General features: G+C 70.2%; 52 protein-coding genes and 1 pseudogene (2 of these 53 cut by a window edge). 20 read left to right on the top strand and 33 right to left on the bottom strand.

Annotated elements, in window-relative coordinates; genetic code table 11:
- Positions 1–578, bottom strand: the 5' end (the start) of a protein-coding gene (locus ABZ622_RS09940; protein WP_360541857.1) for a fumarate hydratase. 1114 nt of this gene lie to the left of the window's left edge; the window shows 578 of its 1692 coding nt (coding positions 1–578); the start codon lies at positions 576–578; its stop codon lies beyond the left edge, outside the window.
- Between the two features lie 246 nt (positions 579–824).
- Between ABZ622_RS09940 and ABZ622_RS09935 the strand changes: the two genes are divergently transcribed.
- Together ABZ622_RS09935 and ABZ622_RS09930 are read left to right on the top strand one after the other, a co-directional pair.
- The gene (locus ABZ622_RS09935) at positions 825–1496 is read left to right on the top strand and encodes a DUF1707 domain-containing protein (protein ID WP_360541856.1); all 672 of its coding nucleotides are present in this window, start codon (positions 825–827) and stop codon (positions 1494–1496) included.
- A gap of 264 nt (positions 1497–1760) precedes the next feature.
- Positions 1761–2144: a WhiB family transcriptional regulator gene (locus tag ABZ622_RS09930; RefSeq protein WP_360541855.1), complete on the top strand. Its 384-nt coding sequence runs from the start codon at positions 1761–1763 to the stop codon at positions 2142–2144.
- Between the two features lie 194 nt (positions 2145–2338).
- Here the strand turns inward: ABZ622_RS09930 and glpX are convergent, their stop codons facing one another.
- A complete protein-coding gene (gene glpX, locus ABZ622_RS09925) occupies positions 2339–3370 on the bottom strand; it encodes a class II fructose-bisphosphatase (RefSeq protein WP_124716631.1) in 1032 nt (343 codons plus the stop codon).
- Between the two features lie 141 nt (positions 3371–3511).
- On the opposite strand from glpX, the gene ABZ622_RS09920 reads away from it, so the two are divergent.
- Entirely contained in the window at positions 3512–4030 is a 519-nt protein-coding gene (locus ABZ622_RS09920; protein ID WP_360541854.1) for a DUF4245 domain-containing protein, read from the top strand.
- 111 nt (positions 4031–4141) lie between these two features.
- On the opposite strand, the gene ABZ622_RS09915 is transcribed toward ABZ622_RS09920, so the two are convergent.
- The 4 genes from ABZ622_RS09915 to ABZ622_RS09900 form a co-directional block, all read right to left on the bottom strand.
- The gene (locus tag ABZ622_RS09915; RefSeq protein WP_360541853.1) at positions 4142–4732 is read right to left on the bottom strand and encodes a malonic semialdehyde reductase; all 591 of its coding nucleotides are present in this window, start codon (positions 4730–4732) and stop codon (positions 4142–4144) included.
- Positions 4733–5033: 301 nt separating this feature from the next.
- Entirely contained in the window at positions 5034–5330 is a 297-nt protein-coding gene (locus ABZ622_RS09910) for an exodeoxyribonuclease VII small subunit (RefSeq protein WP_360541852.1), read from the bottom strand.
- A 67-nt stretch (positions 5331–5397) separates the two neighbouring features.
- A complete protein-coding gene (gene xseA / locus ABZ622_RS09905) occupies positions 5398–6609 on the bottom strand; it encodes an exodeoxyribonuclease VII large subunit (RefSeq protein WP_360541851.1) in 1212 nt (403 codons plus the stop codon).
- Positions 6610–6840: 231 nt separating this feature from the next.
- Entirely contained in the window at positions 6841–8250 is a 1410-nt protein-coding gene (locus ABZ622_RS09900; RefSeq protein ID WP_360541850.1) for an APC family permease, read from the bottom strand.
- A gap of 83 nt (positions 8251–8333) precedes the next feature.
- Here ABZ622_RS09900 and ABZ622_RS09895 point away from each other — a divergent pair, with 83 nt between their 5' ends.
- A complete protein-coding gene (locus ABZ622_RS09895; protein WP_259933528.1) occupies positions 8334–9323 on the top strand; it encodes a 4-hydroxy-3-methylbut-2-enyl diphosphate reductase in 990 nt (329 codons plus the stop codon).
- An 83-nt stretch (positions 9324–9406) separates the two neighbouring features.
- Positions 9407–10144, top strand: coding sequence for a polyphosphate--glucose phosphotransferase (gene ppgK / locus ABZ622_RS09890; RefSeq protein WP_360541849.1), 738 nt, complete (start codon positions 9407–9409; stop codon positions 10142–10144).
- A gap of 34 nt (positions 10145–10178) precedes the next feature.
- Here the strand turns inward: ppgK and ABZ622_RS09885 are convergent, their stop codons facing one another.
- On the bottom strand, positions 10179–10676 hold the full coding sequence (locus tag ABZ622_RS09885) for a DUF6542 domain-containing protein (RefSeq protein WP_360541921.1): 498 nt from the start codon (positions 10674–10676) through the stop codon (positions 10179–10181).
- 400 nt (positions 10677–11076) lie between these two features.
- Between ABZ622_RS09885 and ychF the strand changes: the two genes are divergently transcribed.
- Both ychF and ABZ622_RS09875 read left to right on the top strand, forming a co-directional pair.
- Complete coding sequence (gene ychF / locus ABZ622_RS09880) at positions 11077–12165, top strand: redox-regulated ATPase YchF (protein ID WP_072483973.1); 1089 nt, start codon at positions 11077–11079, stop codon at positions 12163–12165.
- 329 nt (positions 12166–12494) lie between these two features.
- A complete protein-coding gene (locus ABZ622_RS09875; RefSeq protein WP_360541848.1) occupies positions 12495–13913 on the top strand; it encodes a DUF234 domain-containing protein in 1419 nt (472 codons plus the stop codon).
- A gap of 1497 nt (positions 13914–15410) precedes the next feature.
- Here ABZ622_RS09875 and ABZ622_RS09870 read toward each other — a convergent pair.
- The 3 genes from ABZ622_RS09870 to ABZ622_RS09860 all read right to left on the bottom strand — a co-directional run bounded on the left by ABZ622_RS09870 (position 15411) and on the right by ABZ622_RS09860 (position 17397).
- Entirely contained in the window at positions 15411–15542 is a 132-nt protein-coding gene (locus ABZ622_RS09870) for a hypothetical protein (protein WP_360541847.1), read from the bottom strand.
- Positions 15542–16228: a recombinase family protein gene (locus tag ABZ622_RS09865; RefSeq protein ID WP_360541846.1), complete on the bottom strand. Its 687-nt coding sequence runs from the start codon at positions 16226–16228 to the stop codon at positions 15542–15544. Before ABZ622_RS09865 ends, ABZ622_RS09870 begins: the two co-directional genes overlap by 1 nt.
- 182 nt (positions 16229–16410) lie before the next feature.
- Positions 16411–17397, bottom strand: coding sequence for an alpha/beta hydrolase (locus tag ABZ622_RS09860; RefSeq protein WP_360541845.1), 987 nt, complete (start codon positions 17395–17397; stop codon positions 16411–16413).
- 144 nt (positions 17398–17541) lie between these two features.
- Between ABZ622_RS09860 and ABZ622_RS09855 the strand changes: the two genes are divergently transcribed.
- Positions 17542–18147 (top strand): helix-turn-helix transcriptional regulator, encoded by a 606-nt coding sequence (locus ABZ622_RS09855; RefSeq protein WP_360541844.1) that lies wholly within the window; start codon positions 17542–17544, stop codon positions 18145–18147.
- A 45-nt stretch (positions 18148–18192) separates the two neighbouring features.
- Here the strand turns inward: ABZ622_RS09855 and ABZ622_RS09850 are convergent.
- The 13 genes and pseudogenes from ABZ622_RS09850 to ABZ622_RS09790 form a co-directional block, all read right to left on the bottom strand.
- Positions 18193–19672: pseudogene (locus ABZ622_RS09850) on the bottom strand (Tn3 family transposase); the annotation flags it as partial.
- A gap of 110 nt (positions 19673–19782) precedes the next feature.
- Complete coding sequence (locus ABZ622_RS09845) at positions 19783–20481, bottom strand: alpha/beta hydrolase (protein WP_360541843.1); 699 nt, start codon at positions 20479–20481, stop codon at positions 19783–19785.
- Positions 20482–20529: 48 nt separating this feature from the next.
- Entirely contained in the window at positions 20530–22152 is a 1623-nt protein-coding gene (locus ABZ622_RS09840) for an alpha/beta fold hydrolase (protein ID WP_360541842.1), read from the bottom strand.
- A gap of 70 nt (positions 22153–22222) precedes the next feature.
- Positions 22223–23266, bottom strand: a complete 1044-nt coding sequence (locus ABZ622_RS09835) for a site-specific integrase (protein ID WP_360541841.1) — start codon at positions 23264–23266, stop codon at positions 22223–22225.
- A complete protein-coding gene (locus ABZ622_RS09830; RefSeq protein ID WP_360541840.1) occupies positions 23218–24705 on the bottom strand; it encodes a hypothetical protein in 1488 nt (495 codons plus the stop codon). Before ABZ622_RS09830 ends, ABZ622_RS09835 begins: the two co-directional genes overlap by 49 nt.
- Positions 24698–25261 carry a site-specific integrase gene (locus ABZ622_RS09825; RefSeq protein ID WP_360541839.1) on the bottom strand — a complete coding sequence of 188 codons (564 nt, stop codon included), beginning with the start codon at positions 25259–25261 and terminating at the stop codon, positions 24698–24700. Before ABZ622_RS09825 ends, ABZ622_RS09830 begins: the two co-directional genes overlap by 8 nt.
- An 18-nt stretch (positions 25262–25279) precedes the next feature.
- Complete coding sequence (locus tag ABZ622_RS09820) at positions 25280–25894, bottom strand: hypothetical protein (RefSeq protein ID WP_360541838.1); 615 nt, start codon at positions 25892–25894, stop codon at positions 25280–25282.
- 24 nt (positions 25895–25918) lie between these two features.
- Positions 25919–26131 (bottom strand): DUF4158 domain-containing protein, encoded by a 213-nt coding sequence (locus ABZ622_RS09815; RefSeq protein ID WP_360541837.1) that lies wholly within the window; start codon positions 26129–26131, stop codon positions 25919–25921.
- A gap of 216 nt (positions 26132–26347) precedes the next feature.
- The gene (locus tag ABZ622_RS09810) at positions 26348–26650 is read right to left on the bottom strand and encodes a hypothetical protein (protein WP_360541836.1); all 303 of its coding nucleotides are present in this window, start codon (positions 26648–26650) and stop codon (positions 26348–26350) included.
- Positions 26651–27657: 1007 nt separating this feature from the next.
- Positions 27658–28164, bottom strand: a complete 507-nt coding sequence (locus ABZ622_RS09805; protein WP_360541835.1) for a DUF2004 domain-containing protein — start codon at positions 28162–28164, stop codon at positions 27658–27660.
- Between the two features lie 212 nt (positions 28165–28376).
- Positions 28377–29177: an NAD(P)-binding domain-containing protein gene (locus ABZ622_RS09800; protein WP_360541834.1), complete on the bottom strand. Its 801-nt coding sequence runs from the start codon at positions 29175–29177 to the stop codon at positions 28377–28379.
- Positions 29174–29668, bottom strand: coding sequence for a hypothetical protein (locus tag ABZ622_RS09795; RefSeq protein ID WP_360541833.1), 495 nt, complete (start codon positions 29666–29668; stop codon positions 29174–29176). Before ABZ622_RS09795 ends, ABZ622_RS09800 begins: the two co-directional genes overlap by 4 nt.
- A 55-nt stretch (positions 29669–29723) precedes the next feature.
- Entirely contained in the window at positions 29724–30668 is a 945-nt protein-coding gene (locus ABZ622_RS09790) for an alpha/beta hydrolase (protein ID WP_360541832.1), read from the bottom strand.
- A gap of 125 nt (positions 30669–30793) precedes the next feature.
- Between ABZ622_RS09790 and ABZ622_RS09785 the strand changes: the two genes are divergently transcribed.
- On the top strand, positions 30794–31438 hold the full coding sequence (locus ABZ622_RS09785; RefSeq protein ID WP_360541831.1) for a TetR/AcrR family transcriptional regulator C-terminal domain-containing protein: 645 nt from the start codon (positions 30794–30796) through the stop codon (positions 31436–31438).
- Here ABZ622_RS09785 and ABZ622_RS09780 read toward each other — a convergent pair.
- Positions 31417–32001, bottom strand: a complete 585-nt coding sequence (locus ABZ622_RS09780) for a class I SAM-dependent methyltransferase (protein ID WP_360541830.1) — start codon at positions 31999–32001, stop codon at positions 31417–31419. The two genes, ABZ622_RS09785 and ABZ622_RS09780, sit on opposite strands and share 22 nt — an antisense overlap.
- A 55-nt stretch (positions 32002–32056) precedes the next feature.
- On the opposite strand from ABZ622_RS09780, the gene ABZ622_RS09775 reads away from it, so the two are divergent.
- The 3 genes from ABZ622_RS09775 (at position 32057) to ABZ622_RS09765 (ending at position 34504) form a co-directional block, all read left to right on the top strand.
- A complete protein-coding gene (locus tag ABZ622_RS09775) occupies positions 32057–32812 on the top strand; it encodes a helix-turn-helix transcriptional regulator (protein ID WP_360541829.1) in 756 nt (251 codons plus the stop codon).
- 386 nt (positions 32813–33198) lie between these two features.
- Positions 33199–34098, top strand: a complete 900-nt coding sequence (locus tag ABZ622_RS09770; protein ID WP_360541828.1) for a peptidoglycan recognition protein — start codon at positions 33199–33201, stop codon at positions 34096–34098.
- A 223-nt stretch (positions 34099–34321) separates the two neighbouring features.
- Positions 34322–34504 carry a hypothetical protein gene (locus ABZ622_RS09765; RefSeq protein WP_266688849.1) on the top strand — a complete coding sequence of 61 codons (183 nt, stop codon included), beginning with the start codon at positions 34322–34324 and terminating at the stop codon, positions 34502–34504.
- A 20-nt stretch (positions 34505–34524) separates the two neighbouring features.
- Here the strand turns inward: ABZ622_RS09765 and ABZ622_RS09760 are convergent, their stop codons facing one another.
- Positions 34525–37155, bottom strand: coding sequence for a discoidin domain-containing protein (locus tag ABZ622_RS09760; protein WP_360541827.1), 2631 nt, complete (start codon positions 37153–37155; stop codon positions 34525–34527).
- An 83-nt stretch (positions 37156–37238) separates the two neighbouring features.
- Positions 37239–38369 carry a threonine synthase gene (locus ABZ622_RS09755; protein WP_360541826.1) on the bottom strand — a complete coding sequence of 377 codons (1131 nt, stop codon included), beginning with the start codon at positions 38367–38369 and terminating at the stop codon, positions 37239–37241.
- Between the two features lie 233 nt (positions 38370–38602).
- Here ABZ622_RS09755 and ABZ622_RS09750 point away from each other — a divergent pair, with 233 nt between their 5' ends.
- The 6 genes from ABZ622_RS09750 to ABZ622_RS09725 all read left to right on the top strand — a co-directional run bounded on the left by ABZ622_RS09750 (position 38603) and on the right by ABZ622_RS09725 (position 46138).
- Positions 38603–40186, top strand: a complete 1584-nt coding sequence (locus ABZ622_RS09750) for a S8 family peptidase (protein WP_360541825.1) — start codon at positions 38603–38605, stop codon at positions 40184–40186.
- Between the two features lie 474 nt (positions 40187–40660).
- Positions 40661–41413, top strand: coding sequence for a GntR family transcriptional regulator (locus ABZ622_RS09745; RefSeq protein ID WP_360541824.1), 753 nt, complete (start codon positions 40661–40663; stop codon positions 41411–41413).
- Positions 41414–41869: 456 nt separating this feature from the next.
- Positions 41870–42070 (top strand): SPOR domain-containing protein, encoded by a 201-nt coding sequence (locus ABZ622_RS09740; protein WP_360541823.1) that lies wholly within the window; start codon positions 41870–41872, stop codon positions 42068–42070.
- A 199-nt stretch (positions 42071–42269) separates the two neighbouring features.
- Positions 42270–42671 (top strand): NUDIX domain-containing protein, encoded by a 402-nt coding sequence (locus ABZ622_RS09735; protein ID WP_360541822.1) that lies wholly within the window; start codon positions 42270–42272, stop codon positions 42669–42671.
- A 314-nt stretch (positions 42672–42985) separates the two neighbouring features.
- Complete coding sequence (locus tag ABZ622_RS09730) at positions 42986–43414, top strand: ATP-binding protein (RefSeq protein WP_266912640.1); 429 nt, start codon at positions 42986–42988, stop codon at positions 43412–43414.
- 192 nt (positions 43415–43606) lie between these two features.
- Positions 43607–46138, top strand: a complete 2532-nt coding sequence (locus ABZ622_RS09725; RefSeq protein ID WP_360541920.1) for a SpoIIE family protein phosphatase — start codon at positions 43607–43609, stop codon at positions 46136–46138.
- 60 nt (positions 46139–46198) lie between these two features.
- On the opposite strand, the gene ABZ622_RS09720 is transcribed toward ABZ622_RS09725, so the two are convergent.
- Positions 46199–46909, bottom strand: coding sequence for a PspA/IM30 family protein (locus tag ABZ622_RS09720; protein ID WP_360541821.1), 711 nt, complete (start codon positions 46907–46909; stop codon positions 46199–46201).
- A gap of 115 nt (positions 46910–47024) precedes the next feature.
- Positions 47025–49130, bottom strand: a complete 2106-nt coding sequence (locus ABZ622_RS09715) for a TPM domain-containing protein (RefSeq protein WP_360541919.1) — start codon at positions 49128–49130, stop codon at positions 47025–47027.
- 218 nt (positions 49131–49348) lie between these two features.
- Here ABZ622_RS09715 and ABZ622_RS09710 point away from each other — a divergent pair, with 218 nt between their 5' ends.
- The gene (locus tag ABZ622_RS09710) at positions 49349–50329 is read left to right on the top strand and encodes a hypothetical protein (protein WP_360541918.1); all 981 of its coding nucleotides are present in this window, start codon (positions 49349–49351) and stop codon (positions 50327–50329) included.
- Between the two features lie 103 nt (positions 50330–50432).
- On the opposite strand, the gene ABZ622_RS09705 is transcribed toward ABZ622_RS09710, so the two are convergent.
- The 5 genes from ABZ622_RS09705 to ABZ622_RS09685 form a co-directional block, all read right to left on the bottom strand.
- A complete protein-coding gene (locus ABZ622_RS09705; RefSeq protein ID WP_360541820.1) occupies positions 50433–51905 on the bottom strand; it encodes a glucoamylase family protein in 1473 nt (490 codons plus the stop codon).
- 333 nt (positions 51906–52238) lie between these two features.
- Complete coding sequence (locus tag ABZ622_RS09700) at positions 52239–53441, bottom strand: family 1 glycosylhydrolase (protein ID WP_360541819.1); 1203 nt, start codon at positions 53439–53441, stop codon at positions 52239–52241.
- A gap of 88 nt (positions 53442–53529) precedes the next feature.
- A complete protein-coding gene (locus ABZ622_RS09695; RefSeq protein ID WP_360541818.1) occupies positions 53530–54438 on the bottom strand; it encodes a carbohydrate ABC transporter permease in 909 nt (302 codons plus the stop codon).
- Positions 54435–55427, bottom strand: coding sequence for a sugar ABC transporter permease (locus ABZ622_RS09690; protein ID WP_360541817.1), 993 nt, complete (start codon positions 55425–55427; stop codon positions 54435–54437). The genes ABZ622_RS09695 and ABZ622_RS09690 overlap by 4 nt, the downstream gene beginning before the upstream one ends.
- Before the next feature lie 25 nt (positions 55428–55452).
- Positions 55453–56700, bottom strand: a complete 1248-nt coding sequence (locus ABZ622_RS09685) for a sugar ABC transporter substrate-binding protein (RefSeq protein WP_360541816.1) — start codon at positions 56698–56700, stop codon at positions 55453–55455.
- A gap of 252 nt (positions 56701–56952) precedes the next feature.
- Between ABZ622_RS09685 and ABZ622_RS09680 the strand changes: the two genes are divergently transcribed.
- Positions 56953–57185, top strand: partial view of an acetylxylan esterase gene (locus tag ABZ622_RS09680; RefSeq protein ID WP_360541815.1) — the 5' portion only. Its footprint extends 757 nt past the window's final position; only the first 233 of its 990 coding nucleotides appear in the window; the start codon lies at positions 56953–56955; its stop codon lies off the right edge, out of view.

Here is a 57185-nt window from a genome sequence, read left to right as displayed (position 1 = left end):
AGGAACGACTTGTTGGCCGAGCCGCCGCCCTTCGCCATGAAGAGGAACTTGTACGCGCCGCCGTCGGTGGCGTACAGCTCGACCTGGGCGGGGAGGTTCGAGCCGGTGTTCTTCTCCTCCCACATGGTGAGCGGAGCCATCTGTGAATAACGCAGGTTGAGCTTGGTGTAGGCGTCGAAGATGCCGTGCGACAGCGCCTCCTCGTCACCGCCCTCGGTGAGGACGTTCTGCCCGCGCTTGCCCATGACGATCGCGGTGCCGGTGTCCTGGCACATCGGCAGCACGCCGGCCGCCGCGATGTTCGCGTTCTTCAGCAGGTCGAGCGCGACGAACTTGTCGTTGGACGAGGCCTCGGGGTCGTCCACGATCCGCCGCAGCTGCGCCAGGTGGGCGGGGCGCAGGTAGTGCGAGATGTCGTGCATGGCCTCGGCGGCCAGGGTGCGCAGCGCCTCCGGCGCGACCTTGAGGAACGTACGGCCGTCGGCCTCGAAGGTGGAGACACCCTCGGAGGTCACCAGACGGTACGGCGTGGTGTCCTCTCCCAGCGGGAGCAGATCGGAGTACGCAAACTCTGGCATTACGGCCATTCCTCACTCGGCAGACGGCGGCTGACCTCCCTTGGGCAGCGCACCCACCAGGGTAGAACGCCGCACGAGCGGCGAAGCTGTGAGGTAAGGCTCAGTTCGGCCACCCCGGGGCGGCCGTCGCGGGAGGGCTGTCGCGGTATCGCCGTCACGGGACGGCCGTCGCGAGGGCGGGATGCGACACGGCGGAGGCGGGGCAGGGGGTAGTCGCGATCTATCGCGTTTGGGTACGCTGGGCCGGTGGACCTCGAAAAGCAGCCCCAGCAGCCCCAGCAGCCGGTGGCCCCGGTGGAACCGGCCGGCATCCGCGCCTCCGACGCGGACCGGGACCGGATCGCGGACATCCTGCGGGAAGCCATGGCCGAGGGCCGGCTCACCGCCGACGAGCACGCCGAGCGGGTCGACGCGGTCTATCGCGCCAAGACCGTCGGCGAGCTGGAACCGCTGGTACGGGACCTGCCCGCCCCGGGTGGTGCCGCCCGTACGGCCGCCGCCCCCGGCACCTACGGTCACGAGAGCCCCACCGGCCCCGCCGAGAACCTGGTGGCGATCTTCAGCAGCTCGACCCGCAAGGGCCGCTGGCGGGTCGGCGGCCGTACGAACGCCTTCGCGCTCTTCGGTAGTGTGGAGGTCGATCTGACCGAGGCGCTTTTCGGTCAGAGACTCACGGTCATCAACGCGACCTCCATCTTCGGAAGCGTCGAAATCAAGGTCCCCGAGAACATCTCGCTGCGCGGCAGCGGTACGGGCGTCTTCGGCAATTTCGAAGTCGCCACACTGGAATCCGCGGACCCCGAGGCGCCGGTGGTCGTGGTCAACGGCTATTCCGTGTTCGGCAGTGTGGAGGCGAAGCCCAAGCGCGGGAAGTTCATCGCGGACCTCCAGGACCGGCTGCGCAAATACCTCGGATAGCTCCTCCGAAACCGCTCCGGACCGTCCTTCGAAACTCCGCGGGAACTTCTCCAGAGCTGCTCCAGAGCTGCTTCGGAACTCCGCAGGAACTCCGCAGAAACTGCTTCGGAACTGCTTCGGAACTGCTTCGAAAACAAGCCAGATTCCTGGTCGGACGCTATTGCGCAGCCCGTGCTGACTGCCACTCAGTGCATAGGCGTGCGCACAGCGGGTAGGGACTGCTGCATCGTCTCTCGCTCGCGAAGCCGTCGTCAGGAGTAGACCGTGCTGCAACTGCCGCATCAGCCCCTGCAGGTCGCCGCCGTCCCTCCCCAGCGCACCCCCGCGCGGGAGGACCAGGCCGGCCCCTGGCATTCGGAGGCGGTGTGCCGCCGGGATGAAGCCGGGCTGTTCTTCGCCCCGTCGAAGGAGCCGACTGCTGCCAGGCTCGCCCGCGAGGAGTCCGCGAAGCGGGTCTGCGCGCGCTGCCCGGTGATGATCGAATGCCAAGAACACGCGCTCATGCAGCCGGAGCCGTACGGGGTGTGGGGCGGGCTCACCGCCGCCGAGCGCCGTGTGGTGCTGGCCCGGCGCAGACGTCGCGAAATGGAGCGCAAGGCCTCGTCCGCCGCCGCCGGCGCGACGGGCCGGATCGCTGCGGCGGGCTGACCGGAGCCGGCCGGTCGGGCCCCGTACGGCCGCTACGCGAAGAGGCGCCCCCACCGCACATGGGGGGCGCCTCTTCGCGTTCTGCTGCCGGCGGTCTCCGGGACGGGGCGGGACCGTTCCCGGGCCTCCGGGCCTGCGGACCTCCGGGCCTCCGGGCCTGCGGACTTCCAGGTCTGCGGGACCGTCCTGGTTCCCTACTTCGCGCGGTCGAAGTCGATCGCGCTGTAGGCGCGCAGCTTCGAGAGCCGGTGCGTGGAGTCGATCTTCCGGATGGTGCCGGACTTGGAGCGCATGACGATCGACTCGGTGGTCGCCGTCTCCGCGCGGTACCGCACGCCCCGCATCAGCTCGCCGTCCGTGATGCCGGTCGCGACGAAGAACACGTTGTCGCCGCTGACCAGGTCGTCGGTGGACAGCACCCGGTCCAGGTCGTGCCCGGCGTCCAGCGCGCGCTGCCGCTCGGCCTCGTCCTTCGGCCAGAGCTTGCCCTGGATGACACCGCCGAGGCACTTTATGGCGCAGGCCGAGATGATGCCCTCGGGGGTGCCGCCGATGCCCATCAGCAGATCGACGCCGGTCCCCTCACGGGCGGCCATGATCGAGCCGGCGACATCGCCGTCGGAGATGAACTTGATCCGGGCGCCGGTCTCGCGGATCTCCTTGACGATGCCCTCGTGGCGCGGGCGGTCGAGGACGACGACCGTGACGTCCTCGGGGGCGGAGTTCTTCGCCTTCGCGACCCGGCGGATGTTCACCGAGACGGGGGCGTTGATGTCGACGAAGTCGGCGGCCTCGGGGCCGGTGACCAGCTTGTCCATGTAGAAGACGGCCGACGGGTCGAACATGGCGCCGCGGTCCGCGGCGGCCAGTACGGCGATCGCGTTCGGCATGCCCTTGGCGTTCAGGGTCGTGCCGTCGATCGGGTCGACGGCGATGTCGACCTCGGGGCCGGTGCCGTCGCCGACGCGCTCGCCGTTGAACAGCATGGGGGCTTCGTCCTTCTCGCCCTCGCCGATGACGACGACGCCGTTCATCGAGACGGTGGAGACGAGGGTCCGCATGGCCTTCACGGCGGCGCCGTCGGCGCCGATCTTGTCGCCGCGGCCCACCCAGCGCCCCGCCGCCATGGCGGCGGCCTCGGTGACCCGGACCAGCTCCAGGGCGAGGTTGCGGTCGGGGGCCTCGGGGGAGACCTCAAGCTGGGACGGCAGATGATGCTCGGACATCGGAGCGCACCTTTCTGTACGGCGACGACCGGAAGAGGGTGCTGTGACTCTATCGTCAGGTCGACAAAATGAGCAGACCGGGTCACTTATGAGCGGCTGCCCCCAGGTCGGGCCCGCCAGGCCTAATGCGACCATGGACCCGTGGCTAGCAAGCGAGGCAAGCAGACGGTGCGGGACATGTTCCTGTCGATGGCGGTCATCTCCGCTGCGGCGGGGGTTGTTTACATCTTCGTTCCGCACGACGAGAACGCCAACCCGGTCAAGGCGGTCGACTACCGGGTCGAGCTCCTGACGGCCCGCCGCGCGGCGCCGTACCCCGTGGCTGCCCCGGACGGACTGGCCGAGAAGTGGAAGCCGACCTCGGTCAGCTACGACCGCAAGGCGGGCAACAGCTGGCACCTGGGCTTCCTCGACCCGGAGGGCAAGTACGTCGCGGTGGAGCAGTCCACGTCCCCGGCGAAGAAGTACGTCACCGAGGTCAGCCAGGACGCCCGGAACACCGGGCGTACGAAGCAGGTGGCGGGCGAGACCTGGCAGCACTGGGAGGGCTCGAAGTACGACGCCCTGGTGCGCCACGACAAGGGCTCGACCACCGTGGTCACGGGTTCCGCCTCGCCGGAGCGGCTGGCGGAGATGGTCGCCGCACTCAAGACTTCCTGACGCCGTACGGAAAGGCCCTGAAGCGCCGAATCCGGTGCTTCAGGGCCTTCTCCGTACGCCGCGGGCGCGGCGGTGGCCGGACCTCGGGCGGTCCGACTCGGACGGGATGACTCAGACGGTCGTGACGACCTCGTCGTAGCCGAGGCGCGGCAGACGCGGGAACCAGGCGTCCTCGCCCGGCTTGCCGATGTTGACGACCATCAGCAGGCTGTGGTCGCTGTCCAGGAACTCCTTCTCGATGCCCGAGGCGTCGAAGCCGGTCATCGGGCCGGCGGCCAGGCCGGCGGCGCGGACGCCGATGAGGAAGTACGCGGCCTGCAGCGCGCCGTTCAGCGCGGCGGCCGACTCACGGACCGGGCGCTCGGAGAAGAACGCGTCCTTGGCCTGCGGGAAGTGCGGCAGCAGGGCCGGGAGCTCCTCGTGGAACTCGTTGTCGGTGGCCAGGATCGCGACCAGCGGGGCGGTCGAGGTCTTCGGCTGGTTGCCCTCGGCCATGTGCTTCACGAGGCGCGCGCGGGCGTCGTCGGAGCGGACCAGGACGACGCGCAGCGGCGACTGGTTGAATGCGGTCGGCCCGAACTTGACCAGGTCGTAGATCGCCTGGACCTGCTCCTCGGTCACCGGCTCGTCGGTGAAGGTGTTGGCGGTGCGGGCCTCACGGAAGAGGAGGTCCTGGGCGGCGGGGTCAAGAGCGAGGGACATCGTGCGTATTGCCTTCCGGACGTACACATGGATCGACTGACGCGGATCACGGTAGCCCGGAGATAGGTTAACTTTCAACTAAAAGTGTCTCGGGGTGATCAGTTCCACACCGGCCCGGGTGTCCCGGGTGTCCCGGGGGTCACCGGGTGGCCTCGGCAGCCACAGGGACCACAGGCGCCGGAGCGGGCTCGGTGGCCACCGGACGTTCCGGCAGTCACCGGACGTCCCGGGTGCCCCGGCGGTCCTGGCGGCCACAGCGGCCACCGGGTGTCCCGGAGGTCACCGGGCGTCCCCGTGAGTCTCAGCCGTTGTCGGCCGCTGCCGTCGCCGTCTTCGTTGCTGCTGTCGTGCCGCCACCGCCGCTGTCCTGGGAGTCGGCCGGACCGGCCAGTGCCGCGTCCAGCCGGGCGCGCGCGCCCTCCAGCCAGTGCCGGCACACCTTCGCCAGCTCCTCGCCCCGCTCCCAGAGCGCGAGGGACTCCTCCAGCGTCGTACCGCCGGCCTCCAGGCGGCGCACCACCTCGATCAGCTCGTCACGTGCCTGCTCGTAGCCGAGCGTGCCCGTGGCACCAGCCGCCGTAGTCGCGTCGTCCGTCATGCGTCCCACCCTACGTTCCGGCCCACGGGGAGCCCGTGACCTCGTCCGTCCATGATCCTGACCCCGTTCACCCGCTCACCCGCACCGCGAACTCGCCCCCCGAGACCCGTGCCCGCAGCACCTCGCCCGGCGCTCCCGCGTCCTCGGGAGCCCGCACGACGTGGCCGTCGGGCCGCTGCAGCACCGCGTAACCGCGCTCCAGCGTCGCCGCGGGCGACAGCGCGACCACCCGCGCCCGGGTGTGGGCGAGCTCCGAATCGGCCCGGTCCAGCAGATGCCCCAGCACCCGCCGGCTCCGCCCGACCAGCGCGTCGATCTCCGCCGCGCGCTCGTCCACCATCCGCTGGGGGTGCTCCATCGACGGCCGGCCCAGGGCATGCGCCAGCCCCCGCTCCTCCTGGTCCAGCAGCCCCCGTACCGAGCGCAGCGCCCGGTCGCGCAGCTGCCGCACCCGGTCCAGCTCCTCGCCCACGTCCGGCACGATCTTCTTCGCCGCGTCCGTCGGCGTGGAGGCGCGCAGGTCCGCGACCAGGTCGAGCAGCGGCGAGTCCGGCTCATGGCCGATCGCCGACACCACCGGCGTGCGGCACGCGGCCACCGTCCGGATCAGCTGCTCGTCCGAGAACGGCAGCAGGTCCTCGACGCTGCCACCGCCCCGCGCCACGACGATCACATCGACGTCCGGCAGGTCGTCCAGCTCCTTCACCGCCTGGACCACCTGATTGACCGCGTGCACACCCTGCACCGCCGCGTTGCGCACCTCGAAGCGCACCGCGGGCCACCGCCGCCGGGCGTTCTCCAGCACATCGCGCTCGGCCGCCGACGCCCGCCCGCAGACCAGACCGATCAGCTGCGGCAGGAACGGCAGCGGCTTCTTCCGGTCGAGCGCGAAGAGCCCCTCCGAGGCCAGCGACTTCTTCAGCTGTTCCAGGCGGACCAGCAGCTCACCGATGCCGACCGGCCGTATCTCCGTGGCCCGCAGGGACAGCTGGCCGCGCGGCGCGTACCACTCCGGCTTGGCGAGGACGACGACTCGCGCACCCTCCGTCACCACATCCGCGATCCGGTCGAAGACCTGCCGGAAGCACGTCACGCTCACCGAGATGTCCTGCGACGGGTCGCGCAGCGTCAGGAACACCACCCCGGCACCCGGACGCCGCGACAGCTGGGTGATCTGCCCCTCGACCCAGACCGCACCGAGCCGGTCGATCCAGCCGCCGATGAGCCGCGACACATCACCTACGGGCAGCGGAGCTTCCGCGGACGTTTGGAGAGCCATGCGAGCGAGCGTATCCGCCCCCACCGACAGACCGGGCGCCATCCGCCCCGCCGACAACCGGGCTGCCACGACAGCAACCTCGACAGCGGCCACGACAAGGGCAGCGCGAAGACCGCGCCCGCCCGACTCACGCCCCTCCACACCGCCAGGCCCTCACCACGTACACCGCTCACGGCCAACGACCAACGGGCCACCCCCACCGCCCCCGGCCCGCACCACCCCCGACTCACCTCACCCCGCCGCCCCGGCCCGTACACCAAGCCGCCACTGCACCGCGAGCACCACCAGCCCCACCGCGAGCCAGCACGCCCCCACCACCTGGGCGCTCCCGGTCGCCTCCACGATCACCGCGATCAGCACCCCCGCACCCACCACCGGCACCAGCACATGCCGCCACCAGCTCGGCGGCCCCGCCATCCGGCGTACGGCGAACCAGCCGACCACCGACGCGTGCAGCAGCACGAAGGCCGTCAGCGCGCCGATGTCGACGACCGACACCAGATGGTCGAGCCCGTCGTCCCGCCGGGCAGCCCACACCGCGGCGATCAGCGTCACCGTCGCGGCCAGCAGGATCGCGATCCGCGGCACCCCGGACCGCGGATCGACCCTGGAGAGCACCGACGGCAGCCGCCGCTCCCTGGCCATCGCGAAGAGCAGCCGGCCGGCGGCCGCCTGCCCGGCCAGTGCCGCGAAGGCCGCCCCGATCGCCTTGCTGACGGCCACCAGATCGTGCAGCCAGCTCCCGACCGCCGAGTCCACCGTGTCGTAGAAGGCCGATCCCTGCGCGGCCGGATCGGCGGCCAGTTCCGCCGACGTCATCGGTTCCAGCAGCGCGGCCAGATACGCCTGCGCCACGAACAGCACACCCGCCAGCACCAGACAGAACAGCAGCGCCCGGGCCACCTTCGCCGAGCCCCCGGTCACCTCCTCCGCGAACGAGGCGATCGCGTCGAAGCCCAGATACGACAGCACGGCCACCGACACAGCCCCGAGCACCGCCGCGGCGGAGAAGCCGGAATCACCGGTGAGCGGGGTCAGCCAGCCACGCTGCGCCCCGTCCCGTGCGAGTACCACCACCGCCGCCACCAGGAACACCAGCAGCACCACGATCTCCATGGCGAGCACCGCGAAGCCGACCCGGGCGGCGGCCCGCACGCCCCACAGGTTCAGCAGTGTGGTGACGACGACGGCGAGCGCCGTCCACACCCACCGCGACACCGAGGGCACCAGAGAGTTCAGCGCGATCCCGGAGAAGAGATAGGCGACCGCCGGGATCAGCAGATAGTCGAGCATCGCCATCCACCCGGCGATGAACCCCGGCCCCTCCCCGAGCCCCTTGCGCGCATACGCGAAGACGGAACCCGCCAGCGGGGCGACCCGCACCATCTGGGCGTAGCTGAACGCCGTGAACGCCATCACCACGGTCGCCGCGACATAGACCAGCGCGACCGCGCCGTCGGACTTCGCGTCGAGCGTGCCGAACACCCCGACGGGCGCCATCGGCGCGATGAACAGGAGCCCGTAGACCACCAGATCCCGGAACCCGAGGGTCCGCCGCAGCCGGCCGCCCTCCTGATGCGCCCCCGTCGTCGCCTCCGCGCCCCCGCCCGTGCCGCTGCCGCCGCTGCCGCTCTCCGACATGGGCCCTCCCTGGATCGCGTACGGATCAGTCTCGTCAGTCTGGCCACCGGGCCGATCTTCCGCGCGTTCGACTCGGCCTTACGATGGGTCGCATGACTGCTACGACACCTCGCCGCGTCCTGCTCGCCGCTCCCCGTGGCTACTGCGCGGGCGTGGACCGTGCCGTGATCGCCGTGGAGAAAGCCCTGGAGCAGTACGGCTCCCCGGTGTATGTGCGCCACGAGATCGTTCACAACAAGTACGTCGTACAGACCCTGGAGAAGAAGGGCGCGATCTTCGTCGAGGACACGGCGGAGGTTCCCGAGGGCTCGATCGTGATGTTCTCCGCGCACGGTGTCGCGCCGACCGTGCACGAGGAGGCGGCCGAGCGGAAGCTCGCCACGATCGACGCGACCTGCCCCCTGGTCACCAAGGTCCACAAGGAAGCCGTCCGCTTCGCGCAGGACGACTTCGACATCCTCCTGATCGGCCACGAGGGCCACGAGGAGGTCATCGGCACCTCCGGCGAGGCCCCCGACCACATCACGCTCGTCGACGGCCCCGAGGACGTCGCCGGTGTCGAGGTGCGCGACCCGTCGAAGGTCGTCTGGCTCTCCCAGACCACGCTCTCCGTCGACGAGACGATGGAGACGGTCGGCGCGCTCAAGGAGAAGTTCCCGCTGCTGATCTCGCCGCCCAGCGACGACATCTGCTATGCCACGCAGAACCGCCAGATCGCGGTGAAGCAGATGGGCGCGGACGCCGACCTGGTGATCGTCGTCGGTTCGAAGAACTCCTCCAACTCGGTCCGCCTGGTCGAGGTCGCCCTCGGCGCCGGTGCGAACGACGCCCATCTGGTCGACTTCGCCGAGGAGATCGACGAGGCCTGGCTGGAGGGTGTCTCCACGGTCGGCGTCACCTCCGGGGCGTCGGTTCCCGAGGTGCTGGTCGACGGCGTCCTGGCCTGGCTGTCCGAGCGTGGCTTCGAGGACGTGGAGATCGTGAAGTCGGCCGAGGAGTCCATCACCTTCTCGCTGCCCAAGGAGCTCCGCCGCGATCTGCGCGCCGAGGCCGCCGCCCTCTCGGAGAAGTAGAGCCCGGGCATCGCTCTGCTCCGCTTCCGGGACGTTCCGCTTTCGGGAAGTGGGCCGGGCACCCTGCCCGTACCGTGGACTGCATGCAGATCTTCGGTGTGGACATCGGCGGATCCGGGATCAAGGGCGCTCCCGTGGACCTGGATCGCGGAGACCTGGCGCAGGAGCGCCACAAAGTACTGACACCGCACCCGGCCACGCCCAAGGACGTGGTCGAGTGCGTGGCCGAGGTCGTCGGCCACTTCGACTGGCAGGGCCCGGTGGGCGTGACCTTCCCGGGCGTCGTCACCGGTGGGGTCACCCGTACCGCCGCCAACGTCGACAAGGGCTGGATCGACGCGGACGCCCGCGGGCTGATCGGCGACCGGCTGGGCCTCCCCGTCACCGTGCTGAACGACGCGGACGCGGCCGGCGTCGCGGAGATGACGTTCGGCGCGGGCCGGGGCCGCAAGGGAACCGTGATCGTGCTGACGCTCGGTACGGGGATCGGCAGCGCCCTCTTCGTGGACGGCCGGCTCGTACCCAACACCGAGCTGGGCCATCTGGAGCTGAACGGCCACGACGCGGAGACGCACGCCTCCACCAAGGCCAAGGAGGACGAGGACCTGAGCTGGCACCACTGGGCGCACCGGGTGCAGAAGTACCTGGCCCATGTGGAGATGCTGTTCTCGCCCGAGCTCTTCATCATCGGCGGCGGGGTCAGCCGCAAGGCCGACAAGTTCCTGCCCCTGATCGAGCACGTGCGGGCCGAGATGGTCCCCGCGGAGCTTCAGAACAACGCGGGCATCGTCGGCGCCGCAATGGCGGCCGGCGGCAGCTAGACCCTGTCCGCCCGGCGTCGGCCCTCCGCGCCGCTCACCGGCGCGGGCGGCGCGGTCCCTGCGAGGAGGGGCGCGCCGTCTGCGCGGCGAGCAGCATGCGACGCTGCCGCTGACGCATCAGCCGTACCTTCCGTACGGTCGCGATGAGCCCGGCGATGAGCGTTCCGCCGTACAGCCACCCGGCGTGCATGGCGAGCGCGGTCACGACCGCCATGGTCTGGCCGCCGAACCCGCCCGTGCCTCCGGCGATCGGGACGACGCCGACGGCGAACGCGATCGGCACGATGATCGGCGCGGTCACCAGGTCCGCGGGCCGCACCCACAGCGCGGTCAGCGCGCAGACCGGCAGGAAGAGCACACCGAACACCACCGACGAACCGTCGAGGACCAGCAGGTCGAGGCAGGCCAGTACGAACATGGTGGCAGCGGCGAAGAGCCCGGCACCGATCCCGGTCAGCCGGGGATTCGGCAGCCTGCGCAGCGCGAGAACGACGGGCGGCACCGGACGCGAACGGCCCTCCGGCGCGCTCACCACCCGGTAGACGGTCGCGGTCTCCTCGATGGTGCCCTGCGGGGACGGGGACGGGGACGGGGACAGCGGGGCCTGGCGAGACTGCCTGCGCTGCGGGGGACGTGTCCTGTGCTGCTCCACCGGGACAACGTAGGTCGCCGGGCAGCAGGAAGCAGGTACAGGACACGCCCTTTGCGCGACCTGGGGGATGAGTTCGATGCCACACGGCCGAACGGGAACCGAATCGGCACCCGGCACGGGAACCGAATCGGCACCGGACACCGAACCGAATCGGCACCCGGCGCGGAGCCGAATCGGCGCCCGACCGGACCCGTGGGGACCCGGTCGCCCCCGCCCGTAAACTGGAGAATCGACCCACCCGGGCCCGCATTACCACTCCACTCCTCAGGAAGTCGCCAACGTGTCGCTCACGATCGGAATCGTCGGCCTGCCGAATGTCGGCAAGTCGACCCTGTTCAACGCCCTGACCAAGAACGACGTGCTGGCGGCCAACTACCCGTTCGCCACGATCGAGCCCAACGTCGGCGTCGTCGGCGTCCCGGACGCCCGGCTGAACAAGCTGGCGGAGATCTTCGGCTCCCAGCGGCTGCTTCCCGCGACGGTCGACTTCGTCGACATCGCAGGCATCGTCCGCGGCGCCTCGGAGGGCGAGGGCCTGGGCAACAAGTTCCTCGCGAACATCCGCGAGTCCGACGCGATCTGCCAGGTCATCCGCGCCTTCAAGGACGAGAACGTCGTCCACGTCGACGGCAAGGTCTCGCCCAAGGACGACATCGAGACGATCAACACCGAGCTGATCCTCGCCGACCTCCAGTCCGTGGAGAAGGCCGTCCCCCGCCTCACGAAGGAGTCCCGCCTCCAGAAGGAGAAGGTCGCGGTCCTCGCCGCGGTCGAGGAGGCCCAGAAGATCCTCGAAGCGGGCGACACCCTCTTCCACGCCGGCATCACGGCCTCCACCGAGAAGGGCCGCCTCCTCCACGAGCTGCACCTCCTCACCACCAAGCCGTTCCTCTACGTCTTCAACGTCGACGAGGACGAGCTGGTCGACGAGGACTTCAAGAACGAGCAGCGCGCCCTGGTCGCCCCCGCCGAGGCGATCTTCCTCAACGCCAAGATCGAGTCCGAGCTGATCGAGCTCGACGACGATGAGGCCCTGGAGCTCCTCCAGTCCATGGGCCAGGAAGAGCCCGGCCTGGCCACCCTCGGCCGCGTCGGCTTCGACACCCTGGGCCTCCAGACCTACCTCACGGCAGGCCCGAAGGAAGCCCGAGCCTGGACGATCAAGAAGGGCGCCACGGCCCCCGAGGCGGCCGGTGTGATCCACACCGACTTCCAGAAGGGCTTCATCAAGGCGGAGATCGTCTCCTTCGAGGACCTGGTCGAGACCGGCTCCGTCGCCGAGGCCCGCGCCAAGGGCAAGGCCCGCATGGAGGGCAAGGACTACGTGATGCAGGACGGGGACGTTGTGGAGTTCCGCTTCAACGTCTGATTGGACGTGAACAACGGCCTGACCTTGGAGAAGACAGGTCAGGCCGTTGTGCTGTCCGCAGCTGTCCGCAGCAGTCCGCAGAACCGGAAGCGGCTGCGCGTCGTCGACCGTGGAGCGGTGACCGACGTCTATGGCCCACACCGCCAGTTCCCCGTTGTCGATGGTGTGGACGACGCGATAGAAACGACTACCCCGAGTGCGCGACTATGTGCAGACTGCCACCGCGCCCTAAGGGTCAGTCGGTGTGTCTGCCAAGAGTCGCGAAGGTCATCGCTAACCTCCATGTTGCTAACATTGTTGTTAGTGTCATGGGCGGAGGTCGAGCAGACGTGGTGGATTTTGTGGGGCGTCGCCAGGAGCTGGCGACGTTGGAGCGAGAGCTGCAGAAGGTGGCGGCAGGGATCGGCGGGGAGCGGCCCGGTCGGTGCGTGATGTTGCGTGGGCGGCGCCGGGTGGGCAAGTCGCGGCTGGTCGAGCGGTTTGCGGAGCGCTCCGGAGCCCCTTTCTTGTTCTTCGCTGCGACTGGCGCATCCCCCAGGGATGATCTGGCACGGCTGGCCAGGGACGCCCAAGTGTCGACGCTGCCGTTGGCGGGGCTGGTGGCCGCCGCGCGGCCGGAGAACTGGGATGCCGCGTTCGATGTGCTGGCCGCAGCGCTGCCCGCCGACCGGGTGAGCGTTCTGATCATCGACGAAGTGCCGTATCTGATGGATACCGACGGCGCCTTTGAAGGGATGCTGCAACGGGCCTGGGACCGGGTGCTGGAGACCAAGCCGGTGCTGCTGGTCCTCATCGGCTCCGATCTGTCGATGATGGAGGCACTGAACAGCTACGGACGCCCCTTCCACCAGCGCGGCCGGGAGATGGTGCTGGGACCGCTCGACCCCGCCGAGGTGGGGCAGATGCTTGGGCTGGATCCGGCGGAAGCCTTCGACGCCGCACTGGTCACCGGCGGGCTGCCGCTGATCTGCGCGGAGTGGCCGCGCGGCGCAGGGCTGTGGGACTTCCTCGGCGAGGTGCTGAGCGATCCGGTCTCGGCCCTGCTGGTGTCGGCCGAGCGTTCGCTGGCCGCCGAATTTCCCCCGCAGGTACAGGCACGCAAGGTGCTGGCGGCCATTGGGAGTGGCGAGCGGACCTTCACCAATATCGCCCGTGCAGCCGGCGGGATCGGGGCCACGCCGCTGCAGCGAGCTCTGGAGCTGCTTACGGACAAACGGATCGTCGTCGGCGAGCTGCCTGTATCGCTGCGCCCGTCGAAGGACCGCCGCTACCGGGTGACAGATCCGTACCTGCGGTTCTGGCTGCACATGCTCGGCCCGTCGATGGAGGAGATCGAGCGGGGGCGGGGCGATCTGACCTTGGCGCGCATCCGGGAGAACTGGACCAGCTGGCGTGGTCGGGCCGTCGAGCCTCTTGTCCGTGAGGCCCTGGCACGGATCCTGCCCGACGACCGGCTGCCCGCGGCCCCCGCAGTGGGCGGCTACTGGACCCGCACCAACGACATCGAGATCGACATCGTCGGGGCCGACCGCGCCCCCATCGCCAAGGAGCTGTTCTTCGTCGGCTCCATCAAGTGGCTGGAGCAGTCGCCCTTCGACCGGCATGACTTGGCCGCTCTGCATCGGCACCGGGCCGCCCTCACCGACGAACCTGTTCCAGTCGTGGCGGTTTCGCGTAGTGGAGTCGATTGTCCGGGGCTCGACGCCATCTACGGCCCCGGCGATTTGCTGACTGCCTGGCCGCTGTGAGTGGCGGATGCCAGGTGAGGTACGGCCGTCCGACAAGGGGCCGGATCTCGCGCACTCGTACATCCGTCTGCGGAACCATCCCCCGAATCTCTCGTGGCTGAGATCGAGTTCGAGGGCCGCCACGGCCCGTGGGTCGCAGGATGGCCGCCCGGTCTCGTGGTCCGCCCAGCGGACCACAAGGTCGAAGAGGTGGTCGGGCCGCCCGACGGCCAGGGACCGCTCGCCGAAGCGGACGACGACGTTCACCCGGTCGTCGGTGGTCAGACCGCGGAGCCCGGTGGCATGACCGATCCAATTCATGAGGTCGTCGCGCGGCCCGGGGAAGTCCGCCCAGAAGTACGTCCGTACCGCGTCGGCGTAGGCCAGCCGCCCGAAGTGGAGCCGCCCTTCCAGGTCCCGCTCGATCCCGAGCGTCGCCAGTCGCTCCCCGAAATCCGTCCGTGCGAGCTCGGTTGTCGTTTCTTCCTCGTGGTGCCTCACCGTCCTCATCAAGCCGTGCCACGCCTCGTAGACGGTGTCGGCGCGGGCCTCCTCGAACACTGCCGCCGCAAGCAGCAGGGCCCGCTCGGGCGCAGTGCGGACCGTGGCCACCCGCCGGCCCACCTCACCGGCACGGTCGGTCACCGTGTGCATCGCCTGGTCGAGCCATCCCGCGAAGTCGATGCCGAACCGGCCGCTGTCGCGAGCAGACCTCACCAGCCCCGCGAGCCGCGCCAGTTCCCGCATGGGGGAGCGTTCGCACAGGCGCTGCAGGTCGTAGCTCCCCAGGTCCGTGGAGTGGAAGGCCATCCGGTCCATACGGAGGTACCGGGTGACGACGGCGATCCCCCGAGGGCGCCCCAGCGCCACCGTGTGCGGTTCGAGCTCCGGTACGTGGGCGTGCTCCATGCCCGACGGCAGGACGACCACCATGTGGGCCCCCGCCTCCTGGACCTGTGACCGGCGCACGATCAGGAGGCGCTGGGCCTTGGCATACGCCTCCTCGTCGGCGATCCCGGAGAGGTCGAGGAGGAAGCGGTCCCCCTCGCCGGGGGCGAGAGTGGCCTCGTCCTTGTCCGTGGCGGGAAGCTCCTCGAACCGGTCCTCCTCCTGCTCCTCTTCAGCGTCTGCGTCCTCACCGAGCTCGTGCAGCAGCATGATCGCTGCGGTGCGCCGGCCGCTGCCGGGCGCAGCCTCCAGCAGCACCACCGATCCGGGCTTCTCCAGGCAGTCGGCGGCGATGCGATAGCCCACCGGCCGAACGAACCGGTCGGCCAGGCGCACCCGGTCCTCTCGGACGATCCGGAGGGACTTCGGGTGTGAGTAGTTGAGGTACAGGAAATCCCGGCGAGATTGATCTTGCTGCGGTTCCACACTCCTGATGAGGCCCGGGTGTGCTGCATACGGCAGCGGTCTCATCCTCTTCGGGTTCGGGCCAGGGGCCGAAGGGACCGCGTTCCCCGGGGCCGGTGGCGCCGAGGAGGCCGGGGTCCTTCCAGCGGTGCAGCGGCATGGGGATCACTGCGAGTTTCCGTTCCGGGCCTGTGAGAGCAGCTGGGCCATGACGTCATCGGTGCCGTGCTGAGCCTGGCGGGCCAGGTCGTCCAGCACGGTGTCGCCGTCGAGGACTTGTGCGGTGAGCCGTTCCATCAGCTCCGGGTCGGTGCCGCATCCGCGGCCGGTGATGCGAGTGCGGACCGGGCGGCGCGGGCCGATGACCTGTGCGTCGTCGGACGTGGCGGCTTCCTCGGCTTCGGCGAGCGCCCGGTACAGAGAGGCGACCGACGGGGGCGTCCCGCGTTCTTGCCCGCCTTGAGCGACAGCTTTTTCGCGATGTCGGGGACAGGGGCACCCTTGTTCTTCAGCGCGACGGCGAAGGTGAGCATGCCGTCGCCGACGACCCCGGGGCGTCCGCCGTGGTTGCCCTTGGCAGCGGCGGTCTGCTGGCCCTCCAGGGTCTTCTCTCGGATGTAGTTGCGGTCGAGTTGGGCGGCGACGGCGAGCACGGCGAAGAACATCGCTCCCATGCCGTTGGGGTCGTAGATGCCGGTGAGCGGGCCGGTGAGGAGTTCGAGCTGGACGCCGGCGTCCTGAAGCTGGCCGGAGAGGGGCATCAGCTCAGCGGCGTTGCGGGCGAGGCGCTTGAGTTCGTGGACGTTGAGGATCACCTCCTGGTCGGGGGCGGCCTCCTTGATGTCGTACGCGAGCTTCAGCGCCTTCTCCAGCTCCGGCCGCGTCTTGATCCGGGTGGAGATCTTCTCGGAGAAGATCTGCTTGCCGCTTGATCGGGCGTCAGATCCACCCGCGCAGTCTGTCAGAACCGTCTCGCACAACATGCTGGTTCTGCGAGGGGTTCTGCAAACGGCGACCTGCGGATTCGTGAGCGGCTCCGGGGCGTTCGCAGAACTCTCGCAACTGATCATTCGTGAGAATCACGCAGCACCCGGCCGTAGCCGCTGCGCTTGGGTACGCGGGCCGAACTGTTCCGTGTACAGAAGCCCCGGCCGCGCCTGACGGTTCAGCCCCTGAGGGTGTTGAGCCAGCCGGTCAGCAGACCGTTGATCTCCTCGGGGCGTTCCTGCTGGATCCAGTGGCCGCAGCCCTCTACGAGGTGGGAGGCGGTCAGGCCGGGGAGGGTGGTGGGGAAGGCGTCGATAGCGTCGGACATCCAGGTGGTGGAGGCGTCCAGGGCGCCGCCGATGAACAGGGACGGCTGCTTGATCGGGGCGCCGCGGTGGGGGGCGAGGTCTTCCCAGTCGCGGTCCACGTTGCGGTAGCGGTTGAGGGCGCCGGTCAGACCCGTGCGCTCGAACTCTCCGGCGTAGACGTCGAGGTCGTCCTCGGTCAGCCAGACCGGGAGGATGCCGACGGGGAAACGGTCACGCAGCTGGCCGCCATGGGCGACGAAGTGCGGGTCGGGCTCGCCCTGGGCGGGCATGGTGTCGGCGGACAGGGCGGCGTAGAAGCCCGCGAGCCAGCCCCGCACGTCAGGCTCGATCTCCATCTCGGCCCGGCCGGGCTCCTGGAAGTAGGAGACGTAGAACTCCTGCTCGGGGCCGCCGATCTGGCCGAAGATGTCGGTGGGGCGGGGGCCGCCGGGTGGCGCGTACGGGACGCTCAGCAGGGCGACGGCCCGGAAGACCTCGGGGTGGAGCAGGGCGGAGGCGGCGGCGATGTTGGAGCCCCAGTCGTGGCCGACGACCACCGCGTTCTCCTCGCCGAGGGCGTGCACGAGGGCGACGTTGTCCTCCACCAGGTCCAGCATCCGGTAGGCGTCGGTCGCCGCAGGCTTGGAGGAGCGGCCGTAGCCGCGCACGTCGATTGCCACCGCCCGGTAGCCGGCCGCGGCGAGGGCCGGGAGCTGGCGGCGCCAGGAGTACCAGGACTCGGGGAAGCCGTGCACGAGCAGGACCAGCGGGCCGGTGCCCTGCTCGACCAGGTGAAGGCGCCCGGCCGGGGCCTCGACGGTGCGGTGGCGGAGTGCGGCGGACGGCTCGGGCTGCATGGGGGCTTCTCCTCGGTTCGCGGGTGGATGCAGGTACGCATCGATCATGCGGCGCGACGACCGTCCGACGCGATTACCCTTGCCACTCTGGCAAACTTGCAGGACAGGATGGTGGAGCGGCACGTCCGGAAGGGGGCAGAGCGGGTGACAGGCGACGACGTGGCCGACACGCTGGCGGCGATGGGCCCCCGGCTGCGGGCCGCGCGCGAACACCGCGGCTCCACGCTCACCGGCGTCAGCTGCGCGACCGGCATCTCCCCGAGCACGCTGTCGCGGATCGAGACCAGCCGACGCAAGCCCACCCTGGAAGCGGTGTTGAAGTTGGCGAAGGAGTACGGCGTCTCCCTGGACGAGCTGACCGGCACCGCCCCCGCCGCCGAGCCCCGCACCTCCGCGCTCCAGCGTTTCGGCGACGACAAGGCGGTGCTGCCGCTGACCCGGTACGTCGGGGGCCTGCACGCCCACAAACACGTCCTGCCCGCCGTCCAGGAGCCGCCCGCGCGGCCCCGGCAGGTCTCCCACGATGGCTGGGAATGGCTGTGCGTCCTGTACGGGCGGCTGTGGCTCGCACTCGGCGACCAGGACCTCGTCCTGAGTGCCGGGGACGTCGCCGAGTTCGACACCCGCAATCCCCACGGGGTCGCGAACGCCGGCCCCGGCGGCCCGGTCGAGTACCTGATCATGTTCGGGCCGCAGGGAGAGCGCCTGCGACCGCGCACCCCGCCCGCCCCCGGCCCCAGGGCCCGGTAGCAAGCAGCGAACGAACGGCCTGACGTCCTGGATACGCCCGGGATGTCAGGCCTCTTCCTCGTTGTCCTCAGCGGCGTCGGGGTCGCGGAAGGGGCGCAGGCCCTGGCCGGGGCCGCTGGCCTTGATGTTGAACAGGTAGCGGCCCAGGAAGTTGATGTGCCTGTCCTTGAGCGGGGAGAGCCGGGCGACGTCCTCGTCCTTGACGTCGTGGCCCTCGGCGCGGAGTTGGGCAACAGCAGCGTCCAAGTAGCGGGTGTTCCATAGCACGACGGCATTGAGAACGAGACCCGGACTGGCCGACTGATCCTCCTGGCCCTCACGGTACGCCTGTCGGATCTGGCCCCCGGCTGCCGTGGCAGATCGCGCTGGCCAGGCGGTGGCGGGACTCCTGCACGGCAAGCTGCCGGTTCATGAGCCGGCGATAGGTGTCGTCCACCGGGTCGACCAAGGCGAGCAGGTGCATGGTCTTGTCGATCCGCCCGTACTCGGCGAACGTGGCCCCCAGCGGGGTGGGGTGGCCCTCACGGCCGAACATCTGCAGCAGGTCGTAGGCCCGGACCTGGTTGGTGATGAGCGACCCGGCGACCCGGAGCATGTCCGGCCAGTGCGTGGCGATCCGCTTGAGGTTGACCTTGTTGCAGGCGACGGCCTCCAGCGGCCCGTACCCGGCGGCCGGCGTCTCCCCGTCGTCGGGCAGGTCGGCCCGCCAGAACCGCTGGTCTTCCAGGTCCCGGAAGCGCGGGGCGAAGCGGAAGCCAAGCATCTTGTACAGGCCGAAGGCCATGTCCGAGTACGAGGCGTTGTCGGTCGCGACCATCTCCGGCTTCACCCCGCCGTCGAGGTTCAGCAGGGTGTCCAGCGTGTACAGGCTGTCGCGCGGCGTGCCGCGCACCACCATCGCGCCGATCCCCGCCACCTGGTCGTTTACTGCATTGAGCCAGGTCACGCCGCGTTTGTAACCGTAATACTTGGGCGAAGGGCCGGTGTTGATGCTCTTGACGGGGACGACGAACCGCAGGCCGTCGACGGAGGCGAGCAGTCCGCCGCCCCACATCTGGGCCAGCTCGATGCGGGACTGCGCGGCGATCAGCGCGGCGTTCGCCGCGGCGAGGGTATCGGCCCGGAACGCGGCGCGGGCCACCGCCTCGTACAAGCGCCGCTCGGCAACCGTCCGGGCCTCCGACACCTGCCGGGCCAACACCGAAACTCCGGGCAGTAGCACCCGGTTCTTCCGCAGCCACGTCACCGCGTGGTTGAACAGCGCCACAGGCCCCTCGGCATGCGTCCACGCCCGCCCGTACAGGAAGCCGCGGAACTCCCGACCCCACTTCCGATCCGTGAAGTCCCGGTACTTGAACCGCTTCTGGATCTCCGCCGCGTGCTCGTACACCGTCGACCGGCGCTCCGGGTACCGCTTCACGCACGAGGCGTCGGCGATGCCGAGCTGCCCGGCCAGGTACTCCACGGCCTCCCACGGCACCGCGAGTGGGTCCTCACCCAAGAACCGGCCGATGTAGCGGACCGTGCTTCTCTGCACTAAGTCAAGCCGGGCGAGTTTTGAAGGCGGAGGCCTGGCAGGCGAGGGATCGCGGCCAAGTCCACCGCTTGATCGCGCAGCTGTCTGCACCTGGGATATCAACGAGCGGTCGTGACTCCATCATCTGGCTGGCGCGAGGTGTTGGCGGCGAGCAGTTCCTGCAGGAGTTCGACGATGAGATCGGGCTGTCCTACGAATGGGGAGTGGCCCGTCTGCCACTCGCGCACGTAGGTGCAGCGCAAGGCCATCTTCCGCTGCAGGACCGGGTCGATGGCCCGGTCCTGCGCGCAGACGATGTAGGTGGAGGACGCGTGCTTCCAGCTGTGGCGCTCTGGGATGCCGCGCCCGCAGCCGGAGGCTTGCGCACGCAGCAAGCCAACCGCCCAGGCGGCGAGAGGTTCGGGACAGTCGCTGTAGAGGGTGTCGGCAGCCCGGTCGGGGTACAGGCTGGTCGAGCCGTCAGGCTCAGGGCTGATCGCCTCCTTGAGCTGCGGGGAGGCGCCACCCAGAGTGGCCGCGCTTTCGCCGGCATCCGGCACGAAGGCTGCCAGGTAGACCAGGTGTCCCGCCCCGCGCAGCCCAGTGATCACTGACCCGCCGTAGGAGTGACCGAGCACAATCGGAGGCTCCGGTAGCGAGTCGACGACGGCCTGGACCGCGGCTGTGTCAGCCGACAATGAGCCCTTGTGGAGCTCCGGAACGACGATCTCCGTTCCTGCATTCCGCAAAGGTTCTGCCACCAGGGCGAAGTGTTCGGGACGGTGATACAGGCCATGAACGAGCACCACGGCGGCCAATGCGCACGTCTCCTCGGGTCGGTGTCAGACGAGTGATCCACGGGTCGGTCAGGCGTATCGCTGCAGCAGTCCGTCCACGTACGCCTCCAGCCGTTCTGCCAGCACATCGGACGTCAGATCATCCCGGCCCAGTTCACGCCACGGCCCGGCCAGTTTCGCTGCGTCGGGGCAGTAGTGCAGGGCGTCGAGCAGCCGCCAGTACAGGTGGTCGGGGTTGTCGGCGAGGCCGCGGCCGCCGTGTGCCTCGTACCGCTCGCGGAAGTCCAGCCCGTACGCCGGCCCGTGCAGCAGCGCGAGCGCGGTCGAGCAGTGCGCCACGTCCAGGTCGGCAGGTCCCCATGAGGTCTCGACCCAGTCCACGACACCGGTGATACGCAGCTTGGGACCGGCTCCCGTGAAGAGCACGTTCCCGGGGTGGAAGTCGCGGTGCAGGAAGCAGCCGTCGTACGGCGGCGGGTCGCGGCGGATCACGTCGACGGCCCGCTCCCACAGAGGGCCGTTCGGCGTGCGGACGCGTTCCGGGGACGTCCACGCCTGGTACGTGCGCGGTCTTTCGTCCGGTAGGACGTTGTGGATGCTGACGAGCTGGGCCGCGAGCAGGTCCAGGCGCCGGTCGAGGTCGTCCTCGTCCACACGGACGCGTCCAGGCAGCGCTGACATCAACAGGGTCGGGTGGTTGCAGTGTTCGGCCGTGGCGTCCACGGCGACGAAATCGGGCGCCGGGATGCTCTCCTGCCCGATGAGCAGAGTCAGGACGGACGCCTCGCGGGCCAGCAGTCCGGGCCCGTGGTGGCGGAAGAACGGCTTTACGAAGGTCCGTTGCACCAGGGCAGTGCCGTCGTCGAGCGTGAGCCGGCGCATCTGGGAGCTCCAGCCACCGGACAGGAGGCGCAAGCCGGTGACCTTGCGGCCGTTGCCGAGCTGCTTGGCAACCCACGCATGTGTAGCTGACCAGCCGTGGTCGTCGAGGCCGGTCAGCACCGCCTCAACGAACTCCCGCCGGTCCTCGCTGTGATCGCGGAACCACATCCCCAGCTGGTGCTGTGCGTCCGGAAGGTCGAACCGCGTGTACTGGGAGCGGGCGGCCAGCGCGTCCTGTACGGCCTCGGTCACCGCCGTCGGGATCACCGCGTCCGTGCCCGGCACGGCGAGCACCGCCCGGCCCTCGTACGCCCGCAGCACCTGAAACGCGGGCGCCTCACGCCAGCTGTCCGGCCGCCGGATGATCCCGCTGAACCGGCCGTCCCCGTCCTCGAAGGGCACGTCCCACGCCTCGACGGTATACACGGCGGGCGCGCACAGCCCCAGCGCCGCCACCCGATCCCCGTAGTGGGCGACGAGATCCGCCACCGTCTGCCCGCTCATGCTGAAACCCATCAGGACCAGCGGCCCCTCCGCCCCGCCATACGCGTCGATCACCGCGACGGCCTGCTCGAACCGTCGCCGCAGGCTTAACTCACTGAGCTTTCCGGTGCTTTTGCCGTGCCCGGAGAAGTCGAAGGCGACCCCTCGGCAGCCGTGGGCCACGAACTCCCGCACCAGTGGGAGCAGTCGCTCCATGCTGCTGTTGCCCGCGCCATGCAGCACCACGGCGGTGACCCCGGAAGGATCACCGCCGTACACACCGCTGAGCCGTTCACCGTCGTGGTCGTGCGTGAAGTCGAAGAGCATGCCCCCTATTCACTCACGACGTGGCCTCCGCCTTTCGGGAGTGTCACCGCCGGAAGTCCGCCCCTGGGCGTCATCTGTTCGGGGATGGGACGGTTGGGATGCCGAGGGCGACGGGGGTTCGGCGCGTGAGGCGGGCGGCGTCGGCCTGCTTGGTGCGGACGAAGGTAAGGGTCAGGTCGATGCCCTCGATCTCACCGAGCCACTGCTCCTCCTCGGCTCGCTTGCGACGGAGGATCAGGTCCTTCTCGATCTCTGTGAGCCTCGGCAGCATCTTCGGGCTGACCTGCAGCATCGGGCAACGTACACAGGCGTGTTCATGCTGACAGGGCGATCCATAGGGACGAGCGCAGTTGCCGAGTTCGACCTTGCGTTTGTCGAAGTGCTCCTCGAACTCCGCCCACGCCTCTGGGGTGACATCGCCGTACTCGTGCTCGGGACGCAGGTCTCGGCGGTGGTTCAGGAACTCCTGGTAGTGCTTGACGATGTCCTCGGCGAAGACCGCGACGTAACCCTGTGTCGTCTGGAGATTCAGGTGTCCGAGGAGGGCGGCACCGATGTGGATGGGGAGGCCGCCGTTGACGATCTCGGTCGCGAAGAGCCTGCGGAAGTCGTGCGGTGTGAACTTGGTGCCGACGAATGCCGGGGTGCTCTCGGCTGTCTCCTCGCAGCTGCGCGCGAGCATGTTGAGGATCGTGTGCGGGGCGATGACGTTGCGGACTGTCCCCAACTGACGCTGGAACAGAAACGGCATGGGTTCTGACCAGAGCTTCTCGTGCGAGTCGTAGCGGGTCACGAGGGGAATGGCCTGGCCGTTGCGGGTCTGGCGGCGGATGATCTGCGCGACGGCATGGAACAGCTCGGCGGACAACGGGATGACCCGCTCGCGTTCACTCTTCGACGGGGCGACGACCAGGAGGGCGATGACCTCGCCGTTGGGCCGTTCGTATTGGCGAATGCTGAGGTGGGTGAGTTCAACGAGCTCTTCGACCCGGATGCCGCTGTGCCGCAGGATCTCAACGGCCACCCACTCCCAGAACGCGGATTCCTCCGCCATGGTCACGTTGATCATCTCGCCGGTGCTGTGGTCGATGATCCGGACGGACGGCTCGGCCAAGGTCTTGGCCCGGCGGCGGTCCTCGCGGGAATCTGTGCGGCTGTAGCGACGCCCTGATGCTCGAAGGGCTTGCCCAAGGGGACGGGACGGGCAGCCTCGAGCAGGTCCGCCAGGTGCTCGTAACGGTCCTCAACGTGTCGGACGAGGACTGGCAACAGAGGCTGGCGAGCGCGGGTGCGGTCGGCCATCCGCCGGTTGATCTCGCGGCGCCGCTTGCCTAACCCCTTGAGATCTCGCGGCAGGATCGGGCAGGGAGCCACCCACCGAGCCCACCGCTCCGGTTCGGCGACGGCCCAACTGTGAAGGTCGACGTAGAGGCAGCGAACGGCCAGCAGCACAGAGGCAGCGTCTTTTCGCAGCCGGGTCCGGTCGGTCTTACCGTTCTTCCGCCAGTACTGGATCTCGGCCCGCCACTGGTCGTAGAGCTCCTGGCTGAGGTTCAGGTCCTTCTGCTCGGGGTTGAGTTCCTCGATGACGGCCCAGAACAAGCTGGCCAGTTGACGGGCGAGACCTTCGAGGGTGATGTAGTCGGTGTCGGCCTTGCGCCGGGCGAGGTAGTCGATCAGGAGCTGCCGGACTGCGGCGTTCTTGATGTTGTAGCGGTCGACGAGTTCCTCGACGCTTCGCTGACCGTCATAGATGAACGTCCTCAGGGTCGGGGCCGTTCCAGGAGGGAAGTGCCCCATCCTGTGCAGGATCTCCCAGGCGCCCAGGGCCGCGAAACGCGTGGTTCTCTTGGTCGCACCGGGCGTCAGCCCCAGACGTTTGTTCTCCAGCGAGTAGTGCAGCAGGGCCGACGGGGTCAGACCCTCCAGGTCGAGGCCCTGCGTCGTGAGTGCGCAGGTCAGATCGAACTTCGCCCGCTGCCGGTGCATCGTGGTGAGCCGCTCTTGAGCGTCGACAGTCTTGAAGAACTCGTCCAGCCGGTGGTCCTGCTGGATCTTCCGGAACGGCTCGGCGTAGTCGGAGAACTTGTTCGCCCGGAACCCGGAGAGCGAGGGCTGGATGATCCGGGCGGCGAACGCCATCTTCAGCGCCGAGACCATGTTGCTGCCGTCGTAGCCGGCCCCTGGCCGTCCCAGGACATTGACCGAGAGGGCGTTCTCCGCGTTGAACCCGCTGGCTTCCCAGTGCTCCTGCCAGGTCTGCCCCGCCAGCGACTCCAGGTGCCCGAAGAGCATCCGGATGCCGGCCGTGCGTTTCTCCACCAGGGAGCGGCCCTGGTTCGGCCACGCGTGACGAGCGAGCCCGCACAGATCGTCGATGCTGGCCTGCGACAGGTCCCCGAACGGGGCCGGAGGCTTCGCGGGCCGGGGAGCTGGGGCCGCCTTCAGCGATGCGCTCGTGAACCTTCTCGGCTCCGTCTGATTGGGCGCCGGGTCGTAGTTCTGGCGCCGGTTGCGGACTGTATAGGTCTCTACCGTCGTGCGGTTAGGCACCGAACACCGCCTTGACGTCGTCGGGGTCGTAACCAGCGGCGAAGGTCCGTTGCACCCGCGGGCGGTTGTAGTGGGCCTGCAGGGCGTCGAAAAGGTCCTCCACTCGGGCATTGAGGTAGCGGCCGGTGGTGGCCAGGTCCGTGTGCCGCATGATCGCGCGGACCTGGGCGAGGTTGAGGTTGAGGTCGTTCGCCATCCGAGTCGCGGCGGTGTGCCGCAGATCGTGCAGGGTCCAGTTCGTGCCGAGTCTCTCGTTCGCGCGCTGGATCACACGCCGCATCGCCCAGTAGGTCAGCGGCCGGTCTGGGCCCCGCCGCGTGCGGAGAACCGGCTCCTCGGCCGGCGGCAGCCCGATGTGGTCGAGGTATGCGGCCAGGATCGTCAGTGCCTGTGCGCTGGCTGGGACCGGCTCGCGGTCGTCGGTCCCCTTGGTGATCACCCAGATCAGTTGCTTGGCCCAGTCGATGTCTCCCGGGGTGACCCCGAGGAGTTCGCTGGCGCGGGAGCCACTGGAGACGTAGAGCAGGACCGCGGCCCGGTCACGGTCGCAGGTCATCGCCCCGAAGAACTCGTCCTACATCGAGTCGGGAATCGAGCGGGGATCGGTCCGCCGGACCCGCTGGCGGAGCCTGGCCCGCCGGAATTGAGGGACCTCGCTGTCCGGGGCCCGGTGAGCGAGGGCCCGGCGCTGCGCCCGTGACTCCGGAACCGGGTTGACGAGCGGGCCCCGGCCGTAATGCCGATGGTAGGCGTAGAAGCTGCTGACCACGGTCAGACAATGATTGATCGTGCTGGGGGCGTAGCCGGCCTTCAGGTACGGCTTGCCCGTGCGGGGGTTCACCGAGCCGGGCAGCGGTGCGTTCGGGTTCCGTCGGCGGCGCTGCGGATTCGGGGCGACCCGGAGCCATCCGACCAACGCGGACGCTTCTGCCTCGGTCGCCCGGTCCCAGGGGACGCCGAGGAACCACAGCAGCCGGTACCAGCGCAACAGGTCGTACGCGTAACTCTTGGCGGTTAGCGGCCGGTTGTCGTCCAGGATCAGGCCGCGGAGGTACGGAACGACGGGGGCGACGGCAGACCCGTCAGCGTCGAGAACGGTGTACCGAGGTATGGACTCCAGCTCGACGACCGAACCGACGCGCGGCACATCGGCCCGTCCCTCGATCAGCTGGCGATGCAGGTCTTGCAACAGACTCTTCCTTGCAGGCGGAGATCATCTCGCTCCGTGATCGGAGACACTGGTGCAGTTAACACACCAGATCTGCAAGGCCATGCCCAGGCGATGTGCGTCCGTACGACGCAGGGCGATCAGGTCACGGTCGTCATCGTCGAGGAAGCAGAACCGCTCCAGTTCCGGGCGGGTGGGCACCTCGGTGAACGTCCCGTACGCCTCGGCCTGCTCATCAGTTAAAAATTCCACTGGCATGCGGCGGACGGTAGCCATGCCCCGACAGCGATCGAGGATCTTCCTCCGAACCCCCGCAACAGGCCGATCACGTGCGCTAGACGACCATGATCGTTCTCACCGGGATTTCCTGTACCTCAACTACACACGCCCGGTACTGGCGGTCCGCCAGCTCCAGCAGATCGTCCGGAAGGACGGAGCGGTCGATCCTCGTGGCCTTTCCGGCGAGCACGGGGATCACCAGGATCCCGCGGTCGAGCGCGGTCTGGATCTCGCGACGCGTCCAGTCCTGCTCGGCTTCGAGGGCGGGGCGGCCGTCGGCCCCCGCACCTCCGCCCAGCGCGGGCCGATCACGGCGAGGAGAGCCTCACACTCCTCCACCGCCCTGACCAGTTCCACTGGGAAACGGCGTCCGGGCTCGATCGAGCTGCCGGCGAAGAAGATCCGCTCGTCGCCGAACCGAAGGGCGAGTTCCCGAGCGATCACGGTCGCTGCGGACTCCTCGTCGCCTGTGCGGTAGTTGACGAAGATGTCGGGCATGAAGGTTCCCTTCGTGAAAGGAGGACGGGGTGAACAGGCACGGGGCCGTGGACCGGGACTCCGGTCCGCCCGGGCCATGAGGTCCCGACTGTGTGGACGGCATGGCGCATCCACGGGAGGGCGTGCGGATGGAGGGACGCCGCCTGGTGCGTCACCGGTCGCGGGCAGCCCGAAGAAACCGGGGCGCGATGCGACGCGTCGGGCGGTGATCAGAGGGTTCCGCGTCAGCCTCCCCTTGAACAGTGACCGCGAGAGCCGTCCGCCCTCACGGGAGCCGTCGTCCGACGATCACCGGTCGACACGAAACCCGACGGCGAACACCTGCTGTGACGGCGTCGTTTCGGTCCGCATCCGAAAGTGAGTCCGGCACGACGCGCGCCTGGAGAATCAGGGTTCGGCGGTGTTGCCCGTTGCCTCTTTCGTTCTCCGTTGTTCCCGTCCGTTTCTTGGAGTGACCGGGGTCGACCGCGATCGGTGCATAGCGATCGAGGATGACAGGATCACGGGCGGGGTCCGGGTGTTTACGAAGTCGCAGCGCTCGTCGATCCAGGTGGGGGCGGCGAAGACGTTGTCGCCGGCGGGAGCTTCGGAGGCTTCCGGCAGGGGGCAGGTGCGGGAGTCTTCGGCCAGGTCGTTGATGTATGAGGGAGACCTTGTTCGCCCCGCTATCCATGGTGAGTCACCGAAACCGGATGGCGTCGTCCTCTCTTCGGGGTCGAGCCTCTGGCTTTTCTTCGGGGTCGAGCCTCTGGCTTTCTTTCCGTGCTGGGATCGCGGGATGGCTCGTCGGGGCACGGGTCGGTTCGCGGTGTGACCTGGGTCGCGCTCCTTGTTCGAGCACCGCGGCTCGGTGGGGAGGCCGTCGATCGGGCTGTCGAGGGTGGTGGCAACGGCATGGTCGAACCTGAGGTCTGGCGCGCTCGCCACTGAGAGGCTGCACAACACACAACGCGCTCCGCCCTGTTGGCCGGGTCGCTGCCGCCGAAGCGGGGCTGACGCCGTCGCCGTCAGCTTTCCCAGTCGACGGATGCCACGGTCCCGTCGTCGGCCATCTTGACGGCAAGGAGCTCGTCACTGGTCTCGGCGTCGATCGTGTAGTCCATGACGATCCGGGCCTTGGCCTCGCCGGTCAGGTGCCACAGCCCGATCCGAACGGGGTGCATGGCTGCGGTGAACGCGTCGGCGCTGATCGCTTCGCCGTTCGCTTCACGGGTGAGGCGCCTGATCACTTCGGCGTCGTCGAGTTCGTCGGCGTGGTGGTCGATGAAGTAGCGATCCTGCCGCAGGTTCTCGCGGATCGCCGCCCGGGCCGCGGTGTCCAGGGCCGGCAGATGGGCCAGGTGCGTCGCGAACGCGTCCAGTTCGCCCACGTCCAGCCCGGAGTCGGGGCCGGCCCACAGCCAGGCTTCGACCTTGCTGCTTCCCAGCGAGGCCGCGCCTTCCCAGATGACTTCCGTCTCGTCCGCCGACGGAGCCTCAAGGTGCCCGAAGTAGGGGTGATCGATGCTCTTCATGGGGCCTGTCATTCCGATGGACGGTACCGGTATGGCTTGAGAAGCAGTGAGCGTTCCTGGCCCACGATACGGCCCGGTCGTTCCGCGCGGGTGGCGGTTCTGCCGGTACAGCGCCTCCGGCGTTGCCTGTCCGTGCGCGATCCGCCCGCGTGCGGCCGGTCCGGGGCGCCCAGGCAGCGACGCTGACGCCGATCGGCCGGGCGTGCTGTCTCTCATTCTGTCGCGGGGCCTGTGCCGGGATCCTGCCGGGACCGCAGGTCGGTGAGGAGGCCGTCCAGTGCGCTGTCGAGGGTGGCGGCATTGGTGTGGTCGAACCAAGTGGTCCGGATGCGTTCGTTGTTGCCCTTGGGAGTTTCGTGGTCGGCGGCGAGTTGTCGCAGGGAGCGGGTCTCGTCGCCCAGGGCGCGGCCGACGGCCTGGAAGAGACCCCGCACATAGTGTTCCGCGTCGGCGGCGGGGATGCCGTGTCCGGCGGCCCATGAGGTGAGTGCGGCGAGGTACGCGTAGTGGGTGGTGAGTGTCCCGGTCAGTGCGGAGAAGACGTCGAAGGCTGCCTCGTCCGCGACCGGAAGTGCCCCGCCGAGCTGCTCGAAGAAGGCGTCGACGGCCGGGTGCGCCGGGTACGTCACAGTGACGGAGCGGCGGTCGCGCACGGAAGGCAGCGGGATGGCGCGTACCAGCGGGGCGTCGGTGGCGAGCATGCCGCGCAGGTTGTCGTTCGAGACCCCGGCCATCACGTTGACCACCACCTTGGCGCCGTCCACTCGCAGACCGTTCAGCGCCTCGTGGCGGTCCTCGCGGCGTACGGCGATGATGATCAACTCGGCGCGGTCCGCGACCTGTTGGTTGTCGACGCAGATGTGTACGCCGTCGAACCGCTCGGAGAGTTCGGCGGCGGTGCGGGCGCCGCGCGGCGAGAGGAACACCTCGGGCGCCGGGCAGGCCGCGTCGCACAGGCCCTCCACGAGGGCCCGGCCGATCTCTCCCACTCCGATGATGCCGATACGTTTCACGGTGTCGTCCGCTCCGGTGTGTGGTGGCCGTGGCCCGCGTCCGTGAGGTCTCGCGGATTCCTCCACAGCAGGGTGATTGCCAGGGCGCCCGCCAGACAAGGGGCGACCCCGGCCCAGCCCAGGCTCGGTGGCAGGCCGGTTGTGCCGGAGGTGTCCCTGGTGAGCAGCCCGATCAGTCCGGTGCCTGTGCCGAGCACGAACAGCACGGTCGAGGCGGGGCGGGCCCATCGTCTGCCCGCCGTGACGGCCCGGGCCGCCGCGGACCAGGCCAGAATGCCGAGCGCTCCGATGACGGACAGCAGGACGAGGCAGGTGCTGACGGCCGAGTCCACCCGGGCCTGGGAGTAGGCCGGATATCCGGCTCGGACGTGGTCGGCCAGCAGATGGGTGGTGGCGCGGTCGGCGTACGGGGCGGCAGCCGCGATGACGGTGAGCCCAAGTCCCGTGTACATCACGCCGATTGCCCCTCGGGTGTGGGCTGTCTTCGTCATCGGAGTACTTCCGTTCCGTGCCATGTCACGTCCGTCGGAGCACATCGGTCGACCCTCACTCCATCAGGGCCGCGCGGAGGAATTCGAGGATCTCCGCGCGGGCGGGCTCGGCCTGCGGCTGCACCCCCGGCAGGCTGAGGAACGCGTGCACCGCTTCCGGGTATTCGGTGAGCCGCACCGCCGTTCCTGCCGCGCGCAGCCGCTCGGCGTAGCGGCGGCCGTGATCGGCCACCGCGTCCTGGGTCGGTACCACCACGAGCGCCGGCGCGAGCCCGCCCAACTCCTCGGCGTACAACGGTGAGAGCTTGCGCGCATCGGCCTGCGGCGGTACGGCGAGGCGCTGGAACAGTTTCAGCTGTGGGACGGCGAGGCCCTGGCCGTACCCGTACTCGGCCATCGACTCGTACTCGTACATCGTCCCGGTCACATCGACCGCGGGGTTGACCAGCACCTGCGCCGCGAGCCGCAGGCCGGCCTCCCGGGCGCGGATCGCCGACAGGGCGCTGATCAACGCGCCGCAGCTCTCGCCGAAGACGGCCACCCGCGCCGGGTCGACACCCCACCGCTCGGCGTGCCGCACCACGTGCTGGAGCGCGTCCCAGCCGTCGTCGGCGGCCGCGGAGAGCGAGGTCTCCCAGTCCAGGAGCCGGTGCTCGACCGAGACGAGGACCGCGGGCAGCCGGGCGGCGAGGTGGCTGTTGGCCCAGTCGCACTGGGCGGCCGTGCCCACGAATCCCCCTCCGTGCACATGGAGTACGAGGGGGAGGGGGTCCTGGGATGCGCCGCTGGGCCGGTACACACGCACCGGAACGTCATGGCCGGGCAGCGTCACCTGTTGCCAGTCGATCGTGGCGCCGGGATGGGGCCGCCCCAGGACCGACCGGGCCGCGTCGGACGCCCGGAAACGGTTCTCGGCGACCCGGTAGGCGGCCAGGCTCTCGGCCGTCACCGACGACCAGTCCGGCTGGGGTGGCCGTTCCGCGGCAGTGGTCCCGCTCATGTCTCTCCTCCGTGTCCTTCGGCAAAACACAACGAAACCTACGGCGTAGGTTTCGTTGTGCACGCTAAGTTCTACGACGTAGGTTTGGCAAGGGGGACAGGCAAGGGGGACAGGGAGGAGTGGGTGTGGCCAGACGTGCACGGGGCACCTCGGCGGGGCTCGACCGGGAGCGGATCGCGACCGCAGCCGTCGCGCTCGTGGATCGCGACGGCCTTGAGCGTTTCGGGGTACGGCGACTCGCCGAGGAGCTCGGGGTCGATCCGATGTCGCTCTACCACCACGTCAAGGGCAAAGCCGCGCTGCTGGACGTGATCTGCGAGGCCGTGCTCACCGAGGTGGTGGCACCCGCTCCCGATGGCGCGCCGCACGACTGGGAGGAGGTCGCCCGGCGAACGGCCCACTCCTACCGGGACATGGCGTACCGGCATCCTCGGGTGTTCCCGATGCTGGCCACCCGCGCCCAGACCTCGCCGGTGGCCATCTCCGCCCTGGAGAGCCTGGTCGCCGCGATGCGTGCGGCCGGCCTGCCCGAGCGGGTGGCGGCGGACGCCCCGATGGTGCTGTTCGGCTTCCTCAACGGGCACTTGCTGGCCTGCACCGGCGGTGGCCCCGACGGGCCGGCTCCTGTGCCCGAGTTCGACTCCGGCACACACCCGGGCATGGCCGCCCTCGCACCCCGGTGGGCCGACTTCGGATCCGTCGCGGAGTTCGACCGGATGCTCGACATCGTGCTCGACGGGATCAGGGGTCAGGCGGCTCGCTCGTCCTGAGCGGGGGGCTTGTGCGCGGAGAACGTCAGCCGGCTGCCCACGCAGAGCGTGATGTCGACGTAGCCCAACGTCTGGAGGCGTACGAGGAGCGCGGCCGGCTCCACCGGGTTGTAGGTGTCGTCCTTGTGGAACGCGTGCAGCGACTGGCTCGGCAGGCTGTCGGCCCCGACGAGCACTCCGCCCGGTTTGAGCACCCGGAAAATTTCCGCGAGGAGGGCGTTCTGGAGAGCCGTTGTCGGTACGTGGTGCAGCATCGTGAACGACGCCGCCGAGTCGAAGGAGCCGTCCGCGAACTCCAGCGCGGTGCCGCTCCCTCGGTGAACCTCCACGTTCGTCCCGGAGAACCGGCCGGCCAGCAGCGACGCCGCCTCGGCCTCGATCTCCACGGCCACCAGGCGGTCGACCCTGGTCCGCAGCCATTCGGTCGCCGCTCCCGGACCGGGGCCGACCTCCAGCAGCTCCTTCCCGAGATCGGCACGCGCGACGGCCAGCGGCAGTACCTCGTCATGGAGATGGGCGGCCCACTCCGGGCTCGCGCACAGTTCAGCGTGGTCGGTGTTCATGACGACAACGCTAGGGAGGGCTGCCGCTGTCCGGAAGGACGTAACCTTCCAACTCATGTCGGGAAACGGACAGGGCGACGCACTGGTCTCCATCGGGACGTTCCCCATGCCGGCGGGAACACGGTTCACCCAGCACACCCACCGGACACATCAGCTGGCCTGGGCCTCCCGCGGCACCTTGACGGTCGACGTGGCTTCCCGTCGGTGGGTACTGCCCACCACGCGCGCCCTGTGGATCCCGTCCGGGGTGCCGCACGAGGTCGTCTCGGCCAGCCACACCACGATGACCTCGCTCTATCTGCTGACATCGCCGCCTGCCGACCCGGGGCAGTGGGGCACGGTCCGGCCGACCCTGGTCCCACCGTTGCTGGCCGAGTTGATCGGCTACCTGGACGATCCGGACCTCGGCCCCGAGCGCCGGGCGCACGGTGAGGCGGTGCTCCTCGACCTGCTCCGTCCCGTGACGGCCACCGCTCTTGAAGCCCCGCTCCCCACGGACCCACGCGCCCGCCAGGTCGCCGGGGAACTGCTCGACGATCCCGCCTGTGCGCTCGCGGTGGACGCGTGGGGGCGCCGGGTCGGTACCTCCGGGCGCACACTCGCCAGGCTGTTCCTGGCCGACACCGGCATGTCGTTCGGCCGCTGGCGCACCCTCGTCCGCCTGCAGGCGGCGCTGCCCGCCCTGGCCGCCGGCGAGCCGCTCCACCGGGTGTCGCGCGGAGTCGGCTACGGGACGGTCAGCGCGTTCGTCGCGGCGTTCCGACGTGAGACCGGCACCACCCCGGGCGCGTACTTCGGTGCGCGCCGGTAGGAAGCCGCCGGTGCGCCAGCGGCTCGGTGCCTCGGGCCGTGGATCTCCGGGCCGAGGTGCGTACCGCCCGGATGTTGAACGTTCGGTGATGGTCGCGATGGGCGTGTGTTCTGCGGGCGGTCACCCGAGAGCCCCGGGAAGGTGATGCGTGTTGGCTACGAATTACCAGGTCAGGGGATTCTTATGAGATCTGTCGAGAGTCGGCGGCGGCCGTGGCGGCCGCCGGCCCCTTCGTCTCTTCGTCACTCTTCGTGGCTGCCGGTCGGGGAGCCGCAGTGCTCGCCTGTCTGCACTAATCCGGCGCGCGCGGCGATCCTGGCGCCGCAAAGCTGTGGGCATACGCGCTCCCGCCGGCATCCCGGCGAAAGACGAAGAAGGTTTTTCCTGTGCGTCTGTACCGAATAGCGCTGTGGGCCACGGTTCCCATGGCGCTTCCTCTCCTCGCGGCACCCGCCGGAGTGACGGCGGCACGCGCCGTTCGCGATACGGCTCCGGAAGGGCCGCTCTCCGTATGGCGGCCCGAACCGGCCACGCAACCGGTCGAGCCGGTGGCCGATTCCGCGTCTCCGTTCCCGGCGCTCGGGGCGGCGTCGATGGCGCTGCCCCGGGTGGCGCCCCGGCCCGCCATCGTCTCGCGTGCGCAGTGGCGGGCCGACGAGACCAAGCGGGATCCCCACGCGCACTACGCGGGAGGGGTCAGGGCGGTCTTCATCCATCACACCGACACCCCCAACGGCTACGACTGCGCCGGCGTCCCCCGTACCCTGCGCAATCTGTACACGGGCCAGACCCGCGACCGGAGTTGGGGAGACCTCGGTTACAACTTCCTCGTCGACAAGTGCGGCACCATCTACGAAGGCCGCGCCGGCGGTGCCGACCGTCCCGTCGTCGGCTCCCACACCCTCGGGTTCAACCAGGGCACCACGGGGATCGCGGCCATCGGCACCTTCGGGCCGGGGACACCGGTACCGGCGGCCATGGAGCACGCGATCGCGGCCCTCGCGGCCTGGAAGCTCGGACTGGGCGGCGTCGACCCCGCGGGCAAGGTGCGGCTCACCTCCACCAACGGCAAGAGCCGTTACGCCAAGGGCACTTCGGCCGAGTTCGACGCCATCTCCGGCCACCGCGACGGCTTCGCCACCAACTGTCCCGGCGAGGCATTGTTCGCGCGGCTCCCCGCCATCCGGACCCTCGCGACGAACCTTCAGAGCAGGTCGTCCCCGAGTGCGCCGTTCGCCACCCGGTTCGCCGCGATCCCGGGGAGTCCTCGCCGCGGCGGCGAGTGATGGATCGGCGTGGCCGGCCTCGGTCCACGTCGCGTTGTCGAGCAGGGTGATCGCCCGTTCCAAGTACGCCTCGAAGCGGGCCGGTTCCTCCGATGTGAACCCGCCACTCGGGGCGCCCTCCACGCGCGGGGCCGCGCTCCATTCCGCTGGGCGGGACCGGATGACATGATCGGCAGCGCTCGGCCGCACCCACGCGGCCGGCCACCACCGATCAGGGGGAATCATGGAACGGCGCCCGGCCGCGAGATCCGGCTTCAACTGGTGGCTGCCCAGCGTGTACGCGGCGGCCGTCGTCCTCACCGGGGCCCTCGGCTCCGGCAGGGCGACGGGGATCGTCGCGGCGGTGGGCGGTGTGCTGCTCGGCCTCTACTACGGCTTCGGCAGCAGGCTCCGCGCCCGCGGCTGACGCCCCGTCCGCCCGGCCGTTCACGGCTGTACGACCTTCAACTCCGTTACGCCCGCGGGCTTCTGCGAGTCCTCCGACTCGACCGTCAGCCGTACCGTCCGGGCCACCGCGCCCGCCCGGTACGGCTGCCAGTGCGTGCCGTCGGACGTCGTCTCCAGCCGGTACGAGGACGGCCGCACGTCCGACCACTCCGGCTCGGCCGATGTCACCGCGCCCGCGCGCCCCAGGTCCACCGTCAGCGCGCCCTTCGCGCCGTCCGGGGACCAGGCGGTGGCCGGGCTGCCGTCCACCGCGGCCGCCGCGTACAGGCCGGGGGACTCCGACGTCGCCGTCACCGGGCGGCAGCGGGCCGCGTCGGTGGTCGCGGCGAGGTCCGGGCGGCGGGTGGGGAGCGTGAGCGTGCCGGTGAGCAGGCGGGGGCCGGCGGGGGAGCGGACGGTGAAGGGGGCGCCGGAGGTCAGCCGGACCGTCGTCGTCCGGGGGCCGATCGCGAGGTCGTACGTACGGCCCCGGTAACGCAGGCCCGTCAGCGTGACACCGCTGCCCAGCTGCGGCGGCAGCATCGGATCGAGAAGCACCCCGTCCTCCCGCAGCCGCAACCCCGTCAGGCCGTACGTGAAGACCTGGAGGAAGCCGCCCTTCCCGGTCAGGAAGTCGTCGGCGGGGAATCCCGAAAGCGGGTCCTGGGCGCCCGCCTTCGCGCCCCGGGCCTCGCTGAACAAGGCGTACGGCCCGCGCGTGAACGGGCGTACGGCGCGCTGGAGATAGGTGTACGTCGCGCAGCCGGGCGCTCCGATCGTGGCCGCGTCGACCGCGTGGACCGAGTCGGTCATGGCCGGGCCGTCCGGGTCGGTGTGCGCCGCGTAGAAGTCGAGCGTGGCGGCGGCGGCGCCCGGCTCCATCGGCCACTCCAGCGGGTGGATCAGCAGCACCGTGTCGGCCTGCTTGATCGTCGAGCCGTTGTAGCCCGCGTACTGGAGGTAGAGCTTGCGCGCCGGGTCGTACGGGATGCGCAGGCCGTCCGCCACCCGCTTCCACTCGACCGGTGCGGTGTGTCCGAGCAGTTGCGCGGCGCGGGTGGCGTTGCGCAGGGCGGTGGCCGCGACCGCGTTGGTGAAGACCCCGTCGGTGACGCCGTTGCTGTACTCGTCGGGGCCCGCGACCTCCTTCACCGAGTAGCTTCCGTCGTCGTTGGCGGTGGCCCGCGAGGCCCAGAAGTCGGCGATCCCCTCCAGCAGCGGCCAGCCGCGCCCGGCCAGCCACTCGTGGTCCCCGGTCGCCAGGTAGTACTGCCAGACGGCCAGCGAGACATCGCCCTGGAGGTGGTTCTGGGTGACGCAGTGCGGCGGGTTCCAGCTCTGGCACTCGGACCACAGATCGCCCCTGCTCGCACTCGTCCACGGGTAGAACAGGCCCCGGAACCCGAGCTTCCGGGCGTTGGCGCGGGCGGCGTCGCGGGTGCGGTAGCGGTACTCGACGACCGGGCGGGCCAGCTCGGGGCGGGTGGCGAGCAGCGCCGGGTACATCCAGGTCTCGGCGTCCCAGAACACCATGCCGGCGTAGTTGTCGCTGGTCAGACCGGCCGGTGCGATGCTGTCGCGGGATCCGGTCCGGGCGGATGCCAGCAGTCCGTACTGCGCCGCCCGCAGCCACTTCTGCAGTTCGGGATGGTCCGGTACGGCGATGTCGGCCGCCCAGGCCCGCCGCCAGGCCGCGCTGTTCGCCGCGAGGACCCCGGACCAGCCGCGTCCGGCCGCGCGCCGGGCGGCCTCGTGGGCGGCGGGACGCGGGGCGGCGGAGGTGAGCGCGGTGTCGATACCGACGTACTTCTCGAAGGTGTACGTACGCCCGTCGCGCACCCGGTGCGCGCTCCGTGGCGCGACCGGCGCCCCGGGCCCGGGCCCTCCGGTGCGCAGCTCCTGGACGATCGCGCCCTCGGTGCCGGTGCCCCGGGTGCGGAACGTACCGTCGCCGGCGAGGGTGATCCGGCGTGCGCCCCTCGGGTCGAGCCGGCCGGTGACGGTCGCGGTGCCGTTCCAGTGCGGGGTCATGCGCAGTCGTACGGCACCCGTGTGCACATCGGACCGGTCGGCGAGCACCTCGTACGTCAGATCGGTCGCGCGGCCGTCGGCCGTGGTCCACCGCAGCGACGTACGCACCAGTCCACAGCGCAGGAAGAGCGTCTGGCGGTAGTGCGAGATCCGGCCGGGGGGCGTGTCGGAGCCGTAGGTCTCGGCGCCGACGCGCACGTCCAGGTTCGTCCAGCTGGGCAGCGCGGCAACCACCTCCCGGCCGGCGGCGAGGTCCTTCTCGCGCCCGAACAGGCCGGAGACGAACGCGCCGTCGTAGCGCGGGGTGAACAGCGGCCAGCCGGTCTTCTCGCCCGACGCGGCGTATCCGGCGCCCGCCGCGGGCACCCGGTGGCCCAGGTACCCGTTGCCGGTGTAGGGGTCGTATCCGGCCGCCTCGCCGAACCGGGTGGACGTGGGCGCCCAGGCGGGATCGGTGTCCCGGCCGCAGGCGGTCGTCGCGGAGGGAGGCGCCGCCGTCGCAGGAGGCGCCGCGTACGGGACGGGGGCCGAAGGCGCGATCAGGGCGCCCGCGACCAGGGACGTGAGGGACGTGAGGAGAAAGAGGCGCGAGAGGCTCACCGTACGAAGGTAGGGACGCGCGCGCCGCGCGGCGGTGCGCGGCGCGCGGGGTGAACGGCTGATGGGGCGGGGCGGCCGCCTCCTCAGCCCGCGAGGCCGGTCTTGAGGCCCGCGCCGCACAGGGGTACGACGACGCTCCGGTCCGTCCAGCCGCCGACCGCGGCCCAGCAGGCGACGCCCGTCGTCTCCACGTAGAACCCGCGCGCCGCCAGATCGAGCTGCGCGGCGCGGATCTGGTCCTCGGTCACCGTGAGGAAGGTGCCGCCCGACTCCCGGACCGCGGCCAGGATGGCGCGGGCGCGCGGCGGGCGCGGGATGGCGATGCCCTCGGCGAGGGTGGCGGCGGCGGGGCCGGCCGGGCCGTCGGGCAACAGGTCTTCGGGCAGCGGGTTTTCGGGCAGCAGGTCTTCGGCGCCCGCGCGGAAGGCGGCGGCCAGCGGCGAGACGGCCTCGGCCTGCACGGCGATCAGCTCCGGGCGCCGGTCGATCAGCCCCCGGGCGTGCAGCTCGGCGGTGGCCAGGGCCGCGCCGAGGAGCAGAGTGCCGTTGCCGACCGGTACGGCGATGGCGTCCGGAAGGCGGCCGCCGAGGTCCTCCCACAGCTCGTACACGTACGTCTTCGTCCCGTGCAGGAAGTACGGGTTGAAGACATGCGAGGCGTAGAACGTGCCGGGGACGTCGGCGGCGGCGCGGGCGGCGGCCGCGGTGGCCTCGCGGTCGCCGGGGACGATCTCCAGGTGTGCGCCGTGTGCCCGGATCTGCTCGGTCTTCTTCGGGGACGTGCCCTCGGGGACGTACACCGTGCAGGGGAGCGAGGCACGGGCGCAGTACGCGGCGACGGCCGTGCCCGCGTTGCCGCTGCTGTCCGCGACGACGCGCTCGGGCGACAGCCGACGGGCCAGCTCGGCGAGCATCACCGCGCCGCGGTCCTTGAAGGAGAGCGTCGGCATCAGGAAGTCGAGTTTGGCCGAGACCGTGCCGGTGACCGGGACGAGCGGGGTGCGGCCCTCGCCGAGCGTGGTCGTGGGCGAGGAGAGCGGCAGCACCTCTTCGTAACGCCACAGTGAATTGACGCGCCCGGTCAGGGAGTTGAGCGAGAGTGCGCCGGCGGCCCCGAATTCGAGGTCCCAGGGGCCCCGGCAGACCGGGCAGCACCAGGTGAGAGCGGTGGTGTCGGCACGGGTGCCGTCCTGCGGGCAGATGTATGCGGGCATGCCCGTCAGCATGTCAGGCGCGTGGCAGACCCATGGCGAAGGTATTGCAGAGCCCATCGGACCCTTGTGCGATTCCCATGTATCGGTCAATCTTTCGCTGTCGACAGGGAGCGGGTGGTGCGGAACTCGCGGCAGTTGTTTGTCATGCCCATGCTATTCCGCTTTTGTCCGTTCCGTCTCTGCTCCGTGTGCAACCCCCCACCAGTGCACCGCAATCGAGGAGGACCCCCCACATGTCAGTGATGCGTCGCACCCCCCACACGCGTCGAAGACTGGCCGCGGCGAGTGTCATAGCCGGTGCCGCCCTCGCGCTCTCCACCGCGGCGGTGTTCCCCGCCGCCGCGTCCGGAACCGCGCCGGAAGGCCGGATCGAGAACGCGGGCGCCCCGGGCACCATCGGCGGCAGCTACATCGTCGCGCTGAACGACTCGGCGGCCGAGGCCGGCTCCGCGCAGGGCAAGGCGCTCGCCAAGGAGTACGGCGCCAAGATCAAGAAGACCTACCGCGCCGCCCTCAACGGCTACTCGGTCGAGCTCTCCGCCGCGCAGGCCAAGAAGTTCGCCGCGGACCCCGCCGTCAAGTCCGTCGTACAGAACCGGACCTTCAGGGTCACCGGCGCCCAGCCCTCGCCGCCCTCCTGGGGACTCGACCGGATCGACCAGAAGTCCCTTCCGCTGGACCAGAGTTACACCTACCCCGACAACGGGGGCGAGGGTGTGACCGCGTACATCATCGACACCGGTGTGCGGATCACCCACACCGACTTCGGCGGCCGGGCCTCCTACGGCTACGACGCCATCGACAACGACAACACCGCGGACGACGGCTACGGCCACGGCACGCACGTGGCGGGCACCGTCGCCGGTTCGGCGTACGGCGTCGCCAAGAAGGCGAAGATCGTCGCCGTCCGGGTCCTCGACGACAGCGGCTCCGGCACGACCGAGCAGGTCGTCGCGGGCATCGACTGGGTGACGGCGAACGCCGTCAAGCCCGCGGTGGCCAACATGAGCCTGGGCGGCGGGGCGGACTCGGTGCTCGACGCCGCCGTACGCAAGTCCATCGCGTCCGGCATCACCTACGCCGTCGCCGCGGGCAACGAGTCCACCGACGCCTCCACGAAGTCCCCGGCGCGGGTCACCGAGGCCATCACGGTCGGCTCCACCACCAACACCGACGCCCGCTCCAGCTTCTCCAACTACGGCAGCGTGCTGGACATCTTCGGCCCCGGCTCGTCGATCACCTCGGCGTGGAACACCGGCGACAGCGCCACCAACACCATCTCCGGTACGTCGATGGCGACCCCGCACGTCGCGGGTGCCGCGGCCCTCTATCTGGCCGGGCACCCGAGCGACAGCCCGGCACAGGTCTCGGCCGGACTGGTCGCCGCGGCCAGCACCGGTGTGGTGACCAGCCCGGGCACGGGCTCGCCGAACCGTCTGCTGAACGTCGGCACCGGCACCACCACGCCGCCGGGCAAGAAGTTCGAGAGCACGACGAGCTACACCATCGCCGACAACGCCACCGTCGAGTCGCCGATCACCGTCAGCGGGGTCACCGGCAACGCGCCGGCCACGCTGAGTGTGCCCGTCGACATCACGCACACCTACATCGGTGACCTGAAGATCGACCTGGTCGCGCCCGACGGTTCGGTCTACAGCCTGAAGGCAACCGGGAGCGGCGGCAGCACCGACAACGTGAACACCACCTACACCGTGAACGCCTCGTCGGAGGTGGCCAACGGCACGTGGAAGCTGCGGGTCGCGGACAACGCGGCGGCGGACACCGGGAAGATCAACTCCTGGGGTCTGCAGTTCTGACCGCCTGACGGCCCGACCGGCTGACGGCCCGACCGGCTGAGGGTCCGATCGAGCTGAGGGTCCGACCGATCGGCGGTCCGACGGACCGGTAGTCCGACGGGCCGGCAGTCCGACGGGCCGGCAGTCCGACGGGCCGGCAGTCCGACGGGCCGGCGGGAACCGTGCGTCCCTGACGCGGTGAGCAATTGACGCGCCGAACAAGTGGGGCGGCTGCTTCGGCGGCCGTCCCACTCCCGTGTTCTCGTGCGAGCTCCTTCGCGTGCGGGTTCATGCAGGAAGCGACGGACGCGGTTGCGGTGAACCGGACGGGGGGAGGAGGCGTGAGAAGAGCTGAGAACCCTCTGGTGGCCGATGGCCGGATATGCGTAAGGGCAGGGCGAATCATCACTTCGAGTGAATCCTTGGCCTGTGCTTGCGGTTCACAACCGACGGTTGTCAGGCTGTTGCAGACTGTCAACCTGTTGGGAGTGGCCTGTGACTTTCGGTGAGCAGCCCGCGTATTTGCGCGTTGCAAGCGATCTGCGAGAGAAGATCGTCAACGGTTCGCTGCCGCCGCATACGCGCCTGCCTTCGCAGGCCCGTATCCGCGAGGAGTACGGAGTCTCGGACACCGTCGCGCTGGAGGCGCGAAAGGTGTTGATGGCCGAGGGTCTGGTGGAGGGGCGTTCCGGTTCCGGCACCTATGTGCGCGAGCGCCCGGTCCCGCGGCGGATCGCCCGCTCCGGATACCGGTCCGCGGCCGGCGCCAGTCCGTTCCGCCAGGAGCAGACGGCGGAGGGGGTGCACGGGACGTGGGAGTCCCGCAGCGAACAGGAGGGGGCGAGCGTCGAGATCGCCGAGCGCCTGGGTGTCGAGCCGGGTGACCGGGTGATGCGGACGAGGTACACCTTCCGCGAGGCCGGGGAGCCGATGATGCTCTCCACCTCCTGGGAGCCGCTCGCCGTGACGGGGCGTACGCCGGTGATGCTGCCGGAGGAGGGCCCGTTGGGTGGCTGCGGGGTGGTCGAGCGGATGGCCGCGATCGATGTCGTCGTGGACAACGTGGCCGAACAGGTCGGCGCGCGTCCGGGGCTGGCGGAGGAGCTCCTGGCGCTCGGCGGCGTGCCGGGGCATGTGGTGATGGTGATCGAGCGGACGTACTACGCGTCGGGCCGCCCGGTCGAGACGGCGGACGTGGTGGTGCCCGCCGATCGCTACCGGGTCGCCTACCACCTTCCGGTCAGGTGAGCGGTGCGCGACGGGCGGCGCCCGGCGCGGTCCATCGGGTCGGTGTCGGGTCGGGGTCGGGTCGAACCGGGGCGGTGCCGGGTCGGTGCCCGGCCGGAATCTCCTGACCGAGGAGTGATCGCCGGTCCCTTTTGATTGTCATGTCCTGATCCTGCTTCCCGGTCCGTGTCCGTGCGTCGGGAGGTGGAGGCGAAGCCCGGCCGGTGCACCGGCCGGGCTTCCGGCGTTCGGGGCGGCCGGCGCTCAGGGGGGGGCGATACCCGGGGTGGCCGACGGGCGCCATGGCACAGAGGGGGCGCATCCGGCCGGGTGCGCCCCCTCTTGTCGGCCGGACCCGTATCTCTTTGTGTAATTACGTATCCGTTGAGTAAAGGTCAGGCGTACGCTCGGGCATATGCGTACTGCGGTTTCCTGGGGATCTTTACTGACGTGCACGCCGTTCGAGGGAGGGGCGCAATGCTCGGGAGGGACACGATGAGCGACAGCGGTGCCGTGCTCTCGTGGCAGGTGATAAGGCAGGACGACAACGGCAATCGCTATCGCGTCGGCAGGTATGCCACGCAGGGCGAGGCCCAGAAGATCGCCGACAAGCTCGATGAGCACGGCCACAAGCAGCTCTACTGGGTGGAGCGCGTCGGGCAGAGCGCCCGGCCTTAGCGCGAGCGCGAGGAGTGCGGCGGGGCGGTGATCGCGCTCCGGCGCGTGCCCGTGCCCGAGTTCGCCGCCCGCGCTCGCCGACCGCTTGTCCGCCCGCCCGCCCGCGCCCGTCGCCCGCGCCGACCGCTCGTCGTACGTCCGCGCCGACCGCCCGGCTAGGGTCGGTCCGACCGGGTTGCGTATGAACGAAGGCGGAGTGATGTCGGTCCTGATCGACACGGTGGCATGGGTGCGGGTGGAGAACGGCAGGATTCTCTGCGCGCGACCGAGGGGGAAGGACGTCTTCTACATCCCCGGTGGCAAGCGGGAGGGCCGGGAGACCGACCTGCAGACCCTGCTGCGCGAGGTCGAGGAGGAGCTGGCCGTGGCCATCCTCCCCGCGACGGTGTCCCACATGGGTACGTACGAGGCGCAGGCGCACGGCCATCCGGACGGCGTGGTCGTGCGCATGAGCTGTTACGCCGGCGAGTACCGGGGAACGCTGACCGTCAGCAGCGAGATCGAGGAGATGGCGTGGTTCTCCTACGCCGACCGACCGCTCGTCCCGCCGGTCGACCAACTGCTCTTCGACGACCTCAAGTCCTCGGGCGCGCTGGCCTGAGCCGCCCCGCCCCGCCTGCCCGCCTGCCCGCCTGCCCTGCCCGCCCCGCACCGGCGGCCCGAACGGGGCGGAAGCCGCGCGGGAGTTGGCCCGTACGCGGGGGCCCCGGGGGGTGGTCGACCGGGGCAGGCGCCAAGGCGGCAGCGCGTGACCGCCGCCTCGTGCGCCCCTTCCACCCGGGCACATCTGTTCGTGTGCGCGGCCATACACCCGTACGCCCCACGTGTCGATCCCGGCGATAGTTCAACCCAAATATCGGGTATGTGCTGAATAGCCCTTGTAAACAGGGCGTTCCCCGCTGCTGGTCTTGGGAAGTGATCGGCGTGATCGACAGTGAAGGCGACTGCGCCGAGTGGACCTTTCCGGCTGAGCCGGGCGCCGTGCGATCCGCGCGGCATGCGGTCCATGGGGCGTTGAGCGCCTGGGGGCTCGACGCCGCGGTCGGGGATGTGACAGTTCTGCTGGTCAGTGAGCTGGTCACCAACTCGATGCGCTATACATCGGGGCCCATCGGCGTGCGCCTGGTACGCCCTCATCTCAACGGTGACGCCCCCTCCGCCCATCCCGGACTGCTCGTGGAAGTCTCCGATCCGCTTCCGGATCCGCCCACCGAACGTATGGCGGGACCGGAGGACGAAGGGGGCAGAGGGCTGCAACTGGTGGCGTGTTCCGCCCGCCGCTGGGGGACCCGGCGCGGAAAGACCGGCAAGACCGTGTGGTTCGAGCTGGCCCTGCCTGGTTAGGAGTGGGGTGGGACGGACAGCGATCACCGGGGTCGGCCAGAAGCTGGCTGAAAGGGACTGAGACCGTGCTGTGATCGTGAACGCCGTGTCGGTTGGGGCCGGAGTGCTGAATACTGCGGGCATGACCGGTCCGGTGTGTGAGCTGGAGGGGACGGTCGCGTGAGCGAAATACCTGGGACAGCGGGCGACATCGTGTGGCAGAGCAGCCCGCCTGGCTCGATCTACGACTACATCAGGGTCGCCTCCTTCTCGATCGGCCCCGATGGCCTGATCGAGCAGTGGAGCCGCCGGGCCGCCGGCCTCTTCGGCATTGCCGCGGACAAAGCGGTGGGCATGGACCCGGTCGAGGCATTCATGCCCGCCGAACTGCGCACGGACGGCCGCCGCACGGTCGGCGAGATCCTCGACGGCCGGGAGTGGACGGGCCTCGTCCCCTTCCGGATACCCGGCGAGGAGGCAGTGCAGGGGCTTGCCGAGATCTATGTGATGCCGAGCGAGACGGCCGGCGGGGAACGGGCCGCGCTCTGCATCGTCGTGGACGTCCGGGCGCTGCGCCACATCGAGACGGACCTTGCCGCGTCACAGGCAATATTCGGCCAATCTCCCTTCGGCTTCGTGCTGTTCGGTACCGACCTCGCGGTGATCCGCGCCAACCAGCGCTTCGCCACCGTCTTCGGCGGCCGGGCCGAGGACCATCGCGGCCGCACCGTCGATGACTATCTCTCCGGCCCCGAGGCCGACCGGCTCACCGCCACCATCGAACGCGTACTGGCGACCGGAACGTCCGTCACCGATCTCCGGCTCGTCGGCACCGCGCCAGGCGAACCCGGCAGCCGCCACTGGTCCATGAACCTCTACCGCGTGCACAGCGGATCCGGCCGCCCCATCGGCGTCGCCGGACTGGCCACCGATGTCACCCGCAGGCACATCGCCGCCCGCGAGGCCGCCAGCGCCCGCCGCAACCTCGCGCTGCTCAACGAGGCCGGCGCCCGGATCGGCAACTCCCTGGACCTGGAGACCACCGCCCGCGAACTCCTCGACGTCGCCGTGCCCGGCTTCTGCGACCTCGCCTCCGTCGACCTCTACCAGGGTCTGCTCACCGGCGACGACGCGCCGCCCGGCAGCTGGGACTCGCTCCGTCAGGTATCCGTCGGCGGCTCCGCCGAACTGCGCCGCGTCGCCCTGGCCAGCGCGGTGGCGGACGTCCTGCCCGACACCGCCGCGGAGACCGGTTCGCCCGAGCTCGGCTCCGTACACCGCTTCTCGTTCAACTCGCCGTGCGCCGTCGCGCTGCGCACCGGCCACGTCGAGGACGTGCCCGGCGACGACCGGGGCTTCGTACAGTCCACCCTCGCCGTGCCGATGGTCGCCCACGACACGGTGGTCGGTCTCGTGCAGTTCTCCCGCACCAAGGGCAGCGAACCCTTCGGCGAGCGGGACCGGGCCCTGGCCACCGAACTCGCCGCCCGCGCCGCGGTCTGCATCGACAACGCCCGCCTCTACCGGCGCGAGCACGAACGCGCGCTGATCCTCCAGCGCAGCCTGCTGCCGCCCGGCGACCCGGTGGCCGCCGGCCTCGACATCGCCTGCCGCTACCTGCCCGGCAACACGGCCACCGAGGTGGGCGGCGACTGGTTCGACGTGATCGAACTCCCCGGCCACCGCACCGCCCTCGTCGTCGGCGACGTCATGGGCCGCGGACTGCGGGCCGCCGTCGCCATGGGCGAACTGCGCACCGCCGTACGGACCCTGGCCCTGCTGGACCTGGAACCCGCCGAGGTGCTCTCCGCGCTCGACGAGGTCGCCCGCGGACTCGGCACCCCCGGCGGCTCCAACGCCTCCGGCGGCGGCGCCCAGTGGCCCTCGCGGGCCGCCCACAAGTCCCGGGAGGCGGACCTCTCCGAGGTCTACCTGGCGACCTGCGTGTACGCGGTCTACGACCCGGTCACCCGGCGTTGCACCTTCGCCAACGCGGGCCACCTCCCGCCCGCCGTCGTCGAACCGGGCGAGGCCGCCCTGCTGCTCGACGTGCCGCCCGGAATGCCGCTCGGTGTCGGCGGCGAACCCTTCGAGGAGGTCGAGGTCGAGCTGAAGGAGGGCTCCCTGCTCGCCCTCTACACGGACGGGCTCGTCGAGTCGCGCGACCACCCGCTCGACGAAGGGCTCCAAGCCCTGCGCGCCGCGCTCGTCGAACCGGAACGGCCCATCGAGGACGTCTGCGACCACGTACTGACCACCCTCGACACCGGACACGGCGAGGACGACATCGCCCTGCTGGTGGCCCGTATCCAGGGGCTGCCGGCCGACGCGGTCGGCGACTGGCGGCTGCCCCGCGAACCCCGCTCCGTGGGCCGCGCCCGCGAGCTGGCCCGCGGGCGGCTGCTCGCCTGGGGCCTGGACGATCTGGTGGACACCACCGAGCTGCTGGTCAGCGAGCTGGTCACCAACGCCCTGCGGTACGGGGAGGGCGAGATCCGGCTCAGACTGCTGCGCGACCGCACCCTCGTCTGCGAGGTGTGGGACGCCGGGCTCGTCCAGCCCCGGCGACGGCGGGCCCGCGACACCGACGAGGGCGGGCGCGGGCTCCAGCTGGTCGGGCTGCTGAGCGTGGCCTGGGGATCGAGGCGGACCCCGCGCGGCAAGACCGTCTGGTTCGAACTGGCCCTTCCCGACGGCGAGCCGGCCGCCGAACTCTCGGTCGACCAGCTGCTGAGCATGTACTGAGCCGGCCCGGGCCGGACGAAAGGCGCCGGAGCCTGTCCGACCCTGATCCGCCGGACCGGCTCAGGCCGCCTTCAGCGCTGCCAGCCGGGCCTCGACCTCGGCGCTGTCGCCCAGGCTGTCCAGCTGCTCGAACTGGGCGTCCAGGGACGACGCGGCCAGCTCCTGCTTGCCCAGCGCCTTCGCCTCCTCGCGCCGCACCTTGTCCTCGAACCGGCTGAGCTCACTGGTCGGGTCCAGCACATCGATGCTCTTGACGGAGTCCATCATCCGGTTCTGCGCCTCGGCGGACTTGGCGCGGGCCACCAGTTCGTCCCGCTTGGCCTTCAGCTCCGACAGCTTGGTCTTCATCTGGTCCAGGCCCGACTTCAGCCGGTCCACCACCTCGGTCTGCGAGGCGATGGCCGGCTCCGCCGTTCCCGCCTCCTTCTCCGAACGCAGCTGACGGCCGAGCGCCACCTTGGCCAGGTTGTCGAACTTGTCCGCCTCCGCCGCCGACCCGGCCGCCCGCAGCTCGTCGGCCTTCCGGCTCGCGGCGAGCGCCTTGCCGCCCCACTCCTTCGCCGCGTCCACGTCCTCCCGGTGGTCCTGCTCCATCAGCCGCAGATTGCCGATGGTCGTGGCGACCGCCTGCTCGGCCTCCGAGATGTTGGCCGTGTACTCGCGGATCAGCTGGTCCAGCATCTTCTGCGGATCCTCGGCCTGATCGAGCAGCGCGTTGATGTTGGCCTTCGCCAACTGGGTGACGCGGCCGAGAATGGTCTGCTTGGTCATGGACCTCTCCTTGTGCGAGTGCGGTTCTCCGGGTGAATCCCTGTTGATGAAGTCGCGGATCGATGAAGTTGTGGATGCGGCTGTGACTGACGCCTCGCGCCGCCCCCGCGGTGGCTCAGAACCGGCCGCCGCCCCCGCGCCGGCCACGGGTGCCCCCGCCGCCGAAGCTGCCCGGTCCGGCGGCCCCGCCGTGCCCCCCGCCACCGAACCCTCCGCCGTACACGCCGCCACCCCGGGTCCCCCCGCCGCCCAGCAGGCCGCCGAGGATGATGCCGCCGAGCACCGCGCCGCCGACCCCGCCGCCCGTGCCCCGCGCACCGACCGGACCGTTCCGGTTCCCGTACGAGCGCACGTCCTGTTCGGCCAGGCTCCGGGCCTGACCCGCCAGCGAATCCGCCTGCCGCGCCTCGGCCAGCGCCCCCTGCGGATCCTTCGACCCGGCCAGCTCACGGGACCGGTCCAGCCGCCGCTGGGCCTCCGCCAGCCGGGTCCGGGCCTGGCTGCCCACCGCCCCCCGGTTCGTGGTGATGAAGTCGGCCGCTGCGGCGATCGCCGAACGCGCGGTGAGCACCGCGCCGTCCAGGAGGGAGAGGGCCCGCCGGTCGCCCTGTTCCCGTTCGCGGACACCGGCCAGGGCCGCGTCGAGCGCCGCGTCCGCCTCCTCCACCCTGCGCAGCGCGTCGATCGGGTCGTACGGACCGGCCGACATCCGGGCCCGCACATCGCCGAGCACCGATTTCGCACGGGCGATCCGGCCCTGAAGGTCCGCGGTCGGCCCACCGTCCCCGGTGCCCTCCAGCAGCCCGCCCGCGTCGGCCAGATCGGTCTCCGTCTCGGTGAGGGCGGCGGGCAGCCGCCCCGCCGCCTCCGAGAGCTCCCGGCTGCGCCGCTCCACCGCGTCCACCAGGGTGGTCGCCTGGTCGACGGCGCCCTCGGTGGCCCGGATGTACACCGCCGCCGCCGAGTTGCTGGCGCTGTCCACCGACTGCCAGCCCCGGTTGAGGCTCGACGTGGCGAAGACCAGCCGGTCCTTGGCCTGCTCGATGTCGCCGGCGACCGCCGCGAAGGCCGACTCCGCGTACTCCTCACGCATCGTCGCCAGGGTGGCCTCGGCCGCGGCGACCCGTCCGGCGAGAGCCCGGAACGCGGCCTCCGCCGTGGCCAGGGCCTGCGGAGCGTCGGCCTCCAGGGCACGCAGCCGGTCGAAGTCCTCGGACACGGCGTCCAGCCGGCCGCCCGCGTCCGCGCAGCGGCTGATGATCTCGTCCAGCATCCGGCGCCGGGTCGGCTCGTCCTCGGGGAAGGCGTCGTCCAGCTGCTGCCGCAGCCGGAACGCCGCCGTCAGCTCACCCTTCGCGAAGCCGACGGCCTCGGTGAACGGGACCGCGGCCTCCTCGCCGAACTGGGCGGTGGCGAAACCCAGTTCCTCCTCGCTGGTGCGCACCGCGTCGTCGGTGTCCACCAGCGCCTCCTTCGCACGGGCGTCGAGCTCCGGCAGCGGCACCGGCTCGGGCGCCCCGTCCGGTGAGGCCGGGCCCCAGCCCTTCGCGCCGGGCGTGGTGCGGGTCGTGGCGCGCCGCCTGCGCCGGGTGTACGCGTAGCCGGCCGCCGCGGCGGCACCGCCGACGACGACCAGTGGAAGGATCAGGTCCCCGGTGCTGGTCCCGCCGGAGCCGCTGCCGGGGTCGGCGGCACCGGGCGTGACGGCCGGGGTGGGCACGGGTTTGCCCGCCAGTACGGCGGAATACCCGTCCGCCGCGCCGATCGCCGCGCCGGCCCAGTCGTGCTCCCTGAGCGCCGGCTCGATCGCGGTGCCCGCCACGTCCTGGAGCTGGGAGTCGGTGAGGCGGGAGCCCTGCTCGACGGTGTACGCGTACTGCCGGTCGTGGGTGGCGACCGCGAGCAGGACGTCGTCGCGGCCGAGGCCGTTGCGGTCGGCCGTCGTATCGGCCCAGCTCTGCGCGGACCGGCCGGAGAAGTCCCGTACGTACACGACGAAGAGCTGTACGCGGCGGTCCGCGTACAGCCGGTCGAGTGCCCTGCGCACATGGTCCCTGCGGTCCCCGAGCGCCCCCACCTTGTCGGTGATCTGACCGTCCCGGGACAGCGTGACGGGATCGTCGGCGCGGGCGGTCGGCGCTGCGAGGAGGGCCAGCCAGCACACCGCCGTCAGCACGGTGAGCAGGGCCCGGCCCGGTATGGATATCCGGGTACGGCTCACGGGTGGCGTCACATTTGTGAGGCTATGTCCACCCTCCGTCACCCGCGACCGGGCGACCGGGCCCGCAGGCGGCACCCGGGCGGTGCGCCATGATGCCCCTGGTACGGCGACAGCACAGCGCAACACAGGGGGAGACGGACGTGCTCACGGGGATCAGACGCGGGGCCGGGCGGATACGCGAACGGGGGGCCCGGTTCAGGTGGACCTGGCCCAGAAGGATCGCCCTGGTGGCGGTTCTGGTGATCGTGGTGCCGGTCCTCACCGCGGGCGTCGCCCTGCGGCTCAACTACTCCGGCGACCCGGGCGACAACACCCGCGCCCGTGGCCGCGATGCCATCTGGCTCGGCCACGCCTGGGTCGACGGGCGCAAGAAGGACGCCGACCTCGCCGCTTTCGCCGCCCGGATCGAGGGGACCGGGATCAAGGACCTGTACGTCCACGCCGGGCCGCTGGAGCACGACGGCACCCTGCCGGCCGACCGCTACCCCGGGGCCCGGTGGCTGATCGACGCCGTGCACCGCACCCTGCCCGGCATCCGGGTCCAGGCCTGGCTCGGCGATGTGCTCGCCACCGAGGGGCCCGACGGGCTGCGCCTGGAGCGGGCCGGATCGCGTACCGCCGTGGTCGCCTCGGCCCGGCAGATCCTGGACGCCGGATTCGACGGCGTCCACTTCGACCTGGAGCCACTGCACTCCGGCGACGAGAACTACCTCTCGCTCCTGGGCGACCTGCGCGCGCTCACCGGGGCACGCCGGGCACAGCTGTCCGTCGCCGCCCACCAGATCGACCCGCTGCCCGCGGCGCACCGGGTGCTCGGCGTGGTCAGCGGCGGCAGCCAGAAGTGGTGGTCGCAGGAGTTCTTCGGCCAGGTCGCGCGCCGGGTCGACCAGATCGCCGTCATGTCGTACGACACCTGGATGCCGCTGGAGGGCCTGTTCGGCGGCTATGTCGCCCAGCAGACGGCGCTCGCCCTCGAAGTGACGCCGCGCGACACCGATCTGCTGATGGGGGTGCCGTTCTTCCACGAGAACGACCTCGGACACCACGAGTCGGCCGAGACGGTCGCGGCCGCCGTCCGGGGGATTCGACTGGGGCTGGGGCGCACCGACCGCGACCGCCAACGGTTCGGGGTCGCGCTCTACGTCGACTTCGCCGCGCGGGAGGGCGACTGGACGGCGTACCGCCGGGGCTGGAACTGAGCAGTGGCGTACCGGGCCGGGGCCGGGCCCCGAGCGCTCCGCCCCGGACCGGTACGCCACCACGTTTCTGGGCGGTTCGGACCGCCTCGATTGCCGGTCGGTCTCAGATGGAGAACCGCTCCTTGGCGAGCAACGGCCGCACCTTCGACCGGAACCCGCCGGTCCGGAACGGCCGTTGCAGCAGGCCGGGGCGGATCGCCTGGGCCAGTGCCGCGGCGATCATGCCCTGGTCCAGCGCGAGCAGGTAGTCGCTGACCCGCCCGGTGCCGACGTTGACGGAGTCCCGGAAGCCGTACCCCGCGTGGTAGGCGCCGAAGTCGCGGTCGAGCGCGCGCAGGTTGGCGATCGCCTCGGCCGGCGCGTACGGCAGGGCGAGGAAGGAGGCGTGCGGGGTGACCACACCGTTGGTGAACGCCGAGGCGGGCGGCAGCGGCTCGCCGTCCTTGGTGTACGTACGGTCGGTGTTGGAGGCGTAGCCGTCGACCTGCATGCCGATCGCGTCGACGCCGTACTCCTGGTAGCCGCCCTCGGGGATGTTCGAGGGGGAGAAGCCCCAGTACCCGTACCCCGCCTCTTCCGTGCCGTGCTCGATCTGGCTGCGGACGTACCGGTGGTGGGTGAGACCCCACGACCCCGGCGACCACTCCGCCTCCGGCACGAACAAGGGCACCATCAGGGCCTCGAACATCGACCCGCCCCAGCTGGGCACGATCTTCCGGCCGCGATGGGTGTAGTGCCCCTGCCAGACGCGTACGCCGTCCATGGCGACGTAACTGCCCTGCGGGTGCTGCTCCTGCTCGTGCTCCGGCAGCATCGTGCGCAGCAGGTGCCAGTAGTGGCCGGCGGGCAGCGAGCCGTCCGCGATCCCCAGGTAACTGGCCATCCGCGGCTCGGTGTTGAGCGCGCCGTAGTGGTGGCCCGTCGGCTCCTCGGTGTCGGGCCAGAACCCGCCGCGCAGCTGGCCGGGGCCGGCGACCGGGTCGGCCGGGTCGTACGGCGTGTAGTAGTACGACCAGTCGGCGGTCGCCAGGACGCGGGCGATGCGGGGGCGCAGCGCGGGCGAGGCGTCCGCGGCGATGCGCAGGCCGGTGATCAGCCAGGCGTTGTCGACGGAGGAGAGGAACGGGCGGACCGGGTCGCCGGTGCCGGGCCACTGGGTGAGGACCGAACCGTCGTGCGCGTCGTACCAGTTGAGCCAGAAGCCGTGGTGCCGCTCCAGCTTCTCCACGGCCCGCACGGTGCGTTCCAGCCGCCGGTGCATGGTGTCGTCGTCGATCACCCCGAGCCCCGCGGCGGCCACGGTCGACCAGAGGCCGCACCCGATGTTGGTGGGGGAGGTCTGACGCGACTGGACGGGGGCGCCGGGCCCGCTGACGTCGATCTTGTCGACGGCGAGACCGAAGTCGGTCGTCATGGCCTCGATCGAGCGGTACGTGTCGCGGAACCAGCGCAGCAGCAGCGGTGCGTGCGAGCCGCGCACCGGCTGGGCGGCGCCCGCCGGGGAGGCGGCCACGGTGCCGAGCGACAGGGCGGCGGCCCCTGTGCCCGCGGCGGTGAGAAACGTACGACGGTCCATCAGAACCCCTCGAAGAGAAGAGCCACCGACTGTGGGCGGTGGGCGGATTTCGTTCGTCGGTCGTGATTGCGGGCGCGGGGCGCCGTGCCTCGTACGGCATCCGCGTGCGCCGCCGCTCGTGAGCAGGGCAGAACACGAGCGGCGCCGTACGCGGGCACAGGGCCCGGAAGGCCCTGCTGTACGGGGACCGGCGTCCGTCAGGTGTCGCCGGTTCCCGTACGGGCGGGAGCTGTCAGGTAGCTCCCGGTCGGGGGAGCCGACATCGGTCGGCTCGGGGGCCGAGGCCGGTCGGCTCAGGGGGAGCCGAGGCCGGTCGGCTCGGAGGGGCCGGGGTCAGTCGGCGATGCGCGGCAGGGTGCGGGTGCGGCCCATCTCGCCCAGCCAGACGGCGGACGGCTTGGGCAGCCGCTCGAAGGTCTCCGGGTCCCAGCCGATCAGGCCGAAGGTGGGCTTGTAGGAGCCCCACTCGTAGTTGTCGAGCGCGCTCCAGGCCAGGTAGCCCTGGATGTTCAGGCCGTCCTGGATCCCGGACGCGACCTCGTTGAGGGCGCCGGTGTAGTAGTCGACGCGGCGGGTGTCGTCGTCGGTGGCGATGCCGTTCTCGGTGACGATCAGCGGGATGTTGTTGCCGAGGACCTCGGCGGTGTGGCGCAGCGCGTAGCCGACCGCGCTGGGGTAGTACTCCCACTGCGTGAGGGTGCGCTCGACGCCCTCGGCGGTGGGTATCGGGCCGTCGGTGCCGATCCTGGTCCGGGTGTAGGACTGCACACCGATCCAGTCGTCGCCGCGGGCGGCCTCGATGAAGACGTCCTCGCGGGGGTGACGGTAGGCCGCGGTGACCTCCTCCGCGCCGGGCAGGGCCTGGTAGACCTGGTTGGCGATGGTCCAGCCGACCTGGATGCCGGGGTTGATCGCCCGGACCTCCTTGACGGCCGCGTGGTGCGCGGCGATGACGGCGTCGGTGGTCTCGTCGTCGGGGGTCGGCAGACCGGCCGGCGGGAAGCTGTTGTCGCCCCGCTTGGCCTGGCCGGCCATCACGGCGATCATGTTCGGCTCGTTGATGGTGCAGATGTACTCGACGCCCTCGGCGATCACCGGCGCGCAGGCCGCGACGTAACGCGCGAAGAGCTCGGTCGCACCCTCGGCGGTCCAGCCGCCGCGCGCCTCGAACCACTGCGGCACGGTGAAGTGGTGCAGGGTGATCATGGGGCGCAGGCCGCGCTCGATGGCGCCCTCGACCATGCGGCGGTAGTGGGCGAGCTCGGCGCGGGAGAAACGGCCCTCGGCCGGCTCGATGCGCGCCCACTCGATGGAGAACCGGTAGTCGGTGAAGCCCAGACCGGCCAGCGTGTCCATGTCTTCGTTCCAGCGGTGGTAGCTGTCGCAGGCGTCCAGGCTGGGCTCCTGGATGTGGGTGCCCGCGGCGTGCTCCTTGACCCACCAGTCGCTGTTGGTGTTGTTGCCCTCGATCTGGTGGGCGGCCGTGGAGGCGCCCCACAGGAAGCCTTCGGGGAACGGGACCTGGGTGTGCGTCATCGCAAAATGTCTCTCTGGTGATGAAGGGGTGTGGCCGACGGAGTGTGGGGCCGTGGCCTCGTACGTTTCGGTGGGGCTGCCGGGCGGGCTACTTCATGCCCGCCGTGGCGATGCCCTGGGTGAAGTGCCGCTGGAGCGCGATGAACAGGATCACCACGGGCAGGACGACCAGCAGGGAGCCGGCCATCAGCATGCCGTTGGATCCGCCCGCCTTGTTGGGGTCGGTGGCGAAGGTGGCCAGGGCGACCGGCAGGGTGTACTTGTCGGGGTCGTTGGTCGCGATGAGCGGCCAGACGAAGTTGTTCCAGGAGCCCAGGAACGTGAAGATCGAGAGCGTCGCCAGGGCGGGCTTCACCAGCGGCATCACGATCCGCCAGAAGATGTACCACTCACCGGCGCCGTCCATCCGGGCCGCTTCCAGCAGCTCGTCCGGGATCGACTGCATGAACTGCCGCATCAGGAAGACCCCGAAGGCTCCGGCGGCGAACGGCAGCACCAGACCGGCGTACGAGTCGATCAGCTGCAACTTGCTCATCAGCACGAACAGCGGCAGCAGCATCAGGTTGCCGGGCACCATCAGGGCGCCGAGAACCAGGCCGAAGATCTTGTTGCGGCCGGCGAAGTTCAGCTTGGCCAGGGCGTACCCGAGCATCGAGCAGAACACCAGGTTCGAGACGGTGACCAGCACCGCCACGATCACCGAGTTCATGAAGTACAGCGGCAGATCGAGCTTGTCGAGCAGCTCCCGGAAGTTGTCCAGGGTCCACTCGGTCGGGATCCACACCGGCGGGCTGGCCGTTAGTTCCTGCTGTGTCTTGAAGGCCGAGAGGGCCATCCACAGGAACGGCGCCGACATGATCAGCAGGCCGGCCGACAGCAGGACGTAGACGAGTACGCGCTTCGGGTTGCGGGCCTTCTTCGGCGCGGACGGAGGCGTGTTGCCGGGCTGCTTCGACGGCGCCGTCGACACGGCGCCCGGTGCACTGGTGGCGCTCATTTCGTGTTGTCCTTCAGCAGTCGGAGCTGGAGCACCGTGATGCCCATGATCACTACGAAGAGGACATACGCCATGGCGCTCGCATAGCCCATGTGGAAGAAGTTGAAGCCCTCGCGGTACATGTTCAGCGAGACGGTGAGGGTGGAGTCCGAGGGACCGCCCTGGGTCATCACGAACGGCTCCTCGAAGACGTTGAGGTAACCGATGGTCGTGATCACCGTGGCGTAGAGCAGCGTGGGCCGCAGCAGCGGCACGGTGATGCCCTTGAACTCCTGCCAGACACCGGCGCCGTCCAGCTTTGCGGCCTCCCGGACCTCGGTGGGGATGGCCTGCAGACCGGCGATGAAGAGCACCATGACCGTGCCGAGGTTGCGCCAGACCGCCATCGCGATCATCGAGGGCATGGCGAGCGTCTCGGAGCCCAGGAAGTCGGGCGAGGTGAGGCCCACTTCGGAGAAGAGCCCCGCGACGAGCCCGTCGCTCGGGTCGAGCACGAACCGCCAGACCACGGCGACCGCGACGATGGTGGTGACCACCGGCGCGTAGAAGCCGACGCGGAAGAAGGTCCGCGCCCGGTCGATGCCGTTGTTCAGCAGTACGGCGACGACCAGCCCGAGGCCGATTGTCAGCGGGACGCCGACCACCACGAAGTACGCCGTGTTGAACAGCGACTTGAGGAACTTCTCGTCGCTGAACAGCTTGACGTAGTTCTCGAAGCCGATGAAGTTCGCGTCCAGCGGGTGCGTGACGTTGCGCAGCCCGAAGTCGGTGAAGCTCATCACCAGCGTGGCGATGATCGGGAACGCCATGAAGACGAGGAAGAGGACGAGGAAGGGGGTGGAGAACAGCCAGCCGGCCACGTTCTGCACGCCCATCGAGGCCTTCTTGCCGCGCCGGCGACCCGCGGGCCCGGTGGCCGGGGACCCGGAGGCCCCCGGCCCGGCCTGCGCCTTGGCCGACTCCGCGGCCTTTGCGGTCATGGTGCGCATGACTCCTACTTCGTCCGGCCTTCGATTACTTCAGAAGGCCTTCGATTTGGGACTGGGCCGTCTTGAGCGCGTCCTCGGCGGACGCCTTGCCCTGGGTGACCTTGGCGATGGCCTGGTCGACCTTGTCGGTGATCTCCGTCCAGTTGGACAGCGACGGGGAGGCCTTGGCGCTGTCCATCTGCTTCTTGAACACCTGGAGGTCGGCGTCGTCGGCGAGGCTGCCGGAGGTCCACGCGGAGGTGTTGGCCGGCAGGTCCTTGGTGCGCTTGTACCAGTCGGCCTGGCCCTCGGTGTCCGTCAGGTACTTGATGAACTCGGTGGCGGCGGCCTTGTGCTCGCTGTCCTTGGAGACCACCAGGGAGGAGCCGCCGGCCATGGAGGCGGAGGTCTTGTCGGCGGGCACGTTGGCCACCGCCCACTTGCCCTTGAGCTGCGGCTGGCCCTCGTTCAGCAGGGTGACGTGCCAGGGGCCGCCGAAGAACATCGGGACGCGGCCGTTGCCGAAGTCCTTGACCACGTCGTAGCCGGGCTGCACGGACTTGTTGGAGAGCCCCTTGTCGAAGTACGAGCCGTACTCCTTGAGCGCCTTGACGGCCTCGGGGCTGTCGATGACGGCCTCGCCCTTGTCGTTGACGATCTCGCCGCCGGCCGAGTACAGGAAGGAGTAGAAGTTCTGCACCGTGTCCAGGCCGCTGGGCTGGATGGACAGGCCCCACTTGGTGTCGGCCTTCTTCTGGTAGGCCGAGGCGAGGTCCTGCATCTCCTTCCAGTTGGTCGGAGCCTTGGTGACGCCGGCCTTCTCGGCCAGGTCGGTGCGGTAGTAGAGGACGCGGGTGTCGACGTACCACGGCACGCCGTACGCCTGGCCGTCCACCTCGCCCTGCTTCCAGCCGGACTGGAAGAAGTCCTTCTCGTTGAAGGTCTTGGTGTCGACCGGCTCCAGGACCCCGAGCTCGGCGAACTCGCCCATGTAGCTGCCGCCCATCTGCGCCACGTCCGGCAGGGTGCCGGCGGCGGCCGCGGAGACCAGCTTCTGGTGGGCGACGTCCCAGCCGACCGGGGTCACCTTGACGGTGATGTTCGGGTTGGCCTTCTCGTAGACCTTGGCCACATCCGCGAGCTTCTCGCCCTCGGCCCCCATGGCCCAGACGGTGAGTGTCTGCTTCTTGTCCGCGGCGACATCGTCGCCGGAACTGCCGCACGCGGTCAGACCGAGCGTGAGCGCGGCGGCGACTGCGATGCCGATCGAGGCGTTTCTGGCGGTGCGGGGCATGGAGGGCTCCTCCTTGAGCAATCCTGATGTATGCGCTGCCTGTAAGCGCATACATCACTCTGCGGCAGACATTCGGGAATCCGCAAGAGGGTGCTAGGTCACACTCGTGCAACGTGCTGGACATCTGAATGTTCAACTTGGCACGGTAAGTGTGCCAAATGCGAAATTGTGGATGATGTGACCGATTTCGCTGCCCGCTCGATGATGATCAAGGGGCTGTGCGGCCGGGCCGGGGCCGTTACGGTCGTGGTCATGGCTTCGTTCGAACATGACTTCCCCTTCGATCCGGCATACGGCTACGTGCTCCAGGACCTGCTGCGCGTCCCCGCCCCCGCCGCTCCGGACGATTTCGACACCTTCTGGCAGGCCCGGTACGAGGAGGCCCGCAAGGTCGCCACGGAGCCGGAGCTCGGACCGCCGGAGGAGGAGCGCGACGGGGTACGGATCCACGGAGTGACGTTCACCTCGGTGGGCGGGGTGCGGAT

The sequence above is a fragment of the Streptomyces sp. NPDC007164 genome (assembly GCF_040634135.1).
GTDB lineage: Bacteria > Actinomycetota > Actinomycetes > Streptomycetales > Streptomycetaceae > Streptomyces > Streptomyces sanglieri.
The sequence above is the reverse complement of the archived record's forward strand: the minus strand, read 5'-3'. Positions and strand labels throughout refer to the sequence as shown.

Coding starts and splice junctions, on each gene's coding strand:
- glpX (WP_124716631.1), bottom strand. CDS start 3,370: ATGTCCGAGCATCATCTGCCGTCCCAGCTTGAGGTCTCCCCCGAGGCC.
- ABZ622_RS09915 (WP_360541853.1), bottom strand. CDS start 4,732: ATGTCCCTCGCTCTTGACCCCGCCGCCCAGGACCTCCTCTTCCGTGAG.
- ABZ622_RS09910 (WP_360541852.1), bottom strand. CDS start 5,330: ATGACGGACGACGCGACTACGGCGGCTGGTGCCACGGGCACGCTCGGC.
- xseA (WP_360541851.1), bottom strand. CDS start 6,609: ATGGCTCTCCAAACGTCCGCGGAAGCTCCGCTGCCCGTAGGTGATGTG.
- ABZ622_RS09900 (WP_360541850.1), bottom strand. CDS start 8,250: ATGTCGGAGAGCGGCAGCGGCGGCAGCGGCACGGGCGGGGGCGCGGAG.
- ABZ622_RS09895 (WP_259933528.1), top strand. CDS start 8,334: ATGGGTCGCATGACTGCTACGACACCTCGCCGCGTCCTGCTCGCCGCT.
- ppgK (WP_360541849.1), top strand. CDS start 9,407: ATGCAGATCTTCGGTGTGGACATCGGCGGATCCGGGATCAAGGGCGCT.
- ABZ622_RS09870 (WP_360541847.1), bottom strand. CDS start 15,542: ATGGAACGGCTCACCGCACAAGTCCTCGACGGCGACACCGTGCTGGAC.
- ABZ622_RS09865 (WP_360541846.1), bottom strand. CDS start 16,228: ATGTTGTGCGAGACGGTTCTGACAGACTGCGCGGGTGGATCTGACGCC.
- ABZ622_RS09860 (WP_360541845.1), bottom strand. CDS start 17,397: ATGCAGCCCGAGCCGTCCGCCGCACTCCGCCACCGCACCGTCGAGGCC.
- ABZ622_RS09840 (WP_360541842.1), bottom strand. CDS start 22,152: ATGCTCTTCGACTTCACGCACGACCACGACGGTGAACGGCTCAGCGGT.
- ABZ622_RS09825 (WP_360541839.1), bottom strand. CDS start 25,261: ATGACCTGCGACCGTGACCGGGCCGCGGTCCTGCTCTACGTCTCCAGT.
- ABZ622_RS09815 (WP_360541837.1), bottom strand. CDS start 26,131: ATGCCAGTGGAATTTTTAACTGATGAGCAGGCCGAGGCGTACGGGACG.
- ABZ622_RS09810 (WP_360541836.1), bottom strand. CDS start 26,650: ATGCCCGACATCTTCGTCAACTACCGCACAGGCGACGAGGAGTCCGCA.
- ABZ622_RS09805 (WP_360541835.1), bottom strand. CDS start 28,164: ATGAAGAGCATCGATCACCCCTACTTCGGGCACCTTGAGGCTCCGTCG.
- ABZ622_RS09795 (WP_360541833.1), bottom strand. CDS start 29,668: ATGACGAAGACAGCCCACACCCGAGGGGCAATCGGCGTGATGTACACG.
- ABZ622_RS09790 (WP_360541832.1), bottom strand. CDS start 30,668: ATGAGCGGGACCACTGCCGCGGAACGGCCACCCCAGCCGGACTGGTCG.
- ABZ622_RS09780 (WP_360541830.1), bottom strand. CDS start 32,001: ATGAACACCGACCACGCTGAACTGTGCGCGAGCCCGGAGTGGGCCGCC.
- ABZ622_RS09775 (WP_360541829.1), top strand. CDS start 32,057: ATGTCGGGAAACGGACAGGGCGACGCACTGGTCTCCATCGGGACGTTC.
- ABZ622_RS09765 (WP_266688849.1), top strand. CDS start 34,322: ATGGAACGGCGCCCGGCCGCGAGATCCGGCTTCAACTGGTGGCTGCCC.
- ABZ622_RS09755 (WP_360541826.1), bottom strand. CDS start 38,369: ATGCCCGCATACATCTGCCCGCAGGACGGCACCCGTGCCGACACCACC.
- ABZ622_RS09750 (WP_360541825.1), top strand. CDS start 38,603: ATGTCAGTGATGCGTCGCACCCCCCACACGCGTCGAAGACTGGCCGCG.
- ABZ622_RS09740 (WP_360541823.1), top strand. CDS start 41,870: ATGCTCGGGAGGGACACGATGAGCGACAGCGGTGCCGTGCTCTCGTGG.
- ABZ622_RS09735 (WP_360541822.1), top strand. CDS start 42,270: ATGTCGGTCCTGATCGACACGGTGGCATGGGTGCGGGTGGAGAACGGC.
- ABZ622_RS09720 (WP_360541821.1), bottom strand. CDS start 46,909: ATGACCAAGCAGACCATTCTCGGCCGCGTCACCCAGTTGGCGAAGGCC.
- ABZ622_RS09705 (WP_360541820.1), bottom strand. CDS start 51,905: ATGGACCGTCGTACGTTTCTCACCGCCGCGGGCACAGGGGCCGCCGCC.
- ABZ622_RS09700 (WP_360541819.1), bottom strand. CDS start 53,441: ATGACGCACACCCAGGTCCCGTTCCCCGAAGGCTTCCTGTGGGGCGCC.
- ABZ622_RS09695 (WP_360541818.1), bottom strand. CDS start 54,438: ATGAGCGCCACCAGTGCACCGGGCGCCGTGTCGACGGCGCCGTCGAAG.
- ABZ622_RS09690 (WP_360541817.1), bottom strand. CDS start 55,427: ATGCGCACCATGACCGCAAAGGCCGCGGAGTCGGCCAAGGCGCAGGCC.
- ABZ622_RS09685 (WP_360541816.1), bottom strand. CDS start 56,700: ATGCCCCGCACCGCCAGAAACGCCTCGATCGGCATCGCAGTCGCCGCC.